Annotated in this window: 46 protein-coding genes and 2 pseudogenes; 14 read left to right on the top strand and 34 right to left on the bottom strand. The window is 51.4% G+C overall.

From position 1 onward, the window contains the following. The first annotated feature begins 144 nt into the window (after positions 1-144). Positions 145-1,323 (top strand): PAS domain-containing sensor histidine kinase, encoded by a 1,179-nt coding sequence (locus RY831_RS27225; RefSeq protein ID WP_326509506.1) that lies wholly within the window; start codon positions 145-147, stop codon positions 1,321-1,323. A 58-nt stretch (positions 1,324-1,381) separates the two neighbouring features. On the opposite strand, the pseudogene RY831_RS27220 reads toward RY831_RS27225, so the two are convergent. The 5 genes and pseudogenes from RY831_RS27220 to RY831_RS27200 form a co-directional block, all read right to left on the bottom strand. Next, a pseudogene (locus RY831_RS27220) lies at positions 1,382-1,546 on the bottom strand (IS3 family transposase); the annotation flags it as partial. A 12-nt stretch (positions 1,547-1,558) separates the two neighbouring features. After that, positions 1,559-2,430: pseudogene (locus tag RY831_RS33440) on the bottom strand (IS110 family transposase); the annotation flags it as partial. Between the two features lie 138 nt (positions 2,431-2,568). Continuing rightward, the gene (locus RY831_RS27210; RefSeq protein ID WP_326509504.1) at positions 2,569-2,949 is read right to left on the bottom strand and encodes a hypothetical protein; all 381 of its coding nucleotides are present in this window, start codon (positions 2,947-2,949) and stop codon (positions 2,569-2,571) included. Positions 2,950-3,226: 277 nt separating this feature from the next. Next, positions 3,227-5,224, bottom strand: coding sequence for a cadherin-like domain-containing protein (locus RY831_RS27205; protein ID WP_326509503.1), 1,998 nt, complete (start codon positions 5,222-5,224; stop codon positions 3,227-3,229). 168 nt (positions 5,225-5,392) lie between these two features. Beyond that, positions 5,393-6,466 carry a site-specific integrase gene (locus RY831_RS27200; RefSeq protein ID WP_326509502.1) on the bottom strand — a complete coding sequence of 358 codons (1,074 nt, stop codon included), beginning with the start codon at positions 6,464-6,466 and terminating at the stop codon, positions 5,393-5,395. Between the two features lie 123 nt (positions 6,467-6,589). On the opposite strand from RY831_RS27200, the gene RY831_RS27195 reads away from it, so the two are divergent. Then, on the top strand, positions 6,590-7,648 hold the full coding sequence (locus tag RY831_RS27195; protein ID WP_326509501.1) for a DNA-binding protein: 1,059 nt from the start codon (positions 6,590-6,592) through the stop codon (positions 7,646-7,648). Between the two features lie 262 nt (positions 7,649-7,910). Here the strand turns inward: RY831_RS27195 and RY831_RS27190 are convergent, their stop codons facing one another. Then, positions 7,911-8,192: a DUF4242 domain-containing protein gene (locus RY831_RS27190; RefSeq protein ID WP_326509500.1), complete on the bottom strand. Its 282-nt coding sequence runs from the start codon at positions 8,190-8,192 to the stop codon at positions 7,911-7,913. Positions 8,193-8,361: 169 nt separating this feature from the next. Then, positions 8,362-9,192: a class I SAM-dependent methyltransferase gene (locus RY831_RS27185; protein WP_326509499.1), complete on the bottom strand. Its 831-nt coding sequence runs from the start codon at positions 9,190-9,192 to the stop codon at positions 8,362-8,364. A gap of 332 nt (positions 9,193-9,524) precedes the next feature. On the opposite strand from RY831_RS27185, the gene RY831_RS27180 reads away from it, so the two are divergent. Then, on the top strand, positions 9,525-9,911 hold the full coding sequence (locus RY831_RS27180; protein WP_326509498.1) for a cupin domain-containing protein: 387 nt from the start codon (positions 9,525-9,527) through the stop codon (positions 9,909-9,911). A gap of 375 nt (positions 9,912-10,286) precedes the next feature. On the opposite strand, the gene RY831_RS27175 is transcribed toward RY831_RS27180, so the two are convergent. The 4 genes from RY831_RS27175 to RY831_RS27160 form a co-directional block, all read right to left on the bottom strand. Beyond that, on the bottom strand, positions 10,287-10,670 hold the full coding sequence (locus tag RY831_RS27175) for a hypothetical protein (protein ID WP_326509497.1): 384 nt from the start codon (positions 10,668-10,670) through the stop codon (positions 10,287-10,289). Positions 10,671-10,682: 12 nt separating this feature from the next. Beyond that, on the bottom strand, positions 10,683-11,024 hold the full coding sequence (locus RY831_RS27170; protein ID WP_326509496.1) for a hypothetical protein: 342 nt from the start codon (positions 11,022-11,024) through the stop codon (positions 10,683-10,685). A 112-nt stretch (positions 11,025-11,136) separates the two neighbouring features. Next, positions 11,137-12,120: an ATP-binding protein gene (locus tag RY831_RS27165; protein ID WP_326509495.1), complete on the bottom strand. Its 984-nt coding sequence runs from the start codon at positions 12,118-12,120 to the stop codon at positions 11,137-11,139. Positions 12,121-12,836: 716 nt separating this feature from the next. Then, on the bottom strand, positions 12,837-14,153 hold the full coding sequence (locus tag RY831_RS27160; protein ID WP_326509494.1) for a hypothetical protein: 1,317 nt from the start codon (positions 14,151-14,153) through the stop codon (positions 12,837-12,839). Between the two features lie 220 nt (positions 14,154-14,373). Between RY831_RS27160 and RY831_RS27155 the strand changes: the two genes are divergently transcribed. Further along, positions 14,374-15,324, top strand: coding sequence for a site-specific integrase (locus tag RY831_RS27155; RefSeq protein WP_326509493.1), 951 nt, complete (start codon positions 14,374-14,376; stop codon positions 15,322-15,324). A gap of 414 nt (positions 15,325-15,738) precedes the next feature. On the opposite strand, the gene RY831_RS27150 is transcribed toward RY831_RS27155, so the two are convergent. Beyond that, entirely contained in the window at positions 15,739-16,647 is a 909-nt protein-coding gene (locus RY831_RS27150; protein ID WP_326509492.1) for an AraC family transcriptional regulator, read from the bottom strand. A 98-nt stretch (positions 16,648-16,745) separates the two neighbouring features. On the opposite strand from RY831_RS27150, the gene RY831_RS27145 reads away from it, so the two are divergent. Next, positions 16,746-17,501, top strand: a complete 756-nt coding sequence (locus RY831_RS27145) for an SDR family oxidoreductase (RefSeq protein ID WP_326509491.1) — start codon at positions 16,746-16,748, stop codon at positions 17,499-17,501. 298 nt (positions 17,502-17,799) lie between these two features. Here the strand turns inward: RY831_RS27145 and RY831_RS27140 are convergent, their stop codons facing one another. The 12 genes from RY831_RS27140 to RY831_RS27085 all read right to left on the bottom strand — a co-directional run bounded on the left by RY831_RS27140 (position 17,800) and on the right by RY831_RS27085 (position 31,627). Then, complete coding sequence (locus RY831_RS27140; RefSeq protein WP_326509490.1) at positions 17,800-18,843, bottom strand: XdhC family protein; 1,044 nt, start codon at positions 18,841-18,843, stop codon at positions 17,800-17,802. Positions 18,844-19,517: 674 nt separating this feature from the next. Then, positions 19,518-21,689 (bottom strand): xanthine dehydrogenase family protein molybdopterin-binding subunit, encoded by a 2,172-nt coding sequence (locus RY831_RS27135; protein ID WP_326509489.1) that lies wholly within the window; start codon positions 21,687-21,689, stop codon positions 19,518-19,520. A 13-nt stretch (positions 21,690-21,702) separates the two neighbouring features. After that, positions 21,703-22,164, bottom strand: coding sequence for a (2Fe-2S)-binding protein (locus tag RY831_RS27130; protein ID WP_437126332.1), 462 nt, complete (start codon positions 22,162-22,164; stop codon positions 21,703-21,705). A 35-nt stretch (positions 22,165-22,199) separates the two neighbouring features. Continuing rightward, entirely contained in the window at positions 22,200-23,627 is a 1,428-nt protein-coding gene (locus RY831_RS27125) for an NAD-dependent succinate-semialdehyde dehydrogenase (protein ID WP_326509488.1), read from the bottom strand. Between the two features lie 21 nt (positions 23,628-23,648). Beyond that, complete coding sequence (locus RY831_RS27120; RefSeq protein WP_326509487.1) at positions 23,649-24,404, bottom strand: glucose 1-dehydrogenase; 756 nt, start codon at positions 24,402-24,404, stop codon at positions 23,649-23,651. A 19-nt stretch (positions 24,405-24,423) separates the two neighbouring features. After that, on the bottom strand, positions 24,424-25,191 hold the full coding sequence (locus RY831_RS27115) for an ATP-binding cassette domain-containing protein (RefSeq protein ID WP_326509486.1): 768 nt from the start codon (positions 25,189-25,191) through the stop codon (positions 24,424-24,426). A gap of 11 nt (positions 25,192-25,202) precedes the next feature. Beyond that, positions 25,203-25,943, bottom strand: a complete 741-nt coding sequence (locus tag RY831_RS27110; RefSeq protein ID WP_326509485.1) for an ABC transporter ATP-binding protein — start codon at positions 25,941-25,943, stop codon at positions 25,203-25,205. Between the two features lies 1 nt (position 25,944). Further along, positions 25,945-26,889, bottom strand: coding sequence for a branched-chain amino acid ABC transporter permease (locus RY831_RS27105; protein ID WP_326509484.1), 945 nt, complete (start codon positions 26,887-26,889; stop codon positions 25,945-25,947). After that, positions 26,889-27,791: a branched-chain amino acid ABC transporter permease gene (locus tag RY831_RS27100; protein ID WP_326509483.1), complete on the bottom strand. Its 903-nt coding sequence runs from the start codon at positions 27,789-27,791 to the stop codon at positions 26,889-26,891. Before RY831_RS27100 ends, RY831_RS27105 begins: the two co-directional genes overlap by 1 nt. Before the next feature lie 20 nt (positions 27,792-27,811). Continuing rightward, positions 27,812-29,101, bottom strand: coding sequence for an ABC transporter substrate-binding protein (locus RY831_RS27095; protein WP_326509482.1), 1,290 nt, complete (start codon positions 29,099-29,101; stop codon positions 27,812-27,814). Between the two features lie 143 nt (positions 29,102-29,244). After that, positions 29,245-30,219, bottom strand: a complete 975-nt coding sequence (locus RY831_RS27090) for a tripartite tricarboxylate transporter substrate-binding protein (RefSeq protein WP_326509481.1) — start codon at positions 30,217-30,219, stop codon at positions 29,245-29,247. 34 nt (positions 30,220-30,253) lie between these two features. After that, positions 30,254-31,627, bottom strand: coding sequence for a class-II fumarase/aspartase family protein (locus tag RY831_RS27085; RefSeq protein WP_326509480.1), 1,374 nt, complete (start codon positions 31,625-31,627; stop codon positions 30,254-30,256). A 256-nt stretch (positions 31,628-31,883) separates the two neighbouring features. Between RY831_RS27085 and RY831_RS27080 the strand changes: the two genes are divergently transcribed. Continuing rightward, a complete protein-coding gene (locus RY831_RS27080; RefSeq protein ID WP_326509479.1) occupies positions 31,884-32,615 on the top strand; it encodes a GntR family transcriptional regulator in 732 nt (243 codons plus the stop codon). A 28-nt stretch (positions 32,616-32,643) separates the two neighbouring features. Continuing rightward, positions 32,644-34,155 carry a fumarate hydratase gene (locus RY831_RS27075; protein WP_326509508.1) on the top strand — a complete coding sequence of 504 codons (1,512 nt, stop codon included), beginning with the start codon at positions 32,644-32,646 and terminating at the stop codon, positions 34,153-34,155. Between the two features lie 360 nt (positions 34,156-34,515). Here RY831_RS27075 and RY831_RS27070 read toward each other — a convergent pair whose 3' ends face one another. Then, a complete protein-coding gene (locus tag RY831_RS27070) occupies positions 34,516-35,409 on the bottom strand; it encodes an AraC family transcriptional regulator (RefSeq protein ID WP_326509478.1) in 894 nt (297 codons plus the stop codon). A gap of 205 nt (positions 35,410-35,614) precedes the next feature. On the opposite strand from RY831_RS27070, the gene RY831_RS27065 reads away from it, so the two are divergent. The 4 genes from RY831_RS27065 (at position 35,615) to RY831_RS27050 (ending at position 39,399) form a co-directional block, all read left to right on the top strand. Further along, on the top strand, positions 35,615-36,370 hold the full coding sequence (locus RY831_RS27065; RefSeq protein WP_326509477.1) for an SDR family NAD(P)-dependent oxidoreductase: 756 nt from the start codon (positions 35,615-35,617) through the stop codon (positions 36,368-36,370). Between the two features lie 817 nt (positions 36,371-37,187). Further along, a complete protein-coding gene (locus RY831_RS27060) occupies positions 37,188-37,508 on the top strand; it encodes a hypothetical protein (protein ID WP_326509476.1) in 321 nt (106 codons plus the stop codon). 193 nt (positions 37,509-37,701) lie between these two features. Next, positions 37,702-38,055, top strand: a complete 354-nt coding sequence (locus RY831_RS27055) for a DUF779 domain-containing protein (protein WP_326509475.1) — start codon at positions 37,702-37,704, stop codon at positions 38,053-38,055. Between the two features lie 546 nt (positions 38,056-38,601). Continuing rightward, positions 38,602-39,399: a helix-turn-helix domain-containing protein gene (locus RY831_RS27050; protein WP_326509474.1), complete on the top strand. Its 798-nt coding sequence runs from the start codon at positions 38,602-38,604 to the stop codon at positions 39,397-39,399. A gap of 17 nt (positions 39,400-39,416) precedes the next feature. Here RY831_RS27050 and qhpG read toward each other — a convergent pair whose 3' ends face one another. The 7 genes from qhpG to peaA form a co-directional block, all read right to left on the bottom strand. Next, positions 39,417-40,751, bottom strand: a complete 1,335-nt coding sequence (qhpG, locus tag RY831_RS27045; RefSeq protein ID WP_326509473.1) for a flavin-dependent monooxygenase QhpG — start codon at positions 40,749-40,751, stop codon at positions 39,417-39,419. A 60-nt stretch (positions 40,752-40,811) separates the two neighbouring features. Beyond that, positions 40,812-41,504 carry a subtilisin-like serine protease QhpE gene (qhpE, locus tag RY831_RS27040; protein WP_326509472.1) on the bottom strand — a complete coding sequence of 231 codons (693 nt, stop codon included), beginning with the start codon at positions 41,502-41,504 and terminating at the stop codon, positions 40,812-40,814. After that, the gene (locus RY831_RS27035) at positions 41,501-43,162 is read right to left on the bottom strand and encodes an ABC transporter ATP-binding protein (RefSeq protein ID WP_326509471.1); all 1,662 of its coding nucleotides are present in this window, start codon (positions 43,160-43,162) and stop codon (positions 41,501-41,503) included. Before RY831_RS27035 ends, qhpE begins: the two co-directional genes overlap by 4 nt. Positions 43,163-43,231: 69 nt before the next feature. Then, the gene (gene peaD / locus RY831_RS27030) at positions 43,232-44,344 is read right to left on the bottom strand and encodes a quinohemoprotein amine dehydrogenase subunit beta (protein WP_326509470.1); all 1,113 of its coding nucleotides are present in this window, start codon (positions 44,342-44,344) and stop codon (positions 43,232-43,234) included. Between the two features lie 57 nt (positions 44,345-44,401). Then, positions 44,402-44,719 (bottom strand): quinohemoprotein amine dehydrogenase subunit gamma, encoded by a 318-nt coding sequence (gene qhpC, locus RY831_RS27025; protein ID WP_326509469.1) that lies wholly within the window; start codon positions 44,717-44,719, stop codon positions 44,402-44,404. A gap of 1 nt (position 44,720) precedes the next feature. Continuing rightward, on the bottom strand, positions 44,721-46,163 hold the full coding sequence (gene peaB / locus RY831_RS27020; protein WP_326509468.1) for a quinohemoprotein amine dehydrogenase maturation protein: 1,443 nt from the start codon (positions 46,161-46,163) through the stop codon (positions 44,721-44,723). A 42-nt stretch (positions 46,164-46,205) separates the two neighbouring features. After that, positions 46,206-47,786 (bottom strand): quinohemoprotein amine dehydrogenase subunit alpha, encoded by a 1,581-nt coding sequence (peaA, locus tag RY831_RS27015; protein ID WP_326509507.1) that lies wholly within the window; start codon positions 47,784-47,786, stop codon positions 46,206-46,208. A gap of 315 nt (positions 47,787-48,101) precedes the next feature. Between peaA and RY831_RS27010 the strand changes: the two genes are divergently transcribed. The 3 genes from RY831_RS27010 (at position 48,102) to RY831_RS27000 (ending at position 51,616) form a co-directional block, all read left to right on the top strand. After that, positions 48,102-48,425 carry a c-type cytochrome gene (locus RY831_RS27010; protein ID WP_326509467.1) on the top strand — a complete coding sequence of 108 codons (324 nt, stop codon included), beginning with the start codon at positions 48,102-48,104 and terminating at the stop codon, positions 48,423-48,425. A gap of 247 nt (positions 48,426-48,672) precedes the next feature. Beyond that, positions 48,673-49,077: a DUF779 domain-containing protein gene (locus tag RY831_RS27005; protein WP_326509466.1), complete on the top strand. Its 405-nt coding sequence runs from the start codon at positions 48,673-48,675 to the stop codon at positions 49,075-49,077. Between the two features lie 592 nt (positions 49,078-49,669). Then, complete coding sequence (locus RY831_RS27000) at positions 49,670-51,616, top strand: methyl-accepting chemotaxis protein (protein ID WP_326509465.1); 1,947 nt, start codon at positions 49,670-49,672, stop codon at positions 51,614-51,616. A gap of 533 nt (positions 51,617-52,149) precedes the next feature. Here RY831_RS27000 and RY831_RS26995 read toward each other — a convergent pair. Then, positions 52,150-52,473: a hypothetical protein gene (locus RY831_RS26995; RefSeq protein ID WP_326509464.1), complete on the bottom strand. Its 324-nt coding sequence runs from the start codon at positions 52,471-52,473 to the stop codon at positions 52,150-52,152. Between the two features lie 145 nt (positions 52,474-52,618). Continuing rightward, on the bottom strand, positions 52,619-52,831 hold the full coding sequence (locus tag RY831_RS26990) for a hypothetical protein (protein ID WP_437126331.1): 213 nt from the start codon (positions 52,829-52,831) through the stop codon (positions 52,619-52,621). Positions 52,832-53,002: the final 171 nt, after the last annotated feature.

Genomic DNA, 53,002 nt, shown 5'->3' with positions numbered 1-53,002 from the left:
ATCCACCGGAACAGCAAAAACTCGCCGCCTGACGCCGCTATCCTTCAAGCCGCCATACACCAGTCTTGACACTAGCTCCGTGAGGTAGGCTCGGTACAGCTATTCAAGAAACAATATTTTCGCCGGGATGGTTCCCGAGCTACGGTGTTTGCCGCCGCCGCCAACAATCCCGGTTCCGCCGATACAGGTATTGGCTACGCCATTGACATCTCCCAACTGGCAGACACGGAACAAGCTTTTAAAGAGAGTGAAGCGAAGTTTCGAGCGATTGCAGAAGCCATGCCGCAGATGGTATGGTCCACACGGCCCGATGGCTACCACGACTACTACAACACACGATGGTACGAATTCACTGGCGTGAAAACCGGCTCAACAGACGGTGAAGGCTGGAATAACCTTTTTCATCCTGATGATCGGGAGCGTGCTTGGAAACGCTGGCAGCATAGCCTGGAAACGGGTGACATCTATGAGATCGAGTACCGGCTTCGGCATCACTCTGGCGCTTACCTATGGGTCTTGGGCCGCGCACTTCCCATTAGGGACAATTCCGGAGCGGTTGTGCGCTGGATGGGCACCTGCACCGACATCAATGACTTCAAGCTTGCCCAGGAAAGGTTACGTCTTTCGGATCAGCGAAAGGATCATTTTCTTGCCGTACTCAGCCACGAATTGCGAAACCCACTTGCCCCCATCATATCAGCGGCAGAACTCATTACTAAAGGTAACGTACCACTGCATAAAGTGAAGGAGGTCGGATCAATCATCTTACGTCAGGGCGACCATATGAGTTCCTTGATCGAGGAACTGCAGGATATCTCACGGGTAAGCGCAGGTCGTGTCGAACTTAACTGGCAAACTATGGACCTGCGTCAAGCACTTTATCGTGCATTGGAACAGATCCGTCCTCTGATAGAAAGGAAACAACATCTGGTTTCCATTCATATTGAGAAACAGGAATTGCCTGTCTATGCAGACGAAAGACGCCTAGTACAAGTCTTCGGGAATGTGTTGAAAAATGCAGCAAAATATACATCATCGGGTGGGCGTATAGACATAAAAGCGATGCGTGTGGATGATATGGTTGAGGTCGAGATACAAGATAACGGTATTGGAATGTCAGAGGAGTTTCTTGAGCACGCTTTCGACTTGTTCGCTCAAAGCTCCGATGCGGCTAGTCATTCCGAAGGAGGCCTTGGGATCGGCCTTGCGCTTGTACGTAGTTTGGTTGAATTACATGGCGGTTGTATTACTGCATCTAGTCCGGGCAGAAGTCTCGGGTCCAAATTTGTAGTTACGATTCCAATTCAAAGAGTCGTTGAATGAGATTGACCCTGCCTTTTTTCACGTACAGCATGTCATGCAGCCATAAGCGTTTCTCAGCCTAAACCGGAGTGCGATATCCGGTCGATGAATGAATCCGCTGACGATTGTAATACCCTTCGATCCAGTCCACGATATCCAGCCGTGCCTGGGCTCGCGTTTCATAACGGGTCTGGTAGATGCATTCAACCTTGAGGGTCTTGAAGAAGCTCTCCATCGGCGCATTGACGCTCCTATGTCAAGCACGCTCTTCAAAGTCTGCCAAATCGGCCAGCAGTAGTGGATAGAGTTCTCTTGCAATATAACGCTTGAGGCAACGCTGGATCTCCTTGCTGGACATGCCTTGGGCCGTCCTACGTTCCACATAAGCTCGGGTTTTCGGATCGCTGCGCATTCGCACCATCGCAATAGCCCATAGTGCATTGTTCGCAGATCGGTCACCGCCACGGTTGAGGCGATGTCGAGTCGTTTTGCCAGACGATGCTTGCAATGGACTGACGCCGCACAAAGCTGCCAATGCAGCCTCGCTTCCCAACCTTTCTGGATTATCCCCCGCTACGGCCATGAGCGTTGCTGCTGTCTGGGGGTCTACGCCAAACTGCTGCCGCAAACGTTTTGCAGACCTGCTAGTAAGGCTCTCGAGGGCGTCATCCAGCTCTTTTAGTTCAGCAGCAAGCATCAGCCATCGCTTGGCAAGCAATTTGAGAGTGGAAGTAAGTGTCTGCAACAATGCAGTAGTGCCCAAACTACGAATGCTGGCGCATGCAGCCACGCATTCGTTAAGCTTTTTTCGCCAGAGTCGCTCGCGGATTTCCTGCGGTGCGCTGACTAAAATTGATCGTAACTGATTGCTTGTGTTTTTGTCTTCACGGCACTACGTCTGGCAACCGAGATGGTACGCAATGCTTCCGAGGCACCAGATTGCAGTTTGGGGATGGCAGTTGCAGAACCGGATAACGCTTCCCTGGCAGCGTTTTCTGCGTCAGTCGGATCAGATTTACCCTTCAGCCTCCGTCGGGCGCGGTCAGGGCGATTCACTTCAAGGACTTCAATTCCATGTTACCGCAATACACGGGCTAGGCCGGCACCATATGTGCCTGTGCCTTCAACCCACACTCCTCAAAGCTAGCGTCTGAGCGCGGTTTCGTCAATATCCATGATGTCTTGGGGCGTCCCCTATATGCAGTCGAACGCTTTTAATAGCATTTTAGTGGAAGCTTTACAAGCCCTGCAGAGGCTCAGTATTGCTTAGCCTTCTGTCTGCGACCGAAGCAGCTTTTCAAGTTCTTCGCCTGTGAAAACATTTCCAGTTCCGATGTGCGTGATTCGGGCAGTTTTGTGAAACGCATAATTTCGCGCTTGACCAGTGTCGAAGTTCCAAACCTCATAAAAGCCCTCCATCGCCGAAAGCCCAGCAATCGCAATCTGCACTGAGTACGTTTCATCAGGCTCTCCGCCCATCCATGTAGAGAGATAGTCAAGAACATACGTTGGCCTGCTGACCGTGAAAATGCGACCATTTTCTAGCGTGTGCTTTGTCCGGCCATCAGGGAGGGCTTCGGAACTCACAGGCTTACCATTCGGCCATGAATAACGACTACCTACACCGACAGATACCTTGATTTCCATCTTTTCCTCTGTGATCCTATACGCACCTCAAAACGGAGATTGCTCTTTCTCTCCGTCCTTCGACGCTGCATTGTCAATGACGAACAACCCACACCATTCCAGTCAGGCTACCTCATTCCCTCCTGCCAAGTGCTTGGAACCAGTCTAGGTCAAAATCCTTTTCTTTACCTGCTTAGGATAGATACTTAGTATAAACACCGGCAAGCCACCTGCCGGCGTTTTTTGGGAAAGACGGTTCAACCTCTCCGACTCGTCATCGGTCTAGAGGATTGCTGCGTCAACCGAAGATATCCATAGTGTGCGAGAGACTGCTGCCAGTGATCTTCACAGTCGTTCCGCTGATATTGTTTTCAGCATTGTTATGGCCCTCAGAACCGCCTGGCGCCGACTGATCGCCATTGCCCCATCCATTGTTGCCCTTGGGGCCGCCGTTGCCGTTATTCCCGTTGCTGCCACCATTTCCGTTACCAGAATTTCCTTGTGGAGCTTCCGGTACGACCACTGTGGCACCTACTCCGTTCACCCGGAAAGTCACCACGGCGGTATCGGAGGCCTGCTGCGAATCCGTCATCATGTAAATGAATGACAGATCCTTGAATTCACCGTCGTGGAGAGTATTAAAGACTCCCTGCGCATCGTAAGTCCACTCGCCATTTTCACTAAGAGTCAGCGCACCGGGACCGTTGAAATCTACGAGCGTCCACGTATGGGTATCGCGCGTGTCAATATCACTGTCGTTGGTTGTGACATTGCCTTTCAGGACTTCGTTTTCCTTGACGGCACCGCCGTCATCATCGTTTGCCATCGGACCATCGTTCTTGCCGAGCACCGTGAAGGAAACCGCTGCCGTATCCGATGCCTGATGATTATCTGTCATCGTGTAGGTAAACGATACATCCGCAGATTCGCCGGCGGCGAGATAATCAAATGCGCTACCCAAGTCGTAAGACCAGGTGCCATTCCCGTTGAATACTAGCGAGCCCGCGCCCTTAAGCGCATCGGCGGTATAGGTGTGGGTGTCCAGCAGGTCCACGTCCTTGTCGTTCGTCCCGACATCGCCCGCCAGTTTTCCGTCCTGTATGACCGTCCCAGCAATGTCATCAATGGCGTCCGGACCATCATTCTTTCCTACTACGGTAAAGCTGACCTTAGCCGTGTCCGATGACTGGTGAATGTCTGTCATCGTATAGACAAATGACAGGTTCAGCGTTTGGCCTTCGCTGAGGTAATCGAGAGCGTTGCTGGTGTCGTAAGACCATGTGCCGCTAGGATTGAACGTAAGCGCGCCGGGGCCGTTGAATGTAGCAACGTCCAGGCTCCAACTATGCGTATCCTGACGGTCCACATCGCTGTCGTTGGCATCGACGTTGCCAGCCAAGATTCCGTTCTCGTCCACGTTGCCAGCTTGATCGTCTTCCGCGACCGGGCCATCGTTTTCGCCGACGACGGTCACGTCGAAAAAGGCGGAATCTGAGCTGGATTGATCGCTGTTGGCAGAAGTGAGGCCGTAGGAAAATTTGTAGGTCAGGACTTCACCCGAAGAGAGTGCTCTTGCGTTAGTGGCATCTAGGGTATAGGAACCGTCCGCATTGATTTTCAGCGTGGCGCCTGCGGCGTTATCCAGCCTTAGGGCCTGTCCTGGCAGGCCCCCGCTCCAACTGCTGATCTGTGCATTGTGCAATGCGTGGCTGTCGTTGTTCAGCAAATTTCCCGACGCGAACATGGCACCAATCACGGTTGCACTGTCGTTGACGGCATCGACTGCGAAGGTAGTAGTTTCGAGCAACTTGGACGATTCGGCACGTGCGCCAGAGGCGCTGCCGACCGATGTCAGACGAACCCCGAAATCGACATTGGCAACATCGTCGAGCGTCAGAGAGCGGCTCGTGCTCTTTAGAGTAAAGCCGAACGAACGGATGTCATCGCTGCCCAAACCTGCCGCACCTATGGTAATACCGGCGTCAAATCCGCCGTCGCCGTTGCTACTGAGCAGCCCGTTCATATTTGCGCCATTGCCAAGATCCCTAATGGAGTCGTCGCCGGCCTTCAACGAACTAGAGGCTGTCTGCTCGCTGATCGAAAAAGATTTGGCAAGCGTGCCATCGGCCAGCGTATTAAGATCAAAGAATAGACCACGTAGGTCGCCGATGATGCTGCCTTCTTGGGCAAGGCCGAACTTCAAGGCACCATAGGCTTCAGTGATGGTGACGAAAACCTTCGGATTGATGGACCCGGTGGACGAATCATTGACTTGAAAGGTCATCGAACGTGACATTTTACTAACTCCCTTGATTGCTATGTTGGCTTCAACAGGCGTCCGTTTTACTAAAGCTGGTTCCGGAATTTGCGCAAAGTTGGTCCCACCCTGCCTTTGCTAGGCACCAAGGCGTGGCGAACGCAAGCAACTGCCATTCAATACGCCTGTTTGGGTGCCAGAAGTCGACTAACTCTTTCGCTTTCGACGCAACAGCGCCACAGCAGCGTTCTCCTCGAACTGGCTTGCCTCTTCGATATAGCCCTGCACGGTTCCATCGTGGCGCCATCCGCCTTGGCGCTTGATGTCTCGAGGATTGGCGCCGGCACGATACGCACTGGTCGCCATGCCGCGGCGCAGGCTGTGACTCGATAGCATCGGGACATAATCCAGTCCGGCAAGCTTGGCACCTCGTTCGAGGATCTCATTGACGCTACCCGGATGCAGCCCAACGGCGCCCACCATGCCCGACTTGCTGATCGGGCGGAAGAGTGGTCCGGATTTGATACCGGCCTTCTGCAGCCATGTCTTGAGCGCCTTTACCGGGCAAATCGACTCATCACCGAACGGAATCGCTTTATCGATCCCCTTCCCTTCCTGGTCCGTCTTCGAGCGCGGTAAGGTAATGACGAGGCCGTCCCGGTCCCACACCAGGTTTTCCACCTTGAGCTGCACCAGTTCGCTGCGACGGTAGCCACCAAAGTAGCCGACTTGCAGCAGAGCGTTATCGCGAGCCGCACTCAGGGTTACCTGATTTGCCAGGGCGGAGACGATCAATTCCAGGTCTTCGACCGGCAATGCCTTGGCCTTTTTCTTGGGTTTGCCGTACGTGCGCAGGATGCCGGCCATGGTTTTTCGTACGGTTGGCGTGGAAGCTGGGTTGGGAAACCCCTGATGAAGGTGCCATTGGGACAGTGCCGTCAACCGCAACGACAGGGTCCGCGGGTTGAGTGACTCGGCGTAGGCCAGCAGGTAGGCAATGATCATTGGCTCCTCACAAGGCAGCCGGCCGCCCCATGCCAGGAAATGATTGATGCTGGAGCGGTAGGCCCGACGCGTATTGTCCGATGTGGCCGCAGCAAGCAATTGCCGGTGTTGGACTGTCAATTCAGCATTCAGGACTGTACCACCGGTACGCAAATCTAGTTCACTGCCTATGTTTGCCATTGGTCCATCAAATTTGTCTGTTACGAGGTGCTTCACGTTTTGTCGCTCAAATTTGGCGGTTTGTACCAGAAAAAACTCAGCATACCATGCCTTCAAAAGAATTTACCCGCGATAATGTCTCTTATCATAGGCAATTATTTTGTGAGTTACTGTGTAACATAACGTGTTTTAGAATAATATTACAGTAGCTGTAATACGTTACTAAATTTTCTCCTCACCATGGCAAGAACCGGCATCCAATATTCCGACGTCGCTCGCGCGGCAGCTAAACTCATCGCCGACGGTAAGAGCCCTACCGTCGACAGCGTCCGCCAGACGCTTGGCGGCACTGGCAGCAAAAGCACAATCGCGCCGTTCTTGAAGCGCTGGAAAACTGAGCAGGAAGACACGGCCATCGCCGAAGTCACTCTGCCGGCACCCCTGCTCAACGCCGTGCGGGGCCTGCATGAGCATATGCAGGTGGAATTCCAGCAACAGCGCGAGGCCCTCGAACTTCAGCACAATCAGGCAATACAGACGCTGGAACAGCAGCTAAAACAGGTGCAAACCGAAAAAGACAAGGCCTTGGCAGAAAACCTTGCTGTGGAAGACGAGCTAGTGCGTACCCGGCAAGCGCTGGCGGACTTGCAGGAGCGTTTCCACACACAGAACGTCACCATGGCGGCCATGCAGGCGGAACACGCGGGGCTGCAGCAAAGGCTGATCGACCGGGCTACTGAAATCGCGACATTGGACAACCAGCTATCTCGGGCACGCGAACAGTTTTCGCACTACCAGGAAGCAACAGCGGCCCAACGGGAAGCCGATCGACGCGAATATGAACGCCGCATTGGAGGACTCGAGCATGATCTCATCACCGCAAATAGGGAGATTGCTGGACTACAGGTGTCGCTGGCACAACGGGAGTCAGCGCTGTCTTCTTTGGCCCTTGAACATGGCAACTTGCAGAGTAAGTTTGGCGCTGTCCGTGACGAACTCCAAACCATACAGTTCGCTCGAGACCGTCTTCAGGAGCAATTGGAAGAGTCTTTACGCAACCGAGACCAAGCCTCTGCTCAGATCCAACAATTGGAACAAACGGTCATGGAATCACGTCTAGCCGCAGCATCACAGGAGCGTGAAACCAAGATCAGGGCTGACCAGCTTCAAAATGCATTAGCCCAGATTGACGCACTTTTACAAGAAAAGCTGACTTGGGTCCAGAAAAAAACGATACTCGAACAGCAGCTAGGGGTGGCGCAGCAGGCGATATTGGATCACGCCGCAGTACGGAAGTGAGCGCATGTGTATGACGGTTCTTCGTAAGCACCTTGCGCGGTTGGATGTTCGCAACCGTTTCGGAACTTCGGCTTCACCAGTTGCGACACCATAAGCATGGACGGCAGCAATGAACGGTCTCGACAGCGCTAGGAAGTCCGGTTTGTCGCCTCAAGCTGTCGCTCGCAAAGAAAGGTTGACTGACAGCAATCGGCCAGGAGCGGTCACAGGCACATACCAAGAAGACCTTCAGCAAGACGAGGCCATGGGCGGCCGACTACCGCTACGCCCGCATTTCAGCAGTCGTCGGGTCGATTACGCTGCGGACCTGAGCAATTCCTGTAATAGGGAAACCGCCTTGTTGCGCATGAGTGCGGATGAGGTCCTCAGTAGGTGCAATGTACACGCAGTAAATCTTATCGTCTGTTACATAGCTTTCCTGCCATTGGATTTCCGGTCCTAAATTTCGAAGGACATCACAGGATTTCTCCGAGATTTCTTGTAATTCCATTGAGGACAGCTTGCCCGCTCCAGGAAGATCCCTCTCGATAACATATTTCGGCATGTCAATCTCCAGTCTTATATCAATCGTGAAAGCCCCTTAACGTCGTAAAGTATTGATGCCTTTCTCCTTATTTGAAGGGCACAAAATGCCGCCGCCAAATGCCCCGGCGGGTATCCCATGGCTTCCAATAGGAACTGGCGGGAAGGTCGCTCCGCAGTCACATCGGTCTTTAACTGCGGATTGCCTCTACCTCTAGGTATTCAGACTCAATATGTGTCGAACCGTCATTTGCCTGATTGTTGTTCGTCCAGAGGTCCTCAAGCTCCTGGCGCAGCGACGTCTGTCTGGCAGTGTCGAGAGCGGCGAGTGCGCGAAGCGTCGGCCCATAGTAAGTAAAGAAGAATTCAACCACCTTGACCGGCGGGAATGGATAACGCATTGGGTACGTCCGCTTTGTAGTGTTTAGGCGGGTCGTACCATATCCCAACCTCTCTCTGACAGTCGCTTCATCCCCCCATTTTGGCGGCGGCGCCATAAGGGAGGGTGGCGGAACATGCTTGCCTATGATCTTGAACATCTGGCCGACGTGACCCTCGGGCGTCCAGTTAGCCATGACGACGCGGCCGCCGGGCCGACAGACTCGCAATAGTTCGGCAGCGACGCGCTCGGGACGTGGGGCAAACATGGCACCAATGAGGCTCACCACCAAATCGAATGCAGCGTCGTCGTATGGAAGCATTTCGGCATCCCCTTCATCGAACTGGACTTTCACATTCTCTGCGGCAGCACGGGCTCTGGCCTGCTCGATCAGATTGGAGGCAATGTCGACGCCGGTGACCTGTACACCGGCTTGAGCGGCTGGAATCGAAATCTGTCCTGCACCGCAGGCTACGTCCAACATCCGTGTACCCGGCTCGATGGACAAGCGACCCAGGAACTCCAAAGCACCAGGCTCGAGGTATTTTGCGAAATGACCGTAGTCCCCCGACATCCATGTTGCCTTGAGCCGGGCCTTGAGTGCTTCCATTTCCGGTGTCATTTCTTCGGTCATCACAGCCATAATAATTCTCCAGTGAAGTGCTACATCGATAATGCGGAATATTCGGGCTCGATAGGCGATGCGGCTCTCGGCCGAGCAGGCGAACCCTTGCCGTATCCACGACATTCGCGTCGAATTGCAGGTGCTGGTATGAGTCTCGTCGTCACACACGGGAACTTCAATGGGCTAATAAGGCAGGCTTTGATTAGGCGCAGCAAAGGCCTGATCGCTTTCTATCTTTTGGCGAAATAGATGACACACTCATCAATGTCACCTCTGCTGCATCGGCTATGCATTGTCACTAAGGATCGATGTGCGTAGACGAAGTGCAATACACCTAAAAGGAGCATGAAATGCATATTGCTAAAGAAGATGTTCCGGTGAAGATTGGCATTCCTGGCGCTACTGCCCGCCAAAAATTTGATTTCGGTGATGCCACGGGCTTTGGTAAGATCAGCGGCGAATATTTCTCGCTGCCTGCGGGAATGGATATTTCACCGTTGCTGATGGGGTTGGAGGGCGACATGTGCCAAGCACCGCATTGGGGTTACGTGATGGAGGGGGTGATCACCACGACCTATGCGGACGGCTCGAATGAAGTAACACGGGCGAATGACCTGTTTTACTGGCCTCCGGGGCATACTGTAAAGGTTGAAGAGAATGCTGAATTTGTTCTATTTAGCCCGCAGCATGAGCATACGCATGTAATGGACCATATGATTGCAAAAATGGCGCAGTGATTCCAGCCAGAGACGTTGATTGAAGCCGTCACTGATTTCGTAGTGACCTTCGAGTTGCGCAGGCGAACGGCCGCTTTGGGGAAGGACGAATTTCCGCTTTGGCTCGATTGCACGCAGTCAACTGAAGATCGTCAATGACCGCTTCCTACTGCATTGCGGACTATTCCTTTCTACCAAATCCCCTTATGACTCCGTCCAAGTGAGGACGTCTTCGTAACAGTGAAGATCTTCACCGTTACGGCTGAAGACGCTGCCGGACATGTTGCGGATCAGGCCCGGAATACGCAAGGTACGCAGCACCTCAGTGTTCAGTGTGACGAAGGTGCAATGGCACTGCATGGATAAACGTACTATCCACTCTTGGCGGCAATACTGTTACAACAGCCGATTGGTTTTGAAGATGGCTATCTTCAACCGTTCAAGTTCTTGGAAGAATGCGGCAATGTAAGCAGCGTCGGGAGCAGGTCGGAGGCGACTGGTCCAGATTTCCGGTACTAGCCATCGGAAATACAATTCGTTTCGGTCCGCTTGTAAAAAAGATTTCCAGGCAAGCAGGCGGCGTTCCCGATTATTTATATCGCTTGCTGGACAGTAGGGGTAAAAGAATCGGTGTTCATGTAGCCAGCAGATGAACAGCAGTATAAAACGGCTGTCAGCCTTCCAGCGCGTAAGCGCAATGAACTCGTCAGAGCGAAAGATGCGGCTTACCTTTGGATTGACCTCGGGCCACTTTGAATTGCCGGAACGGAGTAATTCCATAAGCGTTCTCACCTAACGCGTGAAATATGCGCCACTTCCCAGGCATCTCATTTCCTGCATTTCCTCTTGATGGAACGGGCATTTTTCCAAAAACAGCAGTTCGTGAAAGGAGCTGTGGTAACCCACCATAATGCAGCTTCTGCAAAAAGGAACATACAGGTCATACTCGATAGGCAGGTACTCTTTGAAGACTCCTTTTCTACCGGCATATATCCCTGTTGGATAGATAGTGCCAACAACTGAAACGGGCTCATCAAGCAAGCGCGCAACCTGTCTGGCATTCACGATCTGGCTTGTGTCCAACGACCATGGCTTGCCGAACAATTCGGTGAAAAACTGTTTTGTCTGTTCCAATGACAGCCCATTGAATGTACTGAATCTTGCACAAAATGATGCTACCGACTCGTACTGCATCAGTTGCCCACGCCCCCAATTTACCGACGGTGGACAGCGCATGTCATGCTTCCTAAGCAGCGCTCGACACAATGCGCATATGATCGGAAAAGCTCGTATCGGCAATCAAGTTCAGCCAGCTTTGATAAGAAATGACATCTTCCCAATGATGACCGTGGGCCAGCCGGAATAATGCAGCTTCGACGCTATGGGATAGGTGCTGTACGGGCACCTCTATGGATTTGGAGTCCAATCCAGGAGGAAGGAGCGCCTCGAATGCATTCCAGACATGTTGTGCGGCATGGGCGAGACGCTCACCTCGTGCGAAGGCGTCAGGAGCGAAATACTGGAGATAGGATGTTCTGCTTCCTTGCGGCCATTCTGATGCACTATCATAGCCCTGTAGCACATACTCAACTTCATCAACGCTGGCCAGTCCATGGAAACGGGCATGCGCGACGAAAAAGCGTGCAGCGATATGTGCATTCCCAGACACCGCTAACAATTCGTGTCGGTAACCCATCTGATGGGATCCAACGGAAAAGACGCTCAGCCGGTACCCTTCCCAATCAAGAATGTTCTGAAGGCCAACCAGCCATTGCCATTCGCGCAGTGTCAGGTCCTGTGCTTCATCAATCAATAGGACAATGTAGTTACACCGCGCGAACCGGGCGAGCGTAATGAACCGTTGAATCACCAGATAGCGGCTTTCCACCTTGCGTTTGGCCTGCAACGCACCGGAAAAGTGAAATTTCGATGCCAACAAGAGCTGGTGCCAGAATTCCGTCTCGCTGGTATGGCTTTCCGCAGGCCTAGGCCAGATCACCAAAGGCAACTGATGTCTGAAGCGTTCTCGAAGGGCAGAGGTCACATGCCACTTAATGCCGCGGCTTTTCCCAAACCGGGAAGGGCCGTAGATATAGCCGCCGGACTTCTGTTGATCTATCCAGTCACCAATTTTGGCAATCATTTCATCCACAGGTGGGGTATAGATCGCATACTCCTGCCGGATCACAGGATGGTCGCGGTCGAACTGTATGGGTAGCGAATGTCGCATGGCATTAATCGCTTGCCGCCATCCTCAATGGCGGCAATGGCCGGCGAGTTGAATCCTGATCGCTCGCCTGGTCTGTAGAGGAGTCTGCGGCGCACTCGCCCACCGTCACGGACGGTGTACTCTCGCTGGCACATACGCGGCGCTTCGCTGATGCCAGTAGCGACTGCCCGATGGACCTTTCCGCCTGGTCCATCAATATGCGACGTGCTTCAAGATAGGCTGGATGCACTGGGAGCTTCTTGCTGCTCTGGGCCTCGACATACTGGATAAACTCTTCTATGGCATCCCGGCCAGATTGCAAACGAAACTTCTCCTTTCTGACCAAATGCAATACAGCGCGTCTCACTTGCAAGCTGTGCGGTAGCGAGTGCCAGGGAGGTGCGGCCCGCAATACCCCGAGTGACTCACCAGACTGTAAAGACGCCATGGCAACGCGACCATCGTCTTCGAGGTGGTTAGTAACCCATATTTTCTGCCCAACCAAATCGTGGCGCCTAGCCAGCAGGTCGCTGGAATAGTCTGCATTGGAGAAGTGAACAAACGGACGCCGACCGTCATGCAAGCCGCCTCGCACGGTACATAACTTCCGGAAGCTCAGGATCTCCTGGACTGCGGAAGTTTTTGCATATCGCGCGGGAATTCGCTTTCGGTCCAAAGCAAATTCCAGATAGGCCAGAGGCGACCTTCCCCCTAGATGGGTGTGCGGCGCTGCATTGTTATTCGCAATGATCCAGCAGCTCCTGCGCATATTCAAGCTGGAACTGGCTGGTGACTGCGATGGCATCCGGATCACGACCGTGCTTGTCAGCTGGTTTGCCGCCAGTAGTATTGGTCAACCGCTGGAAACCGCAGGCCCCGAGTTTGCGGAAATAAGTTTCGATGAAGGGACGGTCGTCTTTGCTACGTCTCATCGAGAAACTGTCGTCCGGGGTAAGCAGACGACATGCCACGACGTCAGCTAAAACCTGCCGCACATGCTCGCACTTGCCAGCCATGGCACCGTCAACGCTCATTTCATTCCAGCACAGTCCAACAAATCTTTCACCCAAGACCGACGGCAGCCCGGCACCACGTTCGTAACCCATATCGCTAAAACTGATATCGCGCTGGCTCCACTTTGACAGTGCTTTTTTGATTGCACGCAGCACATCTTCCTTCGAAACTTCCTTGCCCGTGCTGAGGTGATATCCCAATACTGCACGGGAAGCGGTTTCGAGGATAACCGTTACCCAGAGCCTGTGAATGATTCTTGGGCTCCAGCCGCCGTGTAATTGCGGAATCATCACGCAGAAACGCCCATCAAGTTTATGCGAATCCATCTCCACTCGAGAGAGCATCTCTCTGACGGGCCGGTCCACACCGTCTCCGGTAATCATTTTCCGATGCAACTCCTTGCCGCCAAGGACACGGGCCGCGGCATTCGGATTTTCGGCAAACACGCGATCGATATATCGGCAAATGGAGGCATACCCGCAGCTTTGGGTGTTGAAGGGCCATTCATTCGCCGCTTCATAACCAAGTTTACGCATTTCGTCCAGAAACCACTTCCAGTGACTGCCTTTCTTGCGTCTTGCTTCACCCAATGTGGTCTCTGGGGCTGATTTAAGAATCCGTTTATGGAAGCGCTCACGGAAATCAGGATACTGGTCAAATACCGCTGTTAAGGCACCTGCGGCGCCATAGCCAAAGACATCGACCCGAACCTTGGATTTGCGTTTATAAAGATGGATGCGTTGATGAGGAATGATGCCACGCCATCCAAAGATTTGGCCGTCCTGATGCACGGTGAGACACCGCTCTCTTACTAGGCGGGAGACATACTTGAAACTGATGCCCGTGGCATTGCGAATGGTAAAGTCGGATGCGCCATCCACATAAAGCTGGATTGCCTGTTTCCTTACCAAATATTGCTTCCTGACCTCGTTGTTTAAAGCCCCCTCATCCGGAGTCGGCCAATTGTCAGTGCTGATTCCGTGGCTCATCTCCACCCCGCTTGCCTCGTATTGGCTCTCTGGACGATCTGTATTGCTCATTAGGTACTCGCTTGGCTTCGGTACATCGATGAGAACAGCCACACTATTGTGTGCAGCGACAGCTAGGGCACATCTGAATGTGACCGATTTTCACGCAATGTTGGGGCAGCGATTAGACTTATGTCATAAGAATCAAAGAGTTGCTCTTCCTCTACAGGACACAACATTATGTGAATAGACGGTGGTTTCGATCCGTAATCCTTCTTCCGCCAGCTACAGGATGTCCAAGCTTGATCAGTACGTAAAAGCCGCTACCCCCGATAACACCCGCAAGGCTTATCAGGGTGCTGTCCGCCACTTCGAAGTCGAATGGGGCGGCTTTTTGCCAGCCACCGCGGAAAGCGTCGCCCGCTACCTCGTTGACCATGCTGAAACGCTGTCAGTCAATACGCTGCGCCAGCGACTGGCCGCCCTCGCCCAATGGCACTTGGATCAAGGCTTTCCGGATCCGACCAAGGCACCGATCGTGAAAAAGGTCTTCAAAGGTGTTCAGGTGCTGCATCCCGCACAGGAAAAGCGCGCCAAGCCACTGCAGATCGAGCAGCTGGCCCAAGTAGATCGATGGTTTGAAGAAGCAATTGTGGTAGCAGGCACCAAGAATGACCGTCGCGCCGCGCTTCGCCACCTGCGCAACCGGGCATTGCTGCTGCTCGGGTTCTGGCGTGGCTTTCGGGGTGATGAATTGACTCGGCTGCGTGCTGAGCACGTCGAGGTCATTCCTGGTCAAGGCATGACCTGCTATCTCGCGTTCACCAAAACGGACCGGCAAGTCAAAGGAACGACCTTCAAGGCACCGGCACTGGCGCGGCTGTGTCCGGTGGAGGCCTACCTGGCTTGGGTCAACGCTGCGCAGATCGGCGAGGGAGCCGTATTCCGGAGTATCGACCGCTGGGGACATGTGAGCACCGAAGGACTTCATATCGACAGCTTGGTGCCACTGCTGCGGTCAATCTTGAAGGAAGCCGGCGTTCCGTCACCCGAACTTTACAGCGGCCACTCCTTGCGGCGCGGTTTCGCGACCTGGGCCAGTGCCAACGGCTGGGACGTCAAGAGCCTAATGGAATACGCCGGCTGGAAGGACGTGCATTCGGCCATGCGCTATGTCGAAACCGCCGACCCGTTTGCACGTCACCGCATCAGTGAAATGCTGGTGCTCGACTCCCAGGAGTAAGTAGCTGAAGCCAAATTTTCGGCTTGCCTGGATCGCTTTTTGTGAGAATCGTTCGATACGGACTCGGAGGTGTATCGAATAATATTCACTTTCGTCAAAAGCGACAAGGAACTGAATGCAGCCGCGCTATTCACCCCTGTCAGTCTCGCCATAGTACTTTTACCATCGCGAAGATCAATGGCAGGAGCCTTGCGCCAACGCAGAGTACAACATCTGCGACCGGATCTGAACAGGAAACAATTATTAATAGTTCAATAATCACCGTTTCAGGACCGCTCCTGAGGGATAGCTCTGTTACGCATCACGACCGGTTAAAGTCCAGCTACGGGACCATGACGTCCAAAGTTTTGGATGGCACTATCGCCCATACTGCGGATGTTATAGTTTTTACATCCACCAAACTTGTCAAAAAGTTTATTGCTGTTGACTGATTTCACATAGATACGCACTCGGGGCGACCCCTACGTGGCGACTGAATGCGGTACTGAAACTACTTGCAGATCCATACCCGACTTTAGCTGCAATGTCATTGAGACTGACTTTATTTTGCCGGAGCAGATTCTTGGCGAGCGCCATACGCCACGCATGAAGATACTCCATCGGTGCTAAACCGACTTCGCGCGAGAATCTTTCAAAAAATGCTGATCGCGACAGTGCCGCCTTGTGTGCAAGTTCTTTCACCGTCCATGCAACAGCAGGGTCGCTATGCATGTACCGAAGCGCGATCCGCAGCCGCGGGTCAGCCAACCCGCGGAGCAACCCAGGAGACGCTTCATTGCCTGAGGTCAAGCGGAGAGCTTCAATGAGTAATACCTCAACAAGTCTGCCAAGAACGAGATCACGGCCTGGCCGCTGTTCAATCGACTCGCCCCGCACCAGTTGCACTAAGACTGTAAGTCTCTCGACTCCCCGTAAATGTAAAAGCGTAGGAAGCAACGACACCAGTAATTTTGCGTCTGGCGAATCAAAGGCGAAATAGCCGCCGAGCATACGCGTTTCAGGAGGCCCGTCTGCTCTACCGTGCCGAACCTCGTCCTCCCGCACCTCCGCTGACGCGGGATCCTTGAAAACCGGTAATGCTGTGATAGAGCTAGACAGAGTGAATCCAGGAGTCGCGGGCAATAAAACAAAATCACCTGCCATCAGTGCGACCGGTTTCTGCCCATCGACGGCAAGAATACATTCACCGTCGAGCATGGTGCAGAAGCTCGGCTCTCCAAATGCCGAATAGCGAACGGCCCACGACCCGGCACCGCTAATTACTTTGGAGAATACGGCGCGCGGCTTTAGTAGCCCGATTATCTCTGCTAGGGGGTCAACCATAACTGGACTCTCGCGAATGAGATGTGGACTAGCGATTATAGCCAGTCCAATCCTTCGTCTGTAAAGTTACTTCATACCCATACACAGAGGACATTGCAATGAAAACTATCCTGATCACCGGCTGTTCATCCGGCTACGGCTTGGAAACCGCCCGCCTTTTTCATACCAAAGGTTGGAACGTCATCGCCACAATGCGGACGCCCAATGCAGCAGTTCTGGCCCCTACGAGGCGGCTGCAGGTCCTACCGCTAGACGTGACCTTGCCAGAGTCCATTGACCAGGCGTTGAGACTGGCTGGGCCGATCGACGTTCTGGTAAACAATGCCGGTATCGGATTATTCGGAGCGTTCGAAGCGACGCCGATGGCAACCGTGCGAGAGATTTTTGAAACCAATACGTTTGGCACGATGGCAATGACCCAGGCAGTCTTGCCTCAGTTCAGAAAACGGAGGTCAGGACTAGTGATTAACGTTACCTCGACTGCCACAATGGTGTCATTTCCCCTTGTGGCAGCATACACGGCAAGTAAGACAGCGGTCGAGGGCTTTACTGAGTCGCTGGCGCTAGAGCTTGCAGAATTTGACATTGGCATTAAATTGGTCGAGCCGGGATATGGTCCCACTACACGCTTTGGCACGAACGGCGTAGAACGAATGCAAGGACTGATTCCTGAACCCTATGCACCATATGCGCGGTCAGTTTTCGCGGCCCTCGGCAATCCGACCGCTGTGACCACTGAAATAGCCGTTGCCGAGGCAATCTGGCGCGCAGCGAATGATTATGCAGGAACGCTGCGTTATCCCGCTGGCGACGATGCGGTTGCGATTGCGCTTACAAAGGGACGGCAAGTATAGTCCGGCACGACTAGGTTAATTTATGACATTATCGCCAAACGAAAGCATAGGAAAGCTAGAACGGCATAGTGAGAATCTTCACTTTAGTCCAGGCGTCTTCTTAATTCATGCATGTGTATGTGTGGACGAGGCCTTCATTTAGTGGATTACTACATTATTCGCCAACGCTCTCCCCAGCATAGAGGAGCACTGAAAGCTAACGAATATACGTGGCCTACCGGCCCCTGAGTAAGATGGCTGCTCATTGTTAGCGGACTGAATAGACCGTGCCCCCCTAGCGCAGAGAAGCCACACCGTTTCAATGAGTTGCGTCTGACACGTTGATTTTAATGTCCCGAAGATGCTTTGCTTGCGCTACATTTACTTCTGGTGACAATGTGACGTCATTCTTGATTGCTAGCACTTCTGCCATAATGCTGACTGCGATTTCTGGTGGTGTCTTGCTTCCGACGTAAATTCCGATTGGCCCACGTAGTCTCTGGAGGTCATGTTCGGATTTCCCGAAGTACTCCATCATACGGATACGTCGTAACTCATTATTACGGCGACTACCAATCGCACCAATGTAAAAGGCATCGGTGCTGAGTGCCTCCAATAATGCCAAGTCATCCAACTTCGGATCATGTGTGAGCGCAATAACGCAGCTGCGACGATCAGCCTTGAAGCTCGCTAGTACGTCATCCGGCATGCCACGAATTAGCTGTACACCGGTTAGACCCCAGGTGCCTAAATATTCTTCTCTGGGGTCACATACGGTAACCGAGAATCCATTGAAAAGCGCCATTGTTGCTAGATATTCCGTCAATTGTCCAGCACCAATCAATAGCATACGGTAGGGGGGACCGAATACATTGACTAGCTCGCTACCAATACTAAGTTCACATGGGGTCGAAGCAATTGATAACGTCACTCGACCATTAGTTAGGCACACAACGCGTTTCATTAAATTTCCTGCTTCCAGCGTACGCACAAGTTCGTCAAGAGCATTAACTTCAGGGTCGTACTCAATCAGCAACTCTAGGGTACCGCCACAAGGCAAACCGAATTGATGTGCTTCATCTGCCGTAATACCGTACTTCACGAATTGGGGAATGCCGCGAGAAACTTGAAGTTCTGAATCATCACCTGCATAAGCCTTCCTGTATTGAGAAATCAAGTCGTCTTCAATGCATCCACCCGACACCGAACCCACCACTGCACCGTCCTCAGACAATGCCATGATAGAACCTACCGGGCGGGGTGAGGAACCCCAAGTCCGTACAACGGTCACCAGTAATGCACGTTTGCTCTCCAAGCGCCAGTTGCGCAGTGTTCGCAGTACCGTGACATCAATATTTTCCATTTTCACTCTCCCCTATTGGAAGTAACGGACAACAGCCTATTGGAATAATTTAGCAATCAGTGGGCATCACTTAGGATGTTATATCAAGCGCGATTCCCCCTAAAATACTCATGTAACCAACTCTGCAGGAGTAGTGCAGGTCCGTGACTAGCCGAAATAGAACGAGACGTTCAAAATGCTGGCTCATCGCCATAGCACGAGGAGTTCAAGCTGACCACCTTAACCCCACATACTGATGGCGATACGGTTGACGAGGATTGAGTAGATCCAGCAGCCTCATTGCGTTGCGTACATTATGTAGATGAAAATCGCGATTCGCCGAGTTGCATATCGCGTTCCATTTTTCGGCGCGTAAATCTCGTCGAACGGCCTCAAGGAGCGCCTCGTATTCGTGATGAAAAATTTCCATGCATACCTGCATCTCAACCTCCTGGCGCACGGTAACGATCGACTGTCACTGGAATAGAACAACCCCGTGTGCGGCCGATCGTCAGGCAACTATGACACAAGAAAAGAGACCCGCGCCAGGGCGGGCCAAAACTCCCCTTTATGAGGGAGAGAGACATTTTCTAGAGGACTGCTGACGAAAGTGCAGAACGCAGGGCATTTGTATCGGCCTTACGTTCCTCGCGGCGCCAAGTACGCTATACTTTACCCTGATCCAGAGAGTGGACTCAGGCCCATTGATACCCTGCCTGACTCAAAGGCAGAGACCGTATGCGTTTGCCGGTTGCCGCATGTATAGCACTGCAGAGCGCAGGAGCGACTGCAGGCAGGGCCGCCTCACCGACGCCTCCAATGGGGCCGCCGCTGTCAACAATATGCACTTCAATTCGAGGAGTTTCTTTCAAAGACAAGACGCGGTAGTCATGAAAGTTACTCTGTAAGACTCGACCACGTTCTACCGTGATTTGCTCCGTCATCGCAGCACTCAGCCCCATTACAATCGAACCCTGCACCTGCGCAATGACGTTGTCAGGGTTTACCGCAGTTCCACAGTCAATTACGCAAACGATACGATGCACCTTCACGGATTTTTTCGCGACCGATATTTCGATGACCTGCGCTGTAAGACTACCTACCGTATCGGTGAAAGCGATACCACGGAACCGTCCGGGCATCAAAGCTTTATTCCAGCCGGATTCGGACGCGAGCTTATCAAGCACGGTGACTGCACGTGGACTGTCTTGCATTAAACGACGTCGTAATTGATACGGGTCCGTTTTCAATCTGGCGGCGGCCTCGTCAATCAGTGACTCAATAAAGAAGCCGTTCTCCGACGCACCGATTGACCGCCAATAGCCTACTGGTACATGGGTTGGCTGGTAGATATACTCCACCCGCGCATTCTTTATCGTGTATTGTTGGATTAACCCGGGTGCACCAGGAGATTCGCTGGTTACACCGATCATGGCAACGACATCGACACCCCGAACCAGTGGAAAAGGATTATTGAACGTATGCTCATGTACAGAGGGTCCAATCAGCCGCATCGTCAGCGCAGAGATGTTCCCCTGCTCGTCAAAACCAGCTGATACGCGGCCCACCATCGCCGGACGATAAAAGCCGTGTTGCACGTCTTCTTCCCGTGACCATATCAGCTGTACAGGACGTTTCACGGCCTTCCCAATTAACGTTGCCTGTTCGACAGCATCCTGTTCGAACTTGCGTCCGAAACCTCCGCCAAGCAGCATGGCATGCACATTGATCTTGTCCTGCGGCAGTCCAGTGACCCGGGCGGCCGTCTCTACTACACCGGTAAGATTTTGAGACGAAACCCACAGTTCACAGCTTTGATCTGTGACCGACACCGTACAGGTCATCGGTTCCATGGTAGCGTGATGGAGGAACGGTACTTCGTAGTCAGCGGTCACTCTGATTTTGGCGGCAGCCAAAGACTTAGTTGCGTCACCTACGACAACCGACGGCATCGCAACAGGCGATTGTAGCTGTAACCGTTGTGAGGCCTGAATGTCACGTGTTGATGTGGCGGCATGAGGCGTGTCGGAGAATACCGGTTCGATCAACGCTATCGCAGTCTTGGCCCGCCAGTAACTGTCGGCTACCACTACAACCGCATCCGGCAACTTGATCACATCAATAATGCCTTTGCGTGATCGCACATCCTTCTCGTCCACGGAAACCAGCTTGGCACTAAAAACCGGGGATTGGCGAATTGCTGCGTAAAGCATGCCAGGCACCCGCGTGTCGATGCCGAACCGAGCACTTCCGTCTACCTTTGACGGAATATCCAATCGTGGCAAAGGCTTCCCGACGATCGTCGCGGGTCCCTTGCGCAAAACCGGCTCCTTGGGCTGCGGTAGTTTCGCGGCAGCGGCTGCAACTTCACCGAAGGCTATGCGGCGCTGACTTTCTTCATGGATGATGAAACCGTCCCTGACGGTACACGCGTCGGCTGCGACACCCAGTCTTGTTGCACCGGCGACAGTAAGCATCTCCCGTGCTGCAGCCGCAGAGTGACGTAGAGGAGTGTTCCAGCGACGTACCATCTGGCTTGCCGATGTATTCTGGATTCCTCGTCCTGGCACACGATAGGCTACGCCGATTGGCGGTGCCTCGACCGAGACTTTTGACCAATCGGCCCCAAGTTCATCAGCCAGAATCATCGCCAGACCCGAATGAGAGCCTTGCCCCATTTCGACACAGGGCGCAATCAATGCCACACGCCCGTCCGCCCCAATGCGAATGAATGCACCGAGTCGAGCCGGCTCTGAACTGTCAACCGTTTCTGCATATGTTATCGGCAACCCGACCGACAACATGAGCCCGCCAGCAGCTCCCGCCTTGAGAAACTGGCGTCGATTTAGCGAAACTTTTGTAGACATAACTGAACGCCTTTCAGGCTCTGGTCCGCACTGCACGATGGATCGCAGCGCGAATACGGGGGTATGTGCCACAGCGGCAGATGTTGCTGATACTTCCATCGATCTCGGAATCACTTGGATTGGGGGACTTGACGAGTAGCGCGGCGACTGCCATTACCATTCCCGACTGACAGTAGCCGCACTGCGGAACTTGCTCAGCAATCCAGGCTTGTTGAACAGGATGTGTCCGCCCAGTGCTCAACCCCTCGATCGTCGTCACCTTGCGTTGTCCGACTTGACCGAGGCTTACGCTGCACGAGCGGGTTGCCTCACCATCGACATGCACGGTGCAGGCACCACACATCCCGATACCGCAGCCAAACTTGGTGCCGGTCTTGTTGAGCACATCACGCAGAACCCACAACAGCGGCATGTCGTCCTCAGCGTCAACCGTATGGTCCAAGCCATTCACGTGAAGCTGGTGAATTGTCATCATTTGTCTCCTCAAGTATTGGGTTCGTACAGCACAAGCTACCGTATGCTTAGGAACTTCGTCTTTTGATACGGCTCGAGAATTTCAATGCCACCTTCGGTGCCATAGCCGCTTTCCTTCCAGCCACCTAAAGGCACTTCTGGAATATGAGTAGCGACGTCGTTCACGCCGACCGTACCGAAGTGCAGGCTATCCTTGATACGTTGCTGGCGAGAGGCGTCATTGGTGAACACGTACCCCGACAGGCCGAACTCCAAGCCATTTGCTAGCGAAAGCATGGCATCCTCATCCGTAAATCCGAGAACCGGCACAACAGGTCCAAACGGCTCTGAACGAAGGATCTCGGCGTCGTCTGGCACATGCGCCAGAACGGTGGGCGCAAAGAAGAAACCACGGTCTCCGATCCGCTGGCCACCAGCAGCGACTTTGCCTCCCTTGCCGAGGGTGTCATCCACTAAATGAGACATGGCATGAACGCGACGCTCATTCGCCAACGGACCCATCTGCGTCTGCGGGTCGAGCCCGTCTCCTACGCGCCACGCCTTGGCATGCTGCGCCAATCTTGTCGTGAACCGCTCGCGCACACTCTCTTCAACAAAAAACCGTGTTGGGGATAGGCAGATTTGTCCAGCATTTGTGAACTTGGCCTTCGCCAAGAAATCAGCAACCTTTTCCGGATCAACATCTGCGCAAACAATCGTTGGCGCATGTCCCCCTAGCTCCATTGTGACGGGCTTCATCGCTTTACCGGCCGTCGCAGCCAGCAGTTTTCCTACGGGAATTGAGCCCGTGAAAGTCACCTTGGCTACGGCGGGCGCTGGAATCAAGTAGCTGGAAATCTCGTCCGGCCGACCGAAGACGACTCCAATGGCCGCTGGAGGTACGCCAGCGTCCAGCAATGCCTTCGCAAGTACCAGCACGGATCCCGGCGTCTCCTCTGAAGGTTTGCAAATAATTGAACACCCCGCACCAAGCGCGCCGGCAAATTTCTTTGCCGCAAGTGCCATCGGGAAGTTCCAGGGTGTAAACGCCGCCACGACACCAACGGGATGCGTTTCAATTTCAATGCGGTGACCAGTGTCACGCCCACGCAAGAACCGACCCGAAATACGGCGAGCCTGCTCCCCTCCCCATTCGAGGAAGTCCGCTGATCGCCCCACTTCCCCCTTGGATTCAGCCAAAGGCTTACCCTGTTCCAGGGTAATGGTCCTCGCAGCCGAGTCGATATTCGCACGTAGAATGTCCGCCGCCTTTTTTAGGATCGTGCCGCGCTCCCACGGCGAGACAACCTGCCATTCCCGCATTCCGCGCGTGGCCGCCGCAAGGGCTTCATCCAGATCCGCCAGAGTCGCATGTGCGACGAGGCCCAGGCTCTCGCCAGTAGCCGGGTTCAACACTGCTTGGCTCTCGTTACTCGAACCCGCTCGCCACTGCCCGTCAATTACCAAAGGAAATTTAATTGTCATTGCTTTGTTCTCTCCTGTAGGTCAAGCCGTACGGCCGCCATCGACAGGAAATTCGACTCCTGTAATAAACTCTGCCGCGTCGCTGGCCAAGTAGAGGGCAGCATTTGCAACATCGGATGGACGACAGTAGCGGCCCAGCGGAATGCTGGCCATGAACTTGGCCCTGTTTTCCGGTGTATCTGCTACCCCCATGAGCTTTTGCGTCATTCCGGTATCACCAATCACCGGACAAATCGCATTGACCCGGATGTTGTCGGGCCCAAGTTCCACTGCCATCGACTTCGACAACAAGTTGACCGCGCCTTTGCTTGCGTTGTACCAAGCCAGTCCTGGACGAGGCCGGATGCCAGCTGTAGAGCCGACGTTGAGAATGACGCCCCTTTTACGTTCGCGCATGAGAGGTAGCACAGCATGCGTCATATGGAAGACCGACTTCACGTTGACTGCAAACATGCGGTCAAACGTATCCTCGTCAATATTTAGCATTGGCCTGTTCTCATGTGTCATCCCGGCATTGTTGACCACGATGTCCGGCGCACCGAATTTTTCTACACATGCCTGAACCAGGCCGTTGATGTCCTCACGAACCGAAACATCACATCGTGCAAAATGCGCTGCGGGCCCTACTGCTGTGGCTACGGCCTGACCTTTCGTGGCGTCAAGGTCGCCGATGACTACGCGCGCGCCTTCACTGACAAATAAATGCACCATGGCCTCACCAAAACCTGAAGCGCCGCCCGTGATGATGGCAACTTTGCCGTCCAATTGTTTTTTCATGTGTTCTCCTTGGGTGATGTTAGTTAGAAAAGCCTGGTGAAGAGCGAAGGGATGTGACGTTATGAGCAGGCGTCAGATCTTCCTCGTTCGGTATGAAAATCGCGGAGACTGAGGTGACAGATGCGGTCTCCTCTTCTACTGTCAGCTCCCCGCGCTCGAGCGACAAGGTGGTGCATTGCACCCTGTCCAACAAAGACCGGTTTGACTCCGTGATAACCATGCATAACTCCGGCTGCAGACGGTACATCCGGCTGAGCGCCTCAGCGTACTGTCGTGCCAACGCAGGTGCCAGCCCCTGGAAAGGTTCGTCCACCATGAGCAGTCGAGTTCCAACCATCACTGCACGAGCTAACGCAGCCATCTTTCCCTGGCCTCCCGATAACGCGGCGGCAGAACGGGGCAGCATTTCCTTAATCTGCGGTACCACCTCGATCGCGAGCTGAACTCGCCGCTCTATCTCGGCTGACTTCAGGCCAATTGCCTCGCATGGCAACCGAAGATTGTCGAGTACCGTCATTGTCGGAAACAAGACTCGCTCTTCAGGCGCATACCCAACGCCAAGGGCCGCGCGTCGATACGCGGGCTGTGTCAAAAGACCTGTACCCGCTAAAGTAATAGCCCCGCTGCGCAACGTCGTGAAACCCATGATGGTGCGTAAAAGAGTTGTTTTACCGGCACCATTACGTCCTACGACCGCATACGTTCTTGCCGACTTAAGTTCGACGCTGACATTACGCAATACAGGAGCGCCAGCGATATCGACCGACACATTGTTTAGAGATAACATGCTTGCTCCTCTCAATGTCCGAGCACCACAGTGCGGACTTCATCGTCGTTCATCACCGTTTCAGGCGATCCGTCTGCAGCAATACGGCCAGATATCCAAGCCGCCACACGAGTTGCGTATTCACGAACAATGTCAACGTCGTGCTCGACGAATACTGCGGTGACATTTTGTTCAGATAAGGCATTCATGATCGTGGCCATCAGCGGATGCTTTTCGTCTGCGGCTACGCCACTCGTAGGTTCATCCATGATCAGCAGTTTAGGGCGCAACACCAGTGCCATAGCAACGTCTAACAACTTGCGATGCCCTTCGGGCAGGCTGTCACAATGGTCATCAGCGCGCTGCGACAATCCGACTACCGATAGCACGTGATCGATCTCGTCGCGCTCGACACACTTTGACATCGGTCGAAGCATGCTCAATGGTCCCTGGCGCGCCGCCACGGCAAGTTCAATGCTTTGGCGGACGGTGTGTTCCGTAAAGAGTTGCGGTAGCTGAAATGAACGACCAATACCTTGCAAGACAATTTGGCGCGGGTGCATCCCCGTGATGTTTACGCCATCGAACATGATCTTGCCAGCACTCGGTTTGATATATCCGGTCACCATATTGATAAACGTTGTCTTGCCCGCACCGTTTGCCCCGATGACTGCCAGGCGCTCACCGGCTTTTAAGTCGAAATCAATGGATTCGGCCGCCACCACCCCGCCGAACTTCAGCGTCAGCCCCCGTGTTTGAAGAAGTGAATTCATGTCAGTTCCCTTTGGGCGCCATGCGCCGGTCGAGTCGCACTAGCCAAGCGACCAGACCAGCCGGCGCCACGAAGATCAGTATTAGCAAAACAGTTCCAATGACCATCTGCCATGCTCCGGTCAATCCCGCTGCGGCGAACAACTTTAGGAATTCGAAAGCAATCGCTCCTATGAACGCACCTACTGGATGAAGGGTGCCTCCTAGCACGGCAATGAAGACGAACTCGCCGGATCGCACCCAGTATCCCATCTCGGGTGTGACTAACCCTTGGATCAGGGCGAACATGGCACCAGAGAATCCGCAAAGTACTGCCGAGAGTATGTACGCGCGATAGAAAACCGCACGAGCAGATATTCCGAGATACTCGAGTCTGATTTCATTGGTTTTGAGGGCCACCAGCGCCTGGCCAGATGGCGAGGCGTAGTAGCGCTTGACCAAGTAGCAGGTCATGACAACGAATACGGAGCTAATAACGAGAAGCCATGTTTCGTAGTCGGCTCGGCCGAATTCCTGGCCGAGGAAGGGAGGCCGTTCTATGCGCAGCCCGTCGGTTCCACCCGTAACGTGATAGAACTTTCCCAGCGCGGCGAAAAGAACCATTGACAGCGCGAGGTTGAGCATACCGAAAAAGATGGCGCGATAACGCATCATGAACAAGCCGACAATGGCGCCTGAGATCAGTCCTGCCAAGGCCCCGGCGGCTAGCAGCAACAGCCCGTCTGCATGGGGCCATTGACGATTGATGACGACCATGGCATATCCGGCCAAGCAGGTAAATCCAGCATGACCGAACGAGATTTGGCCAGCGCGGATAAGGATTGAAACACCCAGTGCCGCAAAACCATAAGACAGGCCAATCACGAGCGGTGTTTTAAGCCATGGTAAAAGCAATCCAGTAATCAACGATAGCAAAGCGATCATCCACGGAGCATAGCGAGTCAGCATTACACCCTCCTCGATTCAGTTACGGCAAACAGGCCTTGCGGGCGCCACAGGAGAACTGCAAGCATGATCAAGTAAGGAACGAGCACATCGAGTTCCGGAAGCAAGTAGACAGAGAATGCTTTGCCGAGGCCGATCAACAGAGCGGCAACCGCGGTCCCAGTGATTTGCCCGAGGCCGGCAACTGCAACCACTGCAAATGAGAGCACCATCATGTCTCCTCCGAGTCCCGGCATTAACGAGGTAGTAGGTGACGCCAATGCACCACCCAGAGTACCCATGACTGCGCCCAGGCAGAACGTAAGCAATCCCACTCGCTTGACATTGATCCCCATTGCCGAAGCCACTTCACGGTGATGTGTTACCGCCATGATCTGGCGTCCGAACCGTGTATGGCTTAAGAACCAACGCAGGCCAACGAAGACAGCGATTGCAGCGGATGGCAATAGGATTAATTGGTAGGTCGTATATGTGACATCGCCCACCTGCACGCTGCCCATTGCGTCGACCGCATGGGTCACCGACACGGGGCTTGCGCCCCAGATCAGGCGCTGCAAATCTTCCATAATCATGAAGACAGCGAACGTAGAGAGGAGCTGCATGACTGGATCCATAGTCAGAATGCGACGAATCAATCCGGTTTCTATCACGGCTCCGAGCAATAAGCCCATGAGCAAAGCTCCAATAACCAATGCAATGAGCGACATCGGAATGGAGTCGCCGCTGGCGATGATTGCGCTAATCTTGGCTGCGGCATAGCCACCAAACGCATAAAAGCTGCCGTGCGCCACATTGACGATACCCATCACGCCGAAGATTAGCGTAAGCCCGAGGGCTACCAAGGCCAGGAGAGCCGCCTGGGTCGTACCGTCCAGGAGCGCTAGCAGAATAGTTGAGGAATTCATGTCAGGTAGTCACAAAAACGTTAATAGGACTTAATACGCGGATCCTTCAGAAGATCCGGCGTCAACGTTTTCACCCATTCCGGAGACTTAGTCCCCACCGGGTTCTGTACGATCTCGGCTGGGTAGATTGTCAAGCCATCAATAACAGGAAATGGCTGAGTAGAGGTCATCTTCGTCACGCCGAGCATCTGGTCCGCAAGACCTTGACCATCCTCGCGCATCTTTACTTCACGCGTCAGCCCACGGAACTTAAGGGAACGCATTGTATCCGCGACCTGCTTGTTAGTCGGCCACTTGCCTCCCGTGGTTTTCAGTGCAACCGTATAGGCATCAACTACCCCCTGAAAAGCCTGAGCTGCGTGGTACACCGGATAGACGGGGTACTGTCCTGTCTTTGCGCGGTACTTTTGAACAAATGACTTGTGCTTGGCATCATCCTTGAATTCAGGGTGCAAGTAATAGCCCTCACCTCGCATACCAACGATGAGACCATCCGGAAGAATCTTTCCAAGTCGCTCAAGCGAACTTTCGCCCAGTGGCAGCACCCAGGTTGAGCTCCGAAGCAGACCACGTTGCGATGCCTGACGCAGAAGAGTGTCCAGGTCCCCTCCCCAGGACGTGCTGAGGATGACATCCGGTTTCAGTGCTTGCAAACGACTGATCTCCGAGCTGAAATCTGTCGCACCGAACTTCGGGTACATTTCCGCTACCACTTTTACGTCAGGTTTCATTGCAAGAAGAGTGTTGACGAAAAGCTCGCGAGAATCACGGCCCCAAGCATAATCCTGATTCACTATTGCCAGCGTCTTGAAATTCGGCTTGGTGCGCAGCAGATGCATCACGGTTGCCACAATTTCTGAGGTCCCGTTTCCGAGTGTTCGCACGACGTAGTTGTAACGGCGCTCCTCCAGCAGTTTCTCACTGGCGCAGTCCCAAAGCACGTTGAGCACTTTAAGGTCTTCAGCTACTGGCGCAAGTGCATTGCAATTCCCGCTAGAGATGGCAGCCAGAGTCACGTTGACGCCCTCTTCCTGGACGACCCGGCGGTACTCCGACAGTAGCTTGTCCGTGCCAACCCCTTCATCGATGAAGATCGGTTTGATCTTCACGCCGCCCACGCCTCCCGCCGCGTTTATGTCTTCCACAATAATCTCGGCCGCAGCTTTTGCCGGAATTCCGAATACAGACGCGGAGCCGGTCAAAAAGGTCGTCATAGCGATTTTGAGCTCTGTCGGTTTCTGTTGTGCAAGTGCAAATTGGGCCGCAACCGCAGCGAAGGTCCCTAAAACGAAGGTGCCTATCCGTTTCATGAAATATCTCCTCATTAAATATTGGTAATTGTTAAAGGCGTGCGATGCCAATGGGTCTCCGCAGAGAACCAAGTTTTTCGGTCTGCTTTTGTGCTTAAGGTTTGCTCACCTGGATAGAATGTCTTTACCAGGAGAACGGAGATCTATTCTCCGTACACGCCGGCGTTCTTAATGACCGGTCCCCACTTATCGATTTCTTCCTTGAGCAGCGTTTGAAGCGCCTCGGGAGTAGCACGCTTTTCGGACACCGGAATTGCGCCCAGGTCTGCAAAACGACTCTTGACATCAGGGTCTTTAACTGCTTCCTGCAAGCTCGCAACCAGTCTTTCGATCACCGGCTTCGGCGCGCCTTTCGGAGCAAACACGCCGTACCAGATATTGAGCTCAAAACCCGGCAAACCCGACTCGCTCACCGTGGGAAGCGTCGGTACTGCCGGGGACTTCGTCTTGCTAGCTACCGCATAACCTTTAACTTTTCCTGCCTTGAGCGGGGAAACGACGTTGACGACCTGATCGCACATCATATCCACCTGTCCCCCCAGCAGATCGTTCATCGCAGGGCCTGCTCCCTTGTAAGGGATGGTGGTGACCTGAGTCCGGATCGTGCTGAAAAACATCAAACCGCACAAGTGGGATGCTGAGCCGCTGCCGGCATGAGCGTAAGTAACCTTGTCCTTATTGGCCTTCACATAGTCGACCATGCTGCGAAAATCGTTAGCGGGAAAATCTTTCTTCGCTACGAAAACCATCGGCAGATCCGCAACAAGCCCAATAGGCTCGAAATCCTTGATTGCGTCATATCGGAGTTTCGGATAGAGAGCCGGATTGGTCGCATGGCTAACATGAATCATCAGCAGTGTGTAACCGTCCGGAGCGGCCTTGGCTACCCTGCCGGAGCCGATGGTTCCTCCGGCTCCACCAATGTTCTCAACCAAGACCTGCTGTTTTAAAGTCTTGGTCATGCTGTGCGCGACGATCCTGGCCAAGGTATCCCCAGGCCCGCCCGCCGCATATGGCATGACTAACGTGACTGGTTTAGAAGGATAGACTTGTGCGAACGCTCCTGTGGAGGTCACAAGGGCGATAGCGCAAGCCGCGACAAAGGTCTTCTTGAACATTTTTGACTCCTCTTTTAATAATTTATAGCTGCGGTTATCGGTGCAATTTCGATAATGTCGCTCTGGTTTGCGCTACAACGTCAAGTGCCATGGTTTCAGCGGCACCAAGATAATTGGCAGGATCGGTAAGTTGCCTAACACGGTCTTCACCGAGACATGACACGATCTCCATGTTTTCGCACAGCACCGTATATAGAGTGCGCTTTGTGCTGATAGCAATACGGCATGCGTCGTATACGATATCGTGAGCCTGTTGGCGACCGAATGCTGGCGCCAATCCCATCATGACTGCTTCGGCAACGATGAGGCCTCCGGTAATATCGAGATTGGTGCGCATTTTTTCGGTATCGATACTCAAGCCTTTGAGCATGAACTCCGCTTGGCCCAATGCACTCGCTGCAAGCAGAAAACTCTCCGGTACTGCACTCCATTCCAGATGCCACGGCCCCGTCGCACGCTCGAAGTCCTGGATCATTGCGTCCATCATCAACGCAGCGCGCTCCCGTAACATCTTTGCTGCAGCAAGCATCAATTCACTGGAAATCGGATTGCGCTTCTGCGGCATGGTTGAACTGGCACCACGCCCTTCCACAAATGGCTCTGCGACTTCACCAAACTCTGAAGACGCCATAGTCATGACATCGACGGCGATCTTTCCAAGCGAACCACCAATTGCTGCAAGCAATGACACCAACTCGACGAGGCCATCACGCGCGACATGCCATGTAATAGCAGGATTGCGTAAGCCAAGTTCTTTCGCATACAACGCCCTTACGTCCAGGCCGATGCCATTGCCTCCGAGTGAAGCCAGCGTACCGGCAGCGCCGCCAAATTCCACCATCAGCGCACGTTCCTTGGCCTGCTCAAGGCGCTCGGCGTGTCGGTTCAGGGCGGACAGCCAAACCGCAGCCCGAAAACCAAAAGTGACCGGCAACGCGTGCTGAAGATGAGTTCGGCCTGCTGTAACTGTGCGTGAGTGTTGCTCAGCAAGGCCGCTCAATACACTACGTACTGCATCAAGCTGACGTTCAATGACATCGATCGCATCCTTGCATTGAAGCATCGTTGCGGTATCCATAATGTCTTGCGTCGTCGCACCCCAATGTACATAGCGCCCTGCTTCGCCGCACATGGCACTCAGCTGCCGCACCAACGGCAGAATTGGATAGCCAACGATCTCGGTTTCCGCTCGCATAGCCTCAAAGTCAATCCGGTCTACGCTGCATAAGCTGGTGATGACGTTTGCGGCGTCCAATGGGATCAATCCTGCTTTAGCCTGCGCACGTGCCAGCCCGGTCTCTGCGTCAATACAGCGCCCGACATAACTGCGGTCATCAAAGATCTGCCGCATTTGCGGCGTACCGAACATGTCCCTAAAAAGAGCGGAGTCAAACACAGTTGCTGCCATAAATTATAGTTCCCGTCCAAACCATCAAAAGAGACAACTTACACATGCTGTTCTCGTCTCCACGCTCACAAGCCAATATGTACACACAAAAAGAATAATATGTACAATACTTGTATATGTTCATACATAATGTATAATCCGGTTTAGTCGTTGTCAAGTACTGTGGACGAATTAAGTGCGCTGGTTACGTTTGGCACGAAGCTGGCAACCAGCTAAGATTCGACGCAAATAAGCTCTCGACTGGATCAAGGAAGATATGGAATCGCGCCACGCTGAAGTGACAAAAGCACTGATTAAGGAAATTACGACTGGGCTTTACCCAATTGGATCTAGCTTGCCTGGTGAACTAGAACTTGCAGAAATTTACGGCGTAAGCCGCGGAACGATACGCACGGCGCTTGCTCGCATCGAAGAGTTAGGCATGGTCTCCCGAAAAAAGCGCGCCGGCACTCGAGTGGAAGCTGTCGCACCCCGTTCCTCTGATTACCGTTCCCAATTGTCTACTATCAACGAACTCGTCCAGTACGGAAAGGATACGGAGCGCACAGTACATGCCGCGCGAGAAATCGTGATGGATCTGGCACTTGCGGAAAAAACTGGCTGCCAGCCCGGTACGCGATGGCTGGACATCAGCACGTCCCGCAAGAACCCTGAACATCCTGACCGTCTTCTTTCCTGGTCCAATATCTATGTGCCGGCAGCCGATGGCGAGCTAATCAAAAGCCGTCTGAAAAGCACGGATGACCTTGTTTACGATCTCGTTGCGCAGACAACAGGCCGCGTAGTCAAGGAAGTGCGTCAGTCCATTCGCGCCGTTGGCGTACCAAAGGAGTTGGCACCCCTTCTTGGTACTTCTCCCGAGGCCCATGCGCTGGAATTCGTTCGTCAGTACATTGACCAGTCCGACAGCATGTTCGAAGTTGCGGTCAGCATCCATCCTGCTGATCGCTTCACCTATTTCACAGTTTTGCGACGGCAAACAGAATAAGCCGAAAAAGCACAACACTTTCACAACTATGACTCTAATCTATTCGGAAGACTTGATTGACAGCATTGCTGATGCGCTGCAATTTGTCAGCTATTACCATCCAGCTGATTTTGTGGAGGCGCTTAAAGACGCATGGCAGCGCGAAAAGTCCCCTGCCGCCAAAAACGCAATACAGCAACTGCTGGTTAACAGTCGTCTTAGCGCATATGGGAAAAGACCCATCTGTCAGGATACGGGTGTGGCGCATGTTTTCCTGACCATTGGCATGGAAGTCCGGTTTGGCACGCGGTCCGGAACGACAGTACCTGCCCTTCAGGAGATTGTCGACGAAGGGGTTCGCAGAGCATACCGGAACGCTGCTAATCCGTTGCGAGCTTCTATTATCACCAATCCGTTAGGCAACCGTAGAAACACGCAAGATAATACTCCTGCAATCATGCACCTCGAAATGGTGGCAGGTAACAAAGTCGAGGTCACCGTAGCGGCGAAAGGCGGCGGCGGTGATGTCAAAGCGCGGTTTGCGACTCTAAACCCCAGTGATTCAGTTGCTGATTGGATTGTCGACCAGGTTCCAGGCATGGGCGCAGGTTGGTGTCCCCCAGGCGTACTCGGCGTTGGTATCGGTGGCACCCCGGAACAGGCAATGCTGCTCGCGAAGAAGTCACTCTTTTCCACTATCGATATCCACCTACTGCGTGAACGCGGTGCTGCATCACCGGCCGAAGCGCTTCGGCTCGAGGTTGCAGACCGCGTCAACGCGCTGGGCATTGGCGCGCAAGGGCTCGGTGGACTAACGACGGTGCTCGATGTGAAGGTTTTAGAGGCGCCATGTCATGCAGCTACAATGCCAGTTGCATTGATACCGAACTGTGCCGCAACACGCTATCTCTCCTTTTCATTGGATGGAAGCGGGCCAGCATTACTGACACCGCCTGATTCCGCAGTCTGGAATGGAATACCCGATGCCATGCCAAAGGAAGGTGGGATACCTGTTAACCTTAACGGATTATGTCGGGAAGATGTTGCAAAATGGAAGGTTGGCCAAACGCTCCTGCTTTCTGGAAAACTGCTTACAGGTCGAGACGCCGCCCACAAGCGGCTCACTGATTTGCTCTCCGTTGGCGAACCACTTCCCGTAGATCTTCGTAACCGGGCGATTTACTATGTTGGCCCTGTTGACGCCATTGACGGTGAAGCAGTGGGACCCGCCGGACCAACAACCTCGACGCGCATGGACAAATTTGTTGCACCGCTGCTCAAAGAAACTGGGCTCTTGGTCATGATTGGGAAGGCCGAGCGTGGGCGGTCTGCTATTAAGGCGATCCGGGAAAATGGCGCAGTGTACTTAATCGCTGTAGGCGGCGCAGGTTATCTCGTATCGAAAGCAGTTATGTCGGCACGCGTCGTCGCCTTTCCCGAACTAGGTATGGAAGCCATCTATGAATTTGAGGTGCGCGACATGCCAGTGACCGTTGCAGTTGACGCCGAAGGAAAAACGATTCACACCATCTTCGAAATCGCGGCACAAAATCATCATTAAGCAATAGAACGTTAGCGCAAACGCCTCTACGAGCTCGGTGGCACAGTCCCAAATCCGCACTAAACTTGTTGGTTAGATGATTAGTCAGAATAAATTTCCGAAATAGAGAGGAAGTCACTGTTGCTCGAAGTGTTGGATGAGTAGCTACAATCAGCCGCTTCATTACTTGAAAATACAGCTTTTCCTTATTCGCTATTTGCTGCTTGCATTTGCCGCATCGTCAACATTGCTTAACTGGTCCGCCCTAAATTGAAAGGCGGAGAATTCACTATCAGCAGCACGTAAAGTGCTGTTGATCTTCGTCTCCTGTAAGTGAGCTGATTTGAAACAACCCACACTTCTAAAGCCGCAATACCACTCTCACCCTGTTGACTGCATGCGGCTCTTAGCTTCGCGAATATAGCGTGCTGGTGGTATGCCAAACATCCGGGCGTACTCTCGAGTAAACTGCGAAACACTTTCGTAACCAACCGCGAATGCAGCGCTGCTGATTGTAGATCCGCTTGCCAACATGGCCTGCCTCGCTTCGATCAACCGCAATTGTTTCTGAAATTGTAGTGGAGACAGCGATGTAATCGTGCGGAAATGAGCATGGAAGGCCGACAGACTCATTCCTGCAGCATCGGCAAGATCTTCTATACGTATAGGCTTTGCAAAGTTAGAGCGGAGCAGCGCGATAGCGCGTGCGATACGCTGTGCATGACTGTCATTGACGCCTAATGCACGAATCGCTCCGCCATGCCGCCCGGATAATAGCCAAAAATGCAATTCTCGAATTAACTGATCTTTCAGTACCGAGAGTGCTCCTGGACGATCAAGTAAAAGCATGAGGCGCAATGCAGAGTCAGCAACCTCAGTTTCCGTGGGATCAATTCGAACCGGTTCTCCCGCAGAAAAGGGAGCTGAGCCCATCTCCATCACAAGTCCTGCGATTACCTTCGCATCGAGTTCCATCACGAAGGAATAGTAAGGTTGATCCAACGATGCTTTAGTAATTTGACTCACCGTTGGTACGTCGGTCGTAATGAGAAGCGATTCGCCAGCACCAAAATTGAAGGTGCTTTTGCCGATACTTACTCGTTTAGTGCCTTGAAGCACTAACGCGACCAATGGTTTTGAGATCGCATATTGCAACGGTGTTGGCATCGTCTCTCGGAGGATTACCAAGCCTGGGATGGGTGTCTTAGCGACTCCATTTGCGTCAACATGGGAGTCTGCGTAGCGGCGGGCAGCGTTGAAAAGGTCGGTATCCATGTTACAAGTATAGAAAACTCAGTACCTTTTGAAAAGGTGAAACGAGTATTAGGCATGGATACAGCATGCTGTTACCTAATTGCTATGTGCATTTTCCAGTTCATGTTGGAGAAATAGGCAAAACATTCGTTCAAACGTGCAACACTCCTGCATCATCGTGCTCCATAGTTAAGGCCTCTCTATTCAACTCTAAAGGAGTTTATTGATGACTACCATTTCTCTAGTTACAGGCGCTAGTCGCGGCCTTGGCCGAAACACCGCTATTAGCATCGCACGCAGCGGCGGTGATGTAATCCTGACCTACCGGAAAGGTGTCAGCGAAGCTAGGGCCGTGGTCGCTGAGATCGAAGCGCTCGGCCGAAAAGCCGTCGCGCTACAACTCGACGTTGCTGATATCTCCACCTTCTCGACGTTCGGGGAAACCGTTCGCTCAACTTTGGCCGGAACGTGGAAGCGCACTAACTTCGACCATCTCATCAACAACGCTGGCCAAGGCGAAATGGCGAGTATCGTGGATACGACAGAAGCCCAATTTGACGCCTTGTTTAACACCCACGTAAAGGGCGTCTTCTTCTTATGCAAAACACTTGTCCCGCAAATTGTCGATGGCGGACGCATCCTCAATTTTTCATCAGGTTTGACCCGCGTCTCGGTTGAGGGATTCTCTGCATATTCAGCTGCGAAAGGTGCAGTTGAGGTCTTGACTGTTTATATGGCCAAAGAATTTGGCAAACGCGGCATCACGGTGAATACAATTGCACCTGGAGCAATTGAAACCGATTTCCTCGGAGGCGCTGTACGCGATATTCCTGACTTGAATAAACAGTTTGCGGGCATGACTGCGCTTGGTCGTGTAGGCGTACCTGACGATATTGGGCCGATGGTAGCGAGTTTACTGGGTGCAAGTAATCGCTGGGTTACCGCTCAGCGAATCGAGGTGTCTGGCGGTCAAGCAATCTAGCCAACTCAAATAACCTGGGAATCATGGAAAAAGGTCCCCAGGAAAGGAACTTAGTGAGCATTTACTTCTATTATTGAAGCTGCCAACCTATTCTCGGTTCATAACGTCCCTCTAGTTGCTTCAGGGATTATCGTCTGAATGCGGTGATATAAGGTCAACGCAGAACGCTTTTGTCATAACTTATTAGTAAGTAAAGTTTGTTCCAAGTAATGTTTGGTAAAACCACAGTGTCATCAGCTATTTTTTGACTCAGGTAACTGACACCGTGTGTCTATTTTTTCGATATGCCCTCCATGCTCAATGCCGGCTCCAATCGGGTACCTGCTACTCCTAAATCATAAGGCCCGCCGGCTAAAAGGCTACTTGTTATCTCTAATGTTTCCTGTGTGACAATGTTTGCTCTCTGGCCTGGCGTAGACCCAAATTTATTTGCTAGTGCACAAATCGATTCTCCCAACTCGATCCTCACCAAGTGCGCCCAGAACATCATATTCCGGTGGAAGCATTGCATAAGATCGTCCCCTGCCGATTTTTGATACTACGGCTTCCCTCATCTTCATAGAATTCTCCTTACCGCAATAACTGTCTCCAACAGTCGGTTTGCCCATTTCCAATAGGGAATGGGCTTTTTTAGGAGGGAATTAGGCTTACAAGGCCTGCCACGCTCACCACAGAAAGATAGTACTAGACCAAATAATCTGTTTTTGGGCGGTATCAGCGTCATTACTTGCTGAATTAGTTCACAACCGCGAATTACTTATTTTTTGGACATTCCGACCGTATTCCCAATCCATCTTTTTGGAAAAGACAAATAAATATGGTTGACATCAGCAACCTTGGCGTGAGCAAGAAGGAAGGTATCGAACTCCAAACCGGAGCTGGGCGTAGCGTCCTAGATGACGAAACTCCAGAGAAATTTCTTGAAGAGCCTATCCTTATCGGCGGACACCACATCATGCGTGCCTACCAAGAAGAGCGCCTTGGTCAGGTCAATTTGGTAACAACCTTCAAGCACGAAGAAGATATCCTTCGGATTTCCAAATCCACATTTTACGATTCGGACGCTGGGATGACGATACGTAACGGTGCGCACATTCCATATGGGACGCCAAACCGACGTAGGCCTAGTGCAGCATGACGCAATCATACATTCAAGCTGCGTTCGGTGGTAACGAGCGATTTCACATCGCGCGTAATACTCCCAATACAATGGTTGAATACTGTCAGCAAAGCGGGAATTGTTTTTTTAGCTATAAGCTAAATCCAATGACTTTCCTCTGGTCGCGTGAGAACGTGGTCATTGCTAGGCAAGCCCTAACTCATACATGATCATGGATCACATAAACTTCCGGGTAGTTGCCTCGTATAACGCACGTGACGTCATCTTAAAAATGAGAAACAGCTTTACAGGATTGATGTATTTCCGTTATGACGGAATACTAACGCAAACTGCTAGCCTATATGTAAGCATCAGTGACTTTGGTGTTCTGGAATCGGATATCTTCCTTGGAGCGATCGACGGCATTCCATTCTTCATGAGCGAATATGATCATCACGTACTTAATCCAGTAAAAGTTTATATCGACGTAGCGAAACCTGCACCTAACATGCTGAGTAACAAGCGGCTACCAAACAGAGCACTTGCGTGCTTCGAAGTCACTTCGGCGCCACAACTTCCGGAATAAAAACATGCATAAGAATATTGCAAAATCAACAACGGTCCAACATACTAAATTAGTAAAAGCAAATTTTGCTGACACGGTTAAATTCTCTACTAGTCCGCACTAACGCGCATATGGTCATTTCTCCGATGAAATAAGACTTATGGACGCCGTGCCACTAGCTTTGATAAGACTAAACGCTATAGTCAACACTTCAATATAACTCCCACTAGTGGTGCATCGCCCAAACCCTTATTGGCTTTTTACAGAAGACCCTTACAATAGGAATTCTGCCACTGCATACTTTTACGAAGACAATGTTGAACCGATTACATCATGTTCCCTAGCTCGATACGTCTCCTGCAAGAAAGTAAACAAAAGGCCCCGATCGGACATGGCTCTACGACGTTACTTTCGTATGAAGCCACATCTAAGACCTGTTCCGACGTCGTACAGCAGGCGAAAGTCCTACCGTTATGGCACCAGGATTACACTCAACTCACTAAGGGGAAGTTCGTCGGTGAGGTGCAGTCGGTATCAGGTTCTACGCTGCAAGTCTTCCGAGAAAGTATGAACCAGGTCGTCGACCAGCACGGTGTCGCGAGACGAGATTCTTACGTTATCGGAATACCGAATAAAATTGTTGGCGAGGGATATTGGGGTACCCAAAGCATATCTCAAGACTGCGTTCTGACTGTCGCAAAGGACGCACACCTGAATTTCCGCACTCCAATATACTCTGATGTTTTAATCGCTGTGATTGACTCTACTCGCCTAGAACACCATGCGGACATCGTCGAAGGGTTTGACCTCATATCAAATTTTGGAAATTCCGCCACGGTTTTACATGTCAATAAGTGCTATGCAGAACAATTGAGAAAGACTTTGAATGGATTTATATGCAATATGAATACCGTTACGGAAATTCAGACCAATGGAGCTGCACTAAGTTATTTTGAACACGACCTAATCACAGCTTGTATTAGTGCTTTTGTACCAAGTAACGACATTCCTTCCAAGCCTGTCTCTCAAAAGGTTCATCGCTATATCGTAGACGCTGCGACGAGTCTGATTCTCAGTGTCCCCACCTGCCCTCCAACCATATCCGAGTTATGCGAGAAGTTACATATTAGTCGCAGAACTCTTCATTATGCCTTTGTGAAGATGATGGGGGTGAATCCTGTAACTTATATTCGTGTAATACGTCTAAATCGAGTACGACGTGAGCTTCTTCGCGCCAAACGTTCTGGTGCGAATATCAAAGAGATCGCAGCGACGTGGGGATTTTGGCACATGGGGATGTTTGCAAAGTATTATCTTGAGTTATTTGGGGAACACCCTTCCGAGACGATACGGAAAAACAGTTAACAAAGCATTTAATGGCATCAACTATTTAGTCCATTCTCGTACAACCCATTCTGGACCAATAGTGAAAGTGCTGCTGTGATGTCCTTTACACCCTTTGATAGCTGCGTCGTCAACATAGCAATATCTGCACTGCCGTTCGCTAGCACCGTTTTATGTAGTACCGCCAAATCAATGCCGTTCACAAACCTGATTCCTCTTGGATGCGCGGCGGAGATGAAAACATCGCGGCTTAAGATGAAACCATCCTCCACTACAGGCTGGCTGATAAAACTACCTCGATCCACAGTTGTTGTGGTTCCAAATGCTTGACCGCCATTTATTGCACGCTTTCTCCAAAAATCACTGTTCCAACGGCTCTCGCGCTTGTAAATATCAGCCCCAGCATCTAAACGTTGCCTAAATATAGCGCGTGCTCGGTCTTGGTAGTATTGCATTGCAATCAAAGAATCAGCTCTCTTTTGAAGCAGAGTATTTATCACTGGGACAGCTGCGTATCCTCCTGATACCGCTTCGTACATGCCATTACCAGAGAGTGGATCAACTGTATATGCCGCGTCTCCCACCCTGATATGAGTCGAACTTATTAAGTCAGCGTTCAGGTTCGGACGGCTCCCGCGCGCAGTCACCTGAGTAAGCGGTACAGCACCAGATGTTATTAATTTGCTAATCTCCGGCGATCTCTGCGCATATGTTGTAAAGAGATACTCGCAATCTGCCGAGCCTGCCAGGTCGCCATCCATTGTAATGTTAACGTTCAGTTTTCCATCTCCATTCCATGTAGCCCACCCCCATCCGTCTTCGAACGATTCAGTAACCGTAAAAGCTTCTTTGCCAAGTCGCGCTGAAAACAATCTACCTAACATTACAGATACTGGCATTTGATCTATTACGATATGCTTACCGCCCCGTCGCCCATGTGCAATCACTAAAAAGTTTGCGAATAACTCGCTTACCCTACCGCACTTGCCCTCAACCGCAACTACGCAACCACCGTCTTGGACCGAGTGGTGGGTCACGTACCCATCTACAACATTGACGCCACGAGCAGTGAGGGCCCTCTGCAACGCCAAATCCATCTGCCGGCGTTCAACAAGATATTCGACATTAACCAAGTTTAAGGACCCGTTCCACCAGGAATATCGCCGGGCCGCCGTTAAGTCGGTCCGAAGATTCAGTGTCAATCCTGCGTTAGCCAATCCATCTAAAGCTCGTATAGACATTCCCTCCCAGCAAGGCTGAGAACGAACACGTCCAACAACGGTAACATCGTAACCATACCGCCTTAACAACGCAGCAGTGATCGCCCCTGCAGGGCCACTCCCAATAACGACAATTGCATTCCTAGACTTCATGATTAGTCGACGAAATGAGAAAGTTATATCGGGCCATATTTTGTGTAGGGTACGCGTCCATTAATTCACCCGTAGGTCACCCAACGTCGGACGTTTATCTGGGCCAAAAATCGCTGCGCCCTGGCGCAATGCTTCTATGCTTATCGACTTGGGTCCTTGATAGCTAAGTCGAGCTGCCAATATTCCGGTCATCCTTGCACACGCGAAGCTCGATCCCCCACCATGCTCAGGATCCATAGGTGTATAGAACGGATGTGCACCAAAATCTGCAAACTCCGATCCAATCCAAGAAAAGTTTTCCGGGGAACACCGCACATCAGATGCAACCGCAATACACGAAGCGAAGGCAGCAGGATAAACGCGGTTCGGAATCGAAGTGGTGGACGCAACTAAAGTAATCCCGGCCAGCCTTGCCCTTTCGCATACACGCGCTAGAGGCCGCGACTCCTCTTTCATCCCGAAAGACAAATTAATAATATCAACGCTCTCAGCAATCAACCACTCAATGGCCGCAACGATACTATGCACCGTGGCGATTCTCTCCATTGCAAACACACGTGCTACCAAAAATCTGCTTGTAATGTTGTGGCTGTGAATTAAGTCGATCAGCTTGCTTCCGTGCTCTATCTTATCCCAAAGGCTGGCATGTTCATGGCCATAGGATCTCGGTATAAAGATCTTGCTTCTTTCTACCAAACGCAATTGCGAGGTGACAATCCCACTATCTATTACTCCAATTCTGACACTCTTCATGGAACACTCCTAGCCTGGATCAACTGTCCTCGCACTAACTCAATACAAACGTCATAGTGCATGTCACCAGGTCGGTGGGAAACATAAATTACCGTCTTGTTTGAAAACCCATTTCGTATGGTGGAAAACAATGCATTTTCAGTAAGCACATCGACGGCAGATGTACCTTCGTCAATTACCAGTATCTCCGGTTTCATTAACAAAGCACGAGCAAGTGAGATTCTCTGGCGTTCACCGCCCGATAAGTCCGCGCCACGTTCCCCGACAATGGTACGAATCCCGTCTACGAAGCGTGGACTATTTACCAATAGTCCAGCTAGCTCCGCCGCGTTGTGTACTTCTTTATCTGACGCAGTTGGGCTTCCATATCGGATATTATCTGCTAAGGTTCCATGAACGACCGTAGCTTCTTGGGACACAACGTATATAACTCTACGTAAATCCGCAATATTAAAGTCCGCGATATTAGCGCCACCAAGCAAAATTTGACCTTCAGATGGATCATAATACCGTTGTAGTAAGTCGGTTATGGTCGTTTTACCGGCACCGGACTTTCCAGATAGAAGTACATGGCTACCAGAAGGTATCACTGCGCTAGCAGTTTTTAAAACATGTGCATGCGATCCGGGATATATGAAACTTACATCTCGGAATTCTAAAATCCCATTTGCAGGACAAGGAAGTAGAATAGGCTCACTTGGACTGGCTACCGCAGGCCTTTCATCCATCAAGGCTTTAACACGCTCCATACTCACGCGAGCTTTTTGCAACGATACATAACTTCCCAACAGATTCTGAGCCGGCGATATGGACTTCTGTAGATACGAGACAAAAGCAATTAATGCACCGAGCGTAATCTCGCCTGAGGCAATATATCCACTACCAAAGCCAAATACCCCGAGAATAGTTAATGAGGTGATCAGCGTCGGCACGGCATGCGCCGCATATGCTACAAATTGAAGACGCAAAGCATCTCCACGCATTGCGATGTGTAAATCAGATAACCTATGTATCTCTCTCATTTCAGCGCAATGCGCCTGTATGAATTTGACGCATCGCAGCTTCTCCACAAAAAATCCCATAATTGCGCTGCTATGTAATCTCGCACGCCGAGACATCGTTTCCAAAGTCGGTCGCAAACAACGTACGAATAACGTCGATATGATAATCACGCCTGCTGTAACAATCACCAAGGGTGGAGAAAGCGTCCAGATAAGCACTAGGCTCCCGACAAGCATAATGATGTTGTTGACCGATGCAAGTAGCGTATCAACTGCAAACCGCTGAATTTCTGCAATATCGCCATCAAGACGCGACTGAATATCTCCTTGTTTAGACCCCGAGAAATAAGTAGGAGATAATGAAAGAATATGTTTAAAGATATCTTCCCTCATCGCATGAAGAACGGTGCAAGACAGACTTACGTAGGTGCGCCTTACGAGGAAATTTAGCACGGTGGAACAAACTGCAATTGCAGCTCCAATGGCAACTAGAGTCCAAATGAAAGAAGAATCTGAGCGTAGGATCCCGTCGTCGATCAAGCTTTTAGTAAGATATGGCTGCGCGAGTCCTCCACCGACCGCGATCAATGACAACACCATTACCAGTACAAGGGCACCAGCATAGGGCTTAATAAAGCCTGCTATCCACAACCACATTTGGTTCTATACCTCGCCAAAGTTCTCAAGGGCTTCAGGGAAGCCCTTGACGCTTCATGATCAGTCGCCCTATTTGCGGTCAACGATTCGCAGCGATGATAATACCTGGTCGCCGGTCGGAAGCTTGATATTTGCAAGCTTTTTAAAATTACTCGAATCGTAAACCACAATATCGTTCTGAGTACCTCCGATATATATCTCTTTACCGTCGCTTGAAACATTTACATTATAGAAAGTATGGTCTAGATCCAGGCGCTTGATAATTTTCCCAGTTTTGATATCCGTTGCGGTAAGTTGGGTATAAACCGTGTAGACTTCATTCCGCCTTATGGGGTTTACTACACTTGAAAACAGCACGACTGAAGCATCTTCAAAATCTTTGTAACTCTGTTCTCGTGTCACCAAGTCGAATGTCATGATCCCCGCTTTTGAATACCCGGGATCTCCCTCTTTAAGGTCCGTTCGAGTCTGATAGTACGGAGTAGCAAATATATTTGATTGCTCCCATTGCGGCCATAACGCCAGCGTGTCTGGTTTGCCGTAGTTCTCGCGCTCCCGGTTGAGAAACGTAATCTTCCCTGTCTGAGTTCCAGACTTAACGTCCCATGTTGTCCAGTCTCCGTTGAACGAGTATAGTGTCTTACCATCGGGAGCATAGGCAAGCACGGTTGTGCCACGTGGTGCCAGCATCTTCCGAAGAGGAGTTGCCTGCTTCCCTGCAGCGGTGTCGAATACGGCTATATAAGTCTCTTCGACTTTATAGGAACCTGGCAGCATCCGTACAGGAACTACGAATACGCTAAGCTCCTTGCCATCAGGCGAGAGATCAATCCCATAGGTCGCCATTGCCCTCATATTAGCATCGGAGAGATCCGCACGGAACACCTCCTCGCCGGTCTGGAGATCAAGGCCGGATACACTTTTCCATGCGTTGTGAATCACGTACGCTCGCTTCCCGTCCTTTGAAACCGCTATAGCTGTAGGGCTATTTCCCATCGTCGTGTTCGGAATGGGAATGGTCCTCTCTACCTTGCGTGCTGCAGCATCGACTACTACGACAAAATTAGGCTTAGCTGCTGTTACAAGGTATTCTCTTGCAGCAGCATCAACGGCGACAAACAGCGTTACGATCGCAAATCCTATCGTCATTGCGACAGGAAGAAGCGTGGATTTTCTATTCATTTTAATTTCTCTCTACTCTCTAGCATTAGATCAGGGAAATAGCCCTCATCAAGAGTGCTACTTTGGGAATACCGCCTGTAGTTTCTTCCAATCCTGCGCAGCATCAGCAGCGCCCTCATTCCATTCTGGAAAGCTATGCATCGTGTCTGGCACTTGTGCCGGCCACCAGCACGGATCTGCGCATCCATAGAGGTCAGCTTCCATTGGCTGACAAAGTCCGGCGACGCCTTGAAACGCGTCGATTTCCCACCCTGGATCGAATGTAGTTGCACAGCCTGCGACTGCCGCCATAGCGACAACAGCATTGTCATTAGATTCAGTTGCCGGGCTCTCCAGCAACGTCGCCTTGATGTTTAGTGGCTTTAAAGTCTGCATATTAGTGGCTCCGAGTCGCAATGTGATCACCGAAGAAACGGGGGTTCTTCCCTATAATTTCGTTATAAATTTCCATCCCAAAGTCCACCCACTCCCGCATAAGATCGCAATAATGGTAGGTAGGAGACAAGGGGTCGCTAAAGTGCGCGTAAGATTCGTGATAGCATCCGCCTGCACAAAGGTTACGAATACGGCATGTCGAACAGCCCTTTCCCGAACGGTCAAGGGCACCTTCTAAAAAGGTTCCCAAGGCTGCTTTGTCAATGCCTTGTTGAACGTTTCCGAACGTAGGCATCTCCGACCCTGTAAATCGGTGGCATAGGTTGAGGTCTCCCTTTTTGTCTACCGCTAAAAGTCCGATACCAGCCCCACAAGGCAACGCTTTTCGTCTTCCTTCGTAAAGGTCACTCATCATTTGATGCATGTTTGAAAAGCCAGTATTCTTGCCTTCTAATGCGGCATCACGATATTCAAGACCCAACGTTCTCATGTTATCGAACACTGCACGGAGCTCTGTTGCGTCGAGGTTGAATGTTGATATAGGCCCTGATGTTGCTGGTGCAAAGCCGACCTCTGCGAAGCCTAACTCATTCTTCAAGTGATGGTGAATAGCGACCACATCTGTATAGCCAGCTGTAAGGGTTACTCGCGCACCAACCGCTCGGGACCGATAGCGTTCTAGTAACATCCGAGCCTTTTTTGCCACGGTCGTATATGTACCTGTGCCTCCGACGGTCTTACGTCGCCGGTCATGAACCGCTTCTGGTCCGTCCATACTAATGGAGATGCCAAAATGGTGTTCGTCCAGATAATCCACGATCTCTTCCGTTAGAAGGGTAGCATTAGTGGTCATGGTAAAGTCGACTCGCTTTCCCAATTCAGCACACCGCTCCTCTGCGTACTGGACCGCCTGCTTTATCAACCTCATATTGGTGAGTGGTTCGCCACCGAAAAAGACAACATTAATACGCTCGTTTTGAGCGCCCTCCGCTAGTACCAAATCTATGCTTTTCTTGGCTGTCTCGAACTGCATCTTCTCGCCTTTGGAGGGTACAGCAAGATCCTCTTTGTAACAGTATGTACAACTGAGATTACATCCGGTATTTACGTTCAGTACAATGGTATTGATCGGAAAATCTCGGATAAGAAACTTCATTCCAGCGTCCGGCTTTGGCTCATCAGGACTTAAGATTGCCAGATCCTGAAAATCCGAAAGTACAGCACTGATTTCCTCTGGAGTGCCTCTTGATCCGTCATGAAATTCATTCTCGATGTCGTGAGCAGAAACGACGTTTTTCTCCTTCAAATAGTCTAGGACCGCTCGCCCGATACGGTCTAGGCGAAACATCGCACTCGTAGGTATGTGGAAAAGAGTTGACCGATCTGGAGTTTTCACCTCATGAAAATTATAGGTGTTTAAGTACAACGCTGGAAAATGGTTCATCTCGCTTCCTTGTGTTTCATATAGAAAACTGTTTACGGCGGGTTAGTGAATTGGCGGGTCAACAAAACGTTGCACTGTCACCATTAGATGAGTACTGGCACTGAGCACTTTGGCTCCTTCTTTCACAACTGCCTTAACCTTCAGTTCTCCAGCGTTGTTGGTACTGTATTTCCGCTCTGGATTGGGCCCAGCGTTATTAGGCATAAACAATCCATTTTTACTTAATGTTCCTGCGAACTGTAGGTCCTGCATTTCCTCAGCATTCTTGTTTAGGTTGGCGAGGCTCCATTGTGCGACAACATGCCCGATGCGGACGTCGTCTTCGGTGTCAACTTTGCCATCCGGTCCATTTGCATATGCGATCGCTTCAAACTGGACTGGCTTTTTGGGAATTGGCCCGCCATTCCCGCCTACCCTAGCCATTCCTTCTTTCGGCTCGATCCTGATAGAATCAATCTGACGGTAGACCGCCACCGTTGCTCCCTTTTGCGTCACGTTAGACATGGTTATTTGTCTGTAACCGTCCTTTGCTTTCGCATCGGCCCTCACTTCTACCACTACCTCAGTAGGACTAGATTTTAAGACGCGAGTCACGGCTACTCCGTCGCCTAATGTAACGTTACCCGTAAGACCAGTTCCTCTAATTGTCAATTTCTGCGTCTGTCCAACTTTAATACGTGAAGGCTGAACTGACAGAACTTGACCAGGTGCACCTGCGATCTGCTTCAACGCCGTGAACCTTCCACCGATATCCTCATGATCGGTGAGATACCAGCGCCCTTCCAGTCGCTGCCCGTCTTCCGACAATGAAAATACTTGGCGCACTGCGTCACCATTTTGATTCAGACTCGCGCGCCACTCGTACCCCGTAAAGACCGTGGCGTTACCGGAAGCCTTCTCAGTCTTTCCATTCTCATACCTGATCGACATCGTGATTTGGTAAGCGTCTGCCGCACTCCTTGTGATCGTCGCGCTCCCAGAATAGGCACCCCAGCCAGGGCGGTGCCCGGCAACTAGCCATTCGCCATCAACGTTTGCTTTTTCTTTCGCAGACCATTTTTTCCACAAGTCTGACTGCTCGGGCTGGTTGTCTGCGAGTAGTTTAGCGACTTCACTATTTGCTATCTTGAACCATTCACGATCTCTACCACCATACTGAAACTCAATTGCAGGATACTGTCCCACGTGAAACGCAACCAACTTTTGCCAATCGTCGAACGTACGACGCTGCAATCCCACTCTTGCTGCTGAATGACATCGGGCACAGGAATCTACGATGACTTTATCGTTTATCCTGCTCGGCTGTTCTACAACGCCTGGCGTTTTTTCAAGAATGTAACGGTGATTGGCTGCCTCTTCAGGAGCGAGACCACGCGTATCCGCGAGATACTTAACCACCGCATGTCTTTCTTCTTGCGTAAGCTTCATGCCATGCGCGTACCCCATACGCGCAACTGTCATATCCCATCCTTCAGGTGTCCGTCGCCCCTCTGAAATTCGATCTAGCCCCCCCCCTGGCAGTGCCGCGTGACACGCAACGCATTTGGTATTAAGAACTTGCTGCCCCAAGGACGATTTTGCATTTTCAGATGCGTTAGCAGAGACTAAGTATCCGTAAGACATTCCGCTAGCCGTAAGAAACATGACAAGCAGTTTTGATGTACCACGTTTATTCATTGACCCCTCTCTACGGTTAATTCTGATGGATGCGGACAGGGCGTCATTTTCCCTTTCCAACTGGTGAAAATCATAGACCACTAAATGAGGAAGGACTATCAAGAAACGGCAGAACGTCGCAGTCTCAACCCGCGTGGAAATATCAAGAATCGGCAATACATACAGATTATGTTGTACCTAATTATGTATGTAACTTCTCAAACCATACCAATCAGTCATAAGATTCATAAACCTAAATAGTCCTCTCCCAGCTAGAAATATATGAAACGTGTCTCTACTTTGATCTACATTTGCTTTACGGTTGTTCCTATGGCGGCCTGGTCTAGCAACGACTTGGCAAAGGCTAAAAACTGCATGGCATGCCATAGCATCGATAAGGAAATTCTTGGACCGTCTTTCAAAGATATTTCAAAGAAATACACCGGTCAGAAGGATGCTGAAGCGCAGATTGCCAGTTCGATTACGCAAGGCAGCAAGGGGCGATGGGGACGTATACCTATGCTTCCAGATTCGCGAGTAACGGAAGACGACGCTGCGTCCCTCGCAAAATGGATTATGGCAATAGATAGCTACACGGCGCGTTAAGAACGTTCGCGAGCAGCCACATGTACCATATTATCGAGGCACTCATCCTTTTCCTTCAACATAAGGACACTCTCGTAACTAGGCAACGCAGACCCGCTATTTTATTTATGCTGCATCGCAGCGGTTTGCCAGATCGAGTGAAACTGAATGTCCACAATTCGAAGCTAGCTTTGGGAAGATAAGTCAGATTTAACTGGTCAAAACTTAGGTGCTCGGAAGCACTGTAGCACAATAAAATTGGAGCACTATGGATACCGTGAAGCGCGTGGTCGCAACAGATGTCGCCCTTCTTCTCATAAGGGAATTGCGTGAAAAGTATGGGCAGCTCCTTTTTTTTCAATCAGGAGGATGCTGTGACGGAAGCTCCCCTATGTGTTATTCAGTTAAAGAATTTGTTGTAGGCGACGCAGACATTTATCTTGGCACTATTCAAGATACTCCTTTCTATATGAACGCAGACCAGTTTAGTTACTGGATGCATACCCAGCTAATCATCGACGTGGTTGACGGCAACGGAGGTATGTTTTCTCTTGAGAACGGAACCGGCAAGCGCTTCCATACCCGGTCTAGGCTGTTCGCGGATTCAGAATTTCATAGAATCGCGGCCGCAATTACTGAATTAGAAAGAAAACGCCGCAACCAACGTTTCTAAAATACTATGCGCAATGGGCATAATACGTAACGCTATATGTTCTGGCTATCTCAGAGCTCAAAACTTTTATCTCTCCGGTCCAGCTATGGTAGACGACTGAGTACAACGTAAAACGCCACTGGTGGTGAACGCTGTCACCGAAGTTCTGCATTTGACTGCCTCGTAGTTTACTGATGCTTTATAACTCTCAATTGCGCTTGAACTAAAACCAAGCGAGGTTTCATAGGTGCCTTGTTTCACGGCGTTATGCATAGCGGCGCGTGGAAGTTACGTAACCAATTTAACCAGTTAAATTATTTTTTGGGAGTGATGCTGTCATTTTTCCGGTACGCGCAATATAGCCGCAGATGCGCTCGAGCCGCGCGTTTGTGTTTACAGCCTCTAGGATCGAAAACCGCATCGGTCGATAACTAGTAACTGTTGTCGCGCCGAGCGCTATTTCTTTGGGACAATAAGCTACTTTCATTATTCATTTGTAATGTGGCCGAAAGGCTTTGTAGTTTTAGAAAAACTTCATGTTGATGTCGTTATCCCGACATTAACATCGCAGCATAAAAAATTGTTAACCGCGTAAGCTAAATGAAGGTCGAAAATGGGAACACAAAGGTGGAGTTTACGTACACGTTTGACAAGTGTCGTAACTGGAATAGTAACTGTGGGGCTCGTGTTCACTGCAGGCTTTTTGACCATAAAAGCTGGCCAAATGGAAAGGGCGGGGTCAGAGTTATACGCACATGAATTAGCACTTCGACAGGCAGGTAACGTCAGTAAACGCCTGGAGACGGCCTTTACTACAGTGCGAACCCTTTCTCACGAATTAGGAGCTTTGCGCGCCACAGGTATCGCTGATCGAGCAGTCGCCAATGTCATGCTTAAGAGTGTTCTTGAAGGGAACTCGACCTTTGTAGGTGTTTGGACTGTCTGGGAACCCAATGCTTTTGACGGTAAAGACGAAATGCACAGAGGACAACCTGGTCACGACGATAGCGGGCGGTTTATTCCATATTGGAACCGTGGGGGCGGCAAAATAGGCGTCGAGCCAATCGTTGATTATGAAAAAGAAGGCGCTGGCGAGCCTTATTTACTGCCAAAAAGGACTGGTAATGAAGTTGTTTTGGAGCCTTACTTCTACAAAGTAGCTGGCATAGATACACTTATGACCAGCTTGGTGGTACCAGTTAAACATGACGGAAAATTTGTTGGAGTGGTTGGTGTTGACATCGCACTTGCTGATCTACAATCTGAAATCAGCAGTATTCGCCCATATGAAACAGGTTATGCAAGCCTTATATCGAACGCGGGAAAGTATATTGCACATCATGATGCGGCCCGCCTTGGAGATGAAGTTGTCAAGGGTGCGTACTGGAATATAATTCATCCGGCAGTTGCATCAGGACAGGATTTTAAGCTGTCAATGCTTGACGAAACACTCAACACCGAGGTGCTACAGATTTACGTACCTGTTGTTATTGGAACCACTAAGACTCCATGGTCCCTCATTGTTACCATGCCAGAAAATAAGGTAATGGCCGGCGTGGTAAGGTTTCGCACCACTTCGATGGCGATAGCCGCCGTAAGTATCATAGTTGTCTGTGTTGTCTTGTCAATGTTGCTCAATCGCTTTGTAATACGCCCTCTTGGCGGTGAACCCGATGACGCAGCAAACATTGCTCGTCATGTAGCATCGGGTGACCTTACAACTCCCATACGTCTACCAGAAACCGATAGCAGGAGCATGATGGCCGCCATAGAGATTATGCAAACAAATCTTTCTGGCATCGTCACAAGCATCCGTAGCATTAGCAATGTGATCTCTACAGCCGCCATCGAGATCGCGCAAGGAAACCTTGAATTGTCGCAGCGCACAGAATCCCAGGCTGCATCACTGGAGCAAACTGCTGCTAGCATAGAGGAAATGGCCTCTACTGTCATGCAGAATGCCGAAAACGTGCAACGCGCTAATACTGCGGCAAGGGCGGCAGCGGAGACGGCGGCTAGTGCGGGGGCCGTGGTCGGCAATGTTACTAAGACGATGAGTGACATTGCTGAGGCGTCGGCTAGGATGGTGGACATAATTGACGTCATTGATGGCATCGCGTTTCAGACAAACATTCTTGCCTTGAATGCGTCTTTAGAGGCTGCGCGGGCTGGTGTAAGCGGCAGAGGATTCGCGGCAGTAGCTTCAGAGGTCCGAAATTTAGCTCAACGTAGCGCAACCGCATCACGCGAGGTTAAAGATCTCATTGAAAGTTCTGTCTCACAGGTGAACACGGGAACAGTACTTGTCTCACAAGTTGGACTAACTATGGACCGCGTTATTCGGGAAGTACATTGCGTTACAGGACTGATGACAGAGATCGCTATTGCGACTAACGAGCAAAGTATTGGCATTAATCAGATCAATGAAGCCATAATGCTAATGGACGAGGTAACGCAACAAAATGCCAGAATGGTTGAACAGGCTGCAGTAGCCGCGACTTCATTACAACAACAGTCTCAGCAATTGCTTGGGGCCGTAGGAGTATTCCAGATAAAATAATAGCCACAGTCTTTCGTTAGGCCAAGGCTACTATTTTATCTGTCCGTACGAACGAGTCGGTGGAGAAAGACGCAGTAATTGGATTGCAACACGCAAAAGATTTTCTAGCGGACCGTCGACTCAAAGCTTGTGAGAATGACAAAGCTACGAGTCGGCTGAAAATGGCTGTCTCGAAAGTTTTCACGGACCTCTGTCTGCCGGATAATTAAAGTATAAGCTGGCGATGTTATGGCATGCATAACTATGACAGTCGCCATTGCTATTATTACTTTTCCACCCTCATTCTACCCCACAAATATGGCAGGATCCAGCTTGTGGAATCCCTTCAGAAGACCTTTGCATTTAACGTATTTGATTCCTACTATGTTCCGCGTAATGTGAATTGTGCTGCGTTCAAGCGTCATTTATATTTTAGTACATAGAGCATTCAATTGTTATTCTGAAAGCCTAATCTTGAATTCACAATAATGCGTATTTCCTATTGCTACAACATTATGCCCCTAGCGGTACTGTGTTAAGTCCGGCGATAGAGGTTAATTCCACATCTCGAGGTGACGAAAGCTATCAGTGCGGCGAGCTCTGGCGATGGGGGCTTGTCTGAACAAGCCCCCCAGCAGGACAGGAACCAACGTGCCGAGAACAACCACGAGCGGATAGTACGCAGCCGTCCCGGCCAGCAGTATCGCACTTAAGGTCAGTGTTGCGTTTTTTTCCACTGCCTTTGGCGTGACTTTCTCGTGCAGTTGCACCTCATAAGCTTCATGCCACCAACAGAAGGCATGCTCAGCAACCCAGGGACCAATGCCGGTGAATGGCACGATCAGACCGCACCATGAAGTCAGCCCAACCCAGCTCATCCCTCATCTGCTTGTAATTCTGCTCGAACCAACTACGCAATCCGTACTGACGAACGACTTCTAACAGCGGCGCCTGCTCCAGAGATAGCGTTGTGGTGAGATACCAGGCATTTTGGTCGGGTAGCGTACGGCGATACAGCGGGCGTTAACGTTGGTCGTTGGCCCACAGTGTGTTGACAGCCACAATGCCATTGTCGATCTTGCCGACCAAGCCCAGGCACTGGCACTGGCACTGGCACTGGCACTGGCACACCACATGGTCGGTGAAGCAGCCATCTTTGCGGTTGCCGGTATCGTCGATGACGAGCACACTTTCAGACGTAGGAGCAATAAGCGGATGGGCCAGCAGCTGCTGCAAGATACGCTCTGCAATAGTTTTGGCGTCCCAGTTCGACTCGGAAAGGAAGAACTACTTTTCCTGTACCGGCGCACTGTGTGCTTGCACAACTGGGAGCTATAGTCGGATCTGGTGTACGGGCTGAGCTCTGAAGGTGGGGAGGAAGGCGGTGGAGATTTTGTTGGACAATTT

The organism is Noviherbaspirillum album (assembly GCF_035916955.1).
In the GTDB taxonomy this organism is placed as follows: Bacteria; Pseudomonadota; Gammaproteobacteria; order Burkholderiales; family Burkholderiaceae_D; genus Noviherbaspirillum; species Noviherbaspirillum album.
Note: the sequence above shows the minus strand (reverse complement) of the source record. Positions and strands in the feature narration are given on the sequence as shown.

Coding starts and splice junctions, on each gene's coding strand:
- RY831_RS27035 (WP_326509471.1), bottom strand. CDS start 43,162: ATGTGGTTGTGGATAGCAGGCTTTATTAAGCCCTATGCTGGTGCCCTT.
- RY831_RS26995 (WP_326509464.1), bottom strand. CDS start 52,473: ATGAGCTGGGTTGGGCTGACTTCATGGTGCGGTCTGATCGTGCCATTC.
- peaD (WP_326509470.1), bottom strand. CDS start 44,344: ATGAATAGAAAATCCACGCTTCTTCCTGTCGCAATGACGATAGGATTT.
- RY831_RS27095 (WP_326509482.1), bottom strand. CDS start 29,101: ATGAAACGGATAGGCACCTTCGTTTTAGGGACCTTCGCTGCGGTTGCG.
- RY831_RS27160 (WP_326509494.1), bottom strand. CDS start 14,153: ATGAGCAATACAGATCGTCCAGAGAGCCAATACGAGGCAAGCGGGGTG.
- RY831_RS27165 (WP_326509495.1), bottom strand. CDS start 12,120: ATGCGACATTCGCTACCCATACAGTTCGACCGCGACCATCCTGTGATC.
- RY831_RS27070 (WP_326509478.1), bottom strand. CDS start 35,409: ATGGATACCGACCTTTTCAACGCTGCCCGCCGCTACGCAGACTCCCAT.
- RY831_RS27105 (WP_326509484.1), bottom strand. CDS start 26,889: ATGCTGACTCGCTATGCTCCGTGGATGATCGCTTTGCTATCGTTGATT.
- RY831_RS27150 (WP_326509492.1), bottom strand. CDS start 16,647: ATGGTTGACCCCCTAGCAGAGATAATCGGGCTACTAAAGCCGCGCGCC.
- RY831_RS27175 (WP_326509497.1), bottom strand. CDS start 10,670: ATGGAATTACTCCGTTCCGGCAATTCAAAGTGGCCCGAGGTCAATCCA.
- RY831_RS27055 (WP_326509475.1), top strand. CDS start 37,702: ATGGATCACATAAACTTCCGGGTAGTTGCCTCGTATAACGCACGTGAC.
- RY831_RS27010 (WP_326509467.1), top strand. CDS start 48,102: ATGAAACGTGTCTCTACTTTGATCTACATTTGCTTTACGGTTGTTCCT.
- qhpG (WP_326509473.1), bottom strand. CDS start 40,751: ATGAAGTCTAGGAATGCAATTGTCGTTATTGGGAGTGGCCCTGCAGGG.
- RY831_RS27135 (WP_326509489.1), bottom strand. CDS start 21,689: ATGTCTACAAAAGTTTCGCTAAATCGACGCCAGTTTCTCAAGGCGGGA.
- RY831_RS27205 (WP_326509503.1), bottom strand. CDS start 5,224: ATGTCACGTTCGATGACCTTTCAAGTCAATGATTCGTCCACCGGGTCC.
- RY831_RS27155 (WP_326509493.1), top strand. CDS start 14,374: ATGTCCAAGCTTGATCAGTACGTAAAAGCCGCTACCCCCGATAACACC.
- RY831_RS27180 (WP_326509498.1), top strand. CDS start 9,525: ATGCATATTGCTAAAGAAGATGTTCCGGTGAAGATTGGCATTCCTGGC.
- qhpE (WP_326509472.1), bottom strand. CDS start 41,504: ATGAAGAGTGTCAGAATTGGAGTAATAGATAGTGGGATTGTCACCTCG.
- RY831_RS27000 (WP_326509465.1), top strand. CDS start 49,670: ATGGGAACACAAAGGTGGAGTTTACGTACACGTTTGACAAGTGTCGTA.
- RY831_RS27210 (WP_326509504.1), bottom strand. CDS start 2,949: ATGGAAATCAAGGTATCTGTCGGTGTAGGTAGTCGTTATTCATGGCCG.
- RY831_RS27195 (WP_326509501.1), top strand. CDS start 6,590: ATGGCAAGAACCGGCATCCAATATTCCGACGTCGCTCGCGCGGCAGCT.
- RY831_RS27090 (WP_326509481.1), bottom strand. CDS start 30,219: ATGTTCAAGAAGACCTTTGTCGCGGCTTGCGCTATCGCCCTTGTGACC.
- RY831_RS27050 (WP_326509474.1), top strand. CDS start 38,602: ATGAACCAGGTCGTCGACCAGCACGGTGTCGCGAGACGAGATTCTTAC.
- RY831_RS27075 (WP_326509508.1), top strand. CDS start 32,644: ATGACTCTAATCTATTCGGAAGACTTGATTGACAGCATTGCTGATGCG.
- RY831_RS27005 (WP_326509466.1), top strand. CDS start 48,673: ATGGATACCGTGAAGCGCGTGGTCGCAACAGATGTCGCCCTTCTTCTC.
- peaB (WP_326509468.1), bottom strand. CDS start 46,163: ATGAACCATTTTCCAGCGTTGTACTTAAACACCTATAATTTTCATGAG.
- RY831_RS27120 (WP_326509487.1), bottom strand. CDS start 24,404: ATGAAAAAACAATTGGACGGCAAAGTTGCCATCATCACGGGCGGCGCT.
- RY831_RS27100 (WP_326509483.1), bottom strand. CDS start 27,791: ATGAATTCCTCAACTATTCTGCTAGCGCTCCTGGACGGTACGACCCAG.
- RY831_RS27065 (WP_326509477.1), top strand. CDS start 35,615: ATGACTACCATTTCTCTAGTTACAGGCGCTAGTCGCGGCCTTGGCCGA.
- RY831_RS27085 (WP_326509480.1), bottom strand. CDS start 31,627: ATGGCAGCAACTGTGTTTGACTCCGCTCTTTTTAGGGACATGTTCGGT.
- RY831_RS27080 (WP_326509479.1), top strand. CDS start 31,884: ATGGAATCGCGCCACGCTGAAGTGACAAAAGCACTGATTAAGGAAATT.
- RY831_RS27060 (WP_326509476.1), top strand. CDS start 37,188: ATGGTTGACATCAGCAACCTTGGCGTGAGCAAGAAGGAAGGTATCGAA.
- RY831_RS27190 (WP_326509500.1), bottom strand. CDS start 8,192: ATGCCGAAATATGTTATCGAGAGGGATCTTCCTGGAGCGGGCAAGCTG.
- RY831_RS27130 (WP_437126332.1), bottom strand. CDS start 22,164: ATGATGACAATTCACCAGCTTCACGTGAATGGCTTGGACCATACGGTT.
- qhpC (WP_326509469.1), bottom strand. CDS start 44,719: ATGCAGACTTTAAAGCCACTAAACATCAAGGCGACGTTGCTGGAGAGC.
- RY831_RS27115 (WP_326509486.1), bottom strand. CDS start 25,191: ATGTTATCTCTAAACAATGTGTCGGTCGATATCGCTGGCGCTCCTGTA.
- RY831_RS27125 (WP_326509488.1), bottom strand. CDS start 23,627: ATGACAATTAAATTTCCTTTGGTAATTGACGGGCAGTGGCGAGCGGGT.
- RY831_RS27185 (WP_326509499.1), bottom strand. CDS start 9,192: ATGGCTGTGATGACCGAAGAAATGACACCGGAAATGGAAGCACTCAAG.
- RY831_RS27140 (WP_326509490.1), bottom strand. CDS start 18,843: ATGGAAAATATTGATGTCACGGTACTGCGAACACTGCGCAACTGGCGC.
- RY831_RS27145 (WP_326509491.1), top strand. CDS start 16,746: ATGAAAACTATCCTGATCACCGGCTGTTCATCCGGCTACGGCTTGGAA.
- RY831_RS27110 (WP_326509485.1), bottom strand. CDS start 25,943: ATGAATTCACTTCTTCAAACACGGGGGCTGACGCTGAAGTTCGGCGGG.
- peaA (WP_326509507.1), bottom strand. CDS start 47,786: ATGTCTTACGGATACTTAGTCTCTGCTAACGCATCTGAAAATGCAAAA.